Origin of the sequence: Hoeflea algicola (assembly GCF_026619415.1) — a bacterium.
Classification (GTDB): domain Bacteria; phylum Pseudomonadota; class Alphaproteobacteria; order Rhizobiales; family Rhizobiaceae; genus Hoeflea; species Hoeflea algicola.
Genome location: NZ_JAOVZR010000001.1, coordinates 2,450,843 through 2,508,140, shown reverse-complemented (window position 1 = coordinate 2,508,140; position 57,298 = coordinate 2,450,843). Strand labels below are relative to the sequence as shown.

General features: G+C 61.2%; 51 protein-coding genes (2 of these 51 cut by a window edge). 24 read left to right on the top strand and 27 right to left on the bottom strand.

The window, feature by feature from the left end; genetic code table 11:
• Positions 1–850, top strand: the 3' portion of a protein-coding gene (locus tag OEG84_RS12295) for an amino acid ABC transporter ATP-binding/permease protein (RefSeq protein WP_267654036.1). 830 nt of this gene lie to the left of the window's left edge; the window shows 850 of its 1,680 coding nt (coding positions 831–1,680); its start codon lies off the left edge, out of view; the stop codon is at positions 848–850.
• On the opposite strand, the gene OEG84_RS12290 is transcribed toward OEG84_RS12295, so the two are convergent.
• Positions 851–1,054 (bottom strand): hypothetical protein, encoded by a 204-nt coding sequence (locus OEG84_RS12290; protein WP_267656315.1) that lies wholly within the window; start codon positions 1,052–1,054, stop codon positions 851–853. It abuts the gene before it with no gap.
• Here OEG84_RS12290 and OEG84_RS12285 point away from each other — a divergent pair.
• From OEG84_RS12285 to cydX, 3 genes are read left to right on the top strand one after another with little or no spacing between them, the layout of a single operon-like run.
• Entirely contained in the window at positions 1,002–2,612 is a 1,611-nt protein-coding gene (locus OEG84_RS12285) for a cytochrome ubiquinol oxidase subunit I (RefSeq protein ID WP_267654035.1), read from the top strand. The genes OEG84_RS12290 and OEG84_RS12285 overlap by 53 nt on opposite strands.
• A 5-nt stretch (positions 2,613–2,617) precedes the next feature.
• Positions 2,618–3,781 carry a cytochrome d ubiquinol oxidase subunit II gene (gene cydB, locus OEG84_RS12280; protein WP_267654034.1) on the top strand — a complete coding sequence of 388 codons (1,164 nt, stop codon included), beginning with the start codon at positions 2,618–2,620 and terminating at the stop codon, positions 3,779–3,781.
• Positions 3,782–3,797: 16 nt separating this feature from the next.
• Positions 3,798–3,926 (top strand): cytochrome bd-I oxidase subunit CydX, encoded by a 129-nt coding sequence (gene cydX, locus OEG84_RS12275; protein WP_267654033.1) that lies wholly within the window; start codon positions 3,798–3,800, stop codon positions 3,924–3,926.
• A 9-nt stretch (positions 3,927–3,935) separates the two neighbouring features.
• On the opposite strand, the gene OEG84_RS12270 is transcribed toward cydX, so the two are convergent.
• From OEG84_RS12270 to OEG84_RS12250, 5 genes are read right to left on the bottom strand one after another with little or no spacing between them, the layout of a single operon-like run.
• Positions 3,936–5,393, bottom strand: a complete 1,458-nt coding sequence (locus tag OEG84_RS12270) for an aldo/keto reductase (RefSeq protein ID WP_267654032.1) — start codon at positions 5,391–5,393, stop codon at positions 3,936–3,938.
• Positions 5,394–5,395: 2 nt separating this feature from the next.
• A complete protein-coding gene (locus tag OEG84_RS12265; protein WP_267654031.1) occupies positions 5,396–6,355 on the bottom strand; it encodes a branched-chain amino acid ABC transporter permease in 960 nt (319 codons plus the stop codon).
• Positions 6,355–7,269 carry a branched-chain amino acid ABC transporter permease gene (locus OEG84_RS12260; protein WP_267654030.1) on the bottom strand — a complete coding sequence of 305 codons (915 nt, stop codon included), beginning with the start codon at positions 7,267–7,269 and terminating at the stop codon, positions 6,355–6,357. The genes OEG84_RS12265 and OEG84_RS12260 overlap by 1 nt, the downstream gene beginning before the upstream one ends.
• Positions 7,266–7,997 carry an ABC transporter ATP-binding protein gene (locus OEG84_RS12255; protein WP_267654029.1) on the bottom strand — a complete coding sequence of 244 codons (732 nt, stop codon included), beginning with the start codon at positions 7,995–7,997 and terminating at the stop codon, positions 7,266–7,268. The genes OEG84_RS12260 and OEG84_RS12255 overlap by 4 nt, the downstream gene beginning before the upstream one ends.
• Positions 7,994–8,776, bottom strand: a complete 783-nt coding sequence (locus OEG84_RS12250) for an ABC transporter ATP-binding protein (RefSeq protein WP_267654028.1) — start codon at positions 8,774–8,776, stop codon at positions 7,994–7,996. Before OEG84_RS12250 ends, OEG84_RS12255 begins: the two co-directional genes overlap by 4 nt.
• Positions 8,777–8,829: 53 nt before the next feature.
• On the opposite strand from OEG84_RS12250, the gene OEG84_RS12245 reads away from it, so the two are divergent.
• Genes OEG84_RS12245 through OEG84_RS12225 form a run of 5 tightly spaced genes read left to right on the top strand, consistent with a single transcriptional unit; the run spans position 8,830 to position 12,697 of the window.
• The gene (locus OEG84_RS12245; protein WP_267654027.1) at positions 8,830–9,600 is read left to right on the top strand and encodes a GntR family transcriptional regulator; all 771 of its coding nucleotides are present in this window, start codon (positions 8,830–8,832) and stop codon (positions 9,598–9,600) included.
• Positions 9,597–9,953: a TIGR04076 family protein gene (locus tag OEG84_RS12240; protein ID WP_267654026.1), complete on the top strand. Its 357-nt coding sequence runs from the start codon at positions 9,597–9,599 to the stop codon at positions 9,951–9,953. Before OEG84_RS12245 ends, OEG84_RS12240 begins: the two co-directional genes overlap by 4 nt.
• Positions 9,940–10,989, top strand: a complete 1,050-nt coding sequence (locus tag OEG84_RS12235) for an aldo/keto reductase (RefSeq protein WP_267654025.1) — start codon at positions 9,940–9,942, stop codon at positions 10,987–10,989. The genes OEG84_RS12240 and OEG84_RS12235 overlap by 14 nt, the downstream gene beginning before the upstream one ends.
• 4 nt (positions 10,990–10,993) lie before the next feature.
• Positions 10,994–11,401 carry a DUF4440 domain-containing protein gene (locus OEG84_RS12230; protein WP_267654024.1) on the top strand — a complete coding sequence of 136 codons (408 nt, stop codon included), beginning with the start codon at positions 10,994–10,996 and terminating at the stop codon, positions 11,399–11,401.
• Between the two features lie 39 nt (positions 11,402–11,440).
• Positions 11,441–12,697 (top strand): ABC transporter substrate-binding protein, encoded by a 1,257-nt coding sequence (locus tag OEG84_RS12225; protein WP_425602845.1) that lies wholly within the window; start codon positions 11,441–11,443, stop codon positions 12,695–12,697.
• A 75-nt stretch (positions 12,698–12,772) separates the two neighbouring features.
• On the opposite strand, the gene OEG84_RS12220 is transcribed toward OEG84_RS12225, so the two are convergent.
• Together OEG84_RS12220 and OEG84_RS12215 are read right to left on the bottom strand one after the other, a co-directional pair.
• Entirely contained in the window at positions 12,773–13,288 is a 516-nt protein-coding gene (locus OEG84_RS12220; protein ID WP_267654023.1) for a hypothetical protein, read from the bottom strand.
• Positions 13,289–13,698: 410 nt separating this feature from the next.
• Positions 13,699–14,610: a phosphotransferase family protein gene (locus tag OEG84_RS12215; RefSeq protein ID WP_267654022.1), complete on the bottom strand. Its 912-nt coding sequence runs from the start codon at positions 14,608–14,610 to the stop codon at positions 13,699–13,701.
• A 101-nt stretch (positions 14,611–14,711) separates the two neighbouring features.
• Here OEG84_RS12215 and OEG84_RS12210 point away from each other — a divergent pair, with 101 nt between their 5' ends.
• Entirely contained in the window at positions 14,712–15,344 is a 633-nt protein-coding gene (locus OEG84_RS12210; protein WP_267654021.1) for a class I SAM-dependent DNA methyltransferase, read from the top strand.
• A gap of 15 nt (positions 15,345–15,359) precedes the next feature.
• Here OEG84_RS12210 and OEG84_RS12205 read toward each other — a convergent pair whose 3' ends face one another.
• The 5 genes from OEG84_RS12205 to OEG84_RS12185 form a co-directional block, all read right to left on the bottom strand.
• Complete coding sequence (locus OEG84_RS12205; RefSeq protein ID WP_267654020.1) at positions 15,360–17,801, bottom strand: GcvT family protein; 2,442 nt, start codon at positions 17,799–17,801, stop codon at positions 15,360–15,362.
• Positions 17,798–18,694 (bottom strand): phosphotransferase, encoded by an 897-nt coding sequence (locus tag OEG84_RS12200; protein ID WP_267654019.1) that lies wholly within the window; start codon positions 18,692–18,694, stop codon positions 17,798–17,800. The genes OEG84_RS12205 and OEG84_RS12200 overlap by 4 nt, the downstream gene beginning before the upstream one ends.
• Positions 18,695–18,697: 3 nt before the next feature.
• Positions 18,698–20,728 (bottom strand): ABC transporter permease, encoded by a 2,031-nt coding sequence (locus OEG84_RS12195; RefSeq protein WP_267654018.1) that lies wholly within the window; start codon positions 20,726–20,728, stop codon positions 18,698–18,700.
• 2 nt (positions 20,729–20,730) lie between these two features.
• Positions 20,731–21,753 (bottom strand): quaternary amine ABC transporter ATP-binding protein, encoded by a 1,023-nt coding sequence (locus OEG84_RS12190; protein ID WP_267654017.1) that lies wholly within the window; start codon positions 21,751–21,753, stop codon positions 20,731–20,733.
• A gap of 172 nt (positions 21,754–21,925) precedes the next feature.
• Positions 21,926–22,909, bottom strand: coding sequence for an ABC transporter substrate-binding protein (locus OEG84_RS12185; protein ID WP_267654016.1), 984 nt, complete (start codon positions 22,907–22,909; stop codon positions 21,926–21,928).
• Between the two features lie 242 nt (positions 22,910–23,151).
• Between OEG84_RS12185 and OEG84_RS12180 the strand changes: the two genes are divergently transcribed.
• Positions 23,152–23,940: a DeoR/GlpR family DNA-binding transcription regulator gene (locus OEG84_RS12180; protein ID WP_267654015.1), complete on the top strand. Its 789-nt coding sequence runs from the start codon at positions 23,152–23,154 to the stop codon at positions 23,938–23,940.
• Here the strand turns inward: OEG84_RS12180 and OEG84_RS12175 are convergent.
• From OEG84_RS12175 to OEG84_RS12140, 8 genes are all read right to left on the bottom strand, one after another.
• Positions 23,925–25,421, bottom strand: a complete 1,497-nt coding sequence (locus OEG84_RS12175) for a mannitol dehydrogenase family protein (RefSeq protein ID WP_267654014.1) — start codon at positions 25,419–25,421, stop codon at positions 23,925–23,927. The two genes, OEG84_RS12180 and OEG84_RS12175, sit on opposite strands and share 16 nt — an antisense overlap.
• Positions 25,421–26,194 (bottom strand): L-iditol 2-dehydrogenase, encoded by a 774-nt coding sequence (locus tag OEG84_RS12170; protein ID WP_267654013.1) that lies wholly within the window; start codon positions 26,192–26,194, stop codon positions 25,421–25,423. Before OEG84_RS12170 ends, OEG84_RS12175 begins: the two co-directional genes overlap by 1 nt.
• Entirely contained in the window at positions 26,194–27,192 is a 999-nt protein-coding gene (locus OEG84_RS12165; protein ID WP_267654012.1) for an ABC transporter ATP-binding protein, read from the bottom strand. Before OEG84_RS12165 ends, OEG84_RS12170 begins: the two co-directional genes overlap by 1 nt.
• A gap of 10 nt (positions 27,193–27,202) precedes the next feature.
• Positions 27,203–28,033, bottom strand: a complete 831-nt coding sequence (locus OEG84_RS12160; RefSeq protein WP_267654011.1) for a carbohydrate ABC transporter permease — start codon at positions 28,031–28,033, stop codon at positions 27,203–27,205.
• A gap of 4 nt (positions 28,034–28,037) precedes the next feature.
• The gene (locus OEG84_RS12155) at positions 28,038–28,910 is read right to left on the bottom strand and encodes a carbohydrate ABC transporter permease (protein WP_267654010.1); all 873 of its coding nucleotides are present in this window, start codon (positions 28,908–28,910) and stop codon (positions 28,038–28,040) included.
• Positions 28,911–28,999: 89 nt separating this feature from the next.
• Positions 29,000–30,310: an ABC transporter substrate-binding protein gene (locus tag OEG84_RS12150; RefSeq protein ID WP_425602844.1), complete on the bottom strand. Its 1,311-nt coding sequence runs from the start codon at positions 30,308–30,310 to the stop codon at positions 29,000–29,002.
• Positions 30,311–30,793: 483 nt separating this feature from the next.
• Positions 30,794–31,750, bottom strand: coding sequence for a sugar-binding transcriptional regulator (locus OEG84_RS12145; RefSeq protein WP_267654009.1), 957 nt, complete (start codon positions 31,748–31,750; stop codon positions 30,794–30,796).
• Between the two features lie 8 nt (positions 31,751–31,758).
• Positions 31,759–32,439 (bottom strand): HAD family hydrolase, encoded by a 681-nt coding sequence (locus tag OEG84_RS12140; protein ID WP_267654008.1) that lies wholly within the window; start codon positions 32,437–32,439, stop codon positions 31,759–31,761.
• Between the two features lie 249 nt (positions 32,440–32,688).
• Between OEG84_RS12140 and OEG84_RS12135 the strand changes: the two genes are divergently transcribed.
• Genes OEG84_RS12135 through OEG84_RS12125 form a run of 3 tightly spaced genes read left to right on the top strand, consistent with a single transcriptional unit; the run spans position 32,689 to position 37,897 of the window.
• Positions 32,689–33,750, top strand: coding sequence for an efflux RND transporter periplasmic adaptor subunit (locus OEG84_RS12135; protein ID WP_267654007.1), 1,062 nt, complete (start codon positions 32,689–32,691; stop codon positions 33,748–33,750).
• Positions 33,747–34,796, top strand: coding sequence for an efflux RND transporter periplasmic adaptor subunit (locus OEG84_RS12130; protein ID WP_267654006.1), 1,050 nt, complete (start codon positions 33,747–33,749; stop codon positions 34,794–34,796). Before OEG84_RS12135 ends, OEG84_RS12130 begins: the two co-directional genes overlap by 4 nt.
• Positions 34,793–37,897: an efflux RND transporter permease subunit gene (locus OEG84_RS12125; RefSeq protein WP_267654005.1), complete on the top strand. Its 3,105-nt coding sequence runs from the start codon at positions 34,793–34,795 to the stop codon at positions 37,895–37,897. The genes OEG84_RS12130 and OEG84_RS12125 overlap by 4 nt, the downstream gene beginning before the upstream one ends.
• Before the next feature lie 62 nt (positions 37,898–37,959).
• Here the strand turns inward: OEG84_RS12125 and OEG84_RS12120 are convergent, their stop codons facing one another.
• Positions 37,960–39,132, bottom strand: coding sequence for an acetate/propionate family kinase (locus OEG84_RS12120; protein ID WP_267654004.1), 1,173 nt, complete (start codon positions 39,130–39,132; stop codon positions 37,960–37,962).
• A gap of 316 nt (positions 39,133–39,448) precedes the next feature.
• On the opposite strand from OEG84_RS12120, the gene OEG84_RS12115 reads away from it, so the two are divergent.
• The 6 genes from OEG84_RS12115 to OEG84_RS12090 all read left to right on the top strand — a co-directional run bounded on the left by OEG84_RS12115 (position 39,449) and on the right by OEG84_RS12090 (position 46,084).
• Complete coding sequence (locus OEG84_RS12115; protein ID WP_267654003.1) at positions 39,449–40,486, top strand: BMP family protein; 1,038 nt, start codon at positions 39,449–39,451, stop codon at positions 40,484–40,486.
• Positions 40,486–42,036, top strand: a complete 1,551-nt coding sequence (locus tag OEG84_RS12110; RefSeq protein ID WP_267654002.1) for an ABC transporter ATP-binding protein — start codon at positions 40,486–40,488, stop codon at positions 42,034–42,036. The genes OEG84_RS12115 and OEG84_RS12110 overlap by 1 nt, the downstream gene beginning before the upstream one ends.
• Positions 42,026–43,075: an ABC transporter permease gene (locus OEG84_RS12105; RefSeq protein WP_267654001.1), complete on the top strand. Its 1,050-nt coding sequence runs from the start codon at positions 42,026–42,028 to the stop codon at positions 43,073–43,075. Before OEG84_RS12110 ends, OEG84_RS12105 begins: the two co-directional genes overlap by 11 nt.
• Position 43,076: 1 nt before the next feature.
• Complete coding sequence (locus OEG84_RS12100) at positions 43,077–44,021, top strand: ABC transporter permease (RefSeq protein WP_267654000.1); 945 nt, start codon at positions 43,077–43,079, stop codon at positions 44,019–44,021.
• The gene (locus OEG84_RS12095; protein WP_267653999.1) at positions 44,018–45,307 is read left to right on the top strand and encodes an amidohydrolase family protein; all 1,290 of its coding nucleotides are present in this window, start codon (positions 44,018–44,020) and stop codon (positions 45,305–45,307) included. Before OEG84_RS12100 ends, OEG84_RS12095 begins: the two co-directional genes overlap by 4 nt.
• Positions 45,308–45,403: 96 nt before the next feature.
• Complete coding sequence (locus tag OEG84_RS12090; RefSeq protein ID WP_267653998.1) at positions 45,404–46,084, top strand: hypothetical protein; 681 nt, start codon at positions 45,404–45,406, stop codon at positions 46,082–46,084.
• Between the two features lie 14 nt (positions 46,085–46,098).
• Here OEG84_RS12090 and lysS read toward each other — a convergent pair whose 3' ends face one another.
• Together lysS and gltX are read right to left on the bottom strand one after the other, a co-directional pair.
• Positions 46,099–47,595, bottom strand: coding sequence for a lysine--tRNA ligase (lysS, locus tag OEG84_RS12085; RefSeq protein WP_267653997.1), 1,497 nt, complete (start codon positions 47,593–47,595; stop codon positions 46,099–46,101).
• Between the two features lie 3 nt (positions 47,596–47,598).
• Entirely contained in the window at positions 47,599–49,074 is a 1,476-nt protein-coding gene (gltX, locus tag OEG84_RS12080) for a glutamate--tRNA ligase (protein WP_267653996.1), read from the bottom strand.
• A 273-nt stretch (positions 49,075–49,347) separates the two neighbouring features.
• Here gltX and OEG84_RS12075 point away from each other — a divergent pair, with 273 nt between their 5' ends.
• From OEG84_RS12075 to pcaD, 4 genes are all read left to right on the top strand, one after another.
• The gene (locus OEG84_RS12075) at positions 49,348–50,370 is read left to right on the top strand and encodes a LacI family DNA-binding transcriptional regulator (protein ID WP_267653995.1); all 1,023 of its coding nucleotides are present in this window, start codon (positions 49,348–49,350) and stop codon (positions 50,368–50,370) included.
• A 48-nt stretch (positions 50,371–50,418) separates the two neighbouring features.
• Entirely contained in the window at positions 50,419–51,873 is a 1,455-nt protein-coding gene (gene xylB, locus OEG84_RS12070) for a xylulokinase (RefSeq protein WP_267653994.1), read from the top strand.
• Positions 51,870–53,180, top strand: coding sequence for a xylose isomerase (gene xylA, locus OEG84_RS12065; RefSeq protein WP_267653993.1), 1,311 nt, complete (start codon positions 51,870–51,872; stop codon positions 53,178–53,180). Before xylB ends, xylA begins: the two co-directional genes overlap by 4 nt.
• Positions 53,181–53,306: 126 nt before the next feature.
• Positions 53,307–54,098, top strand: coding sequence for a 3-oxoadipate enol-lactonase (pcaD, locus tag OEG84_RS12060; RefSeq protein ID WP_267653992.1), 792 nt, complete (start codon positions 53,307–53,309; stop codon positions 54,096–54,098).
• Between the two features lie 32 nt (positions 54,099–54,130).
• Here the strand turns inward: pcaD and OEG84_RS12055 are convergent, their stop codons facing one another.
• The 3 genes in view from OEG84_RS12055 to trhO are tightly spaced (at most 24 nt apart) and all read right to left on the bottom strand, a layout consistent with a single transcriptional unit that may run on beyond the window.
• Entirely contained in the window at positions 54,131–55,135 is a 1,005-nt protein-coding gene (locus tag OEG84_RS12055; RefSeq protein WP_267653991.1) for a 4-hydroxyproline epimerase, read from the bottom strand.
• 24 nt (positions 55,136–55,159) lie between these two features.
• Positions 55,160–56,410 carry an NAD(P)/FAD-dependent oxidoreductase gene (locus tag OEG84_RS12050; protein WP_267653990.1) on the bottom strand — a complete coding sequence of 417 codons (1,251 nt, stop codon included), beginning with the start codon at positions 56,408–56,410 and terminating at the stop codon, positions 55,160–55,162.
• A protein-coding gene (trhO, locus tag OEG84_RS12045; protein WP_267653989.1) for an oxygen-dependent tRNA uridine(34) hydroxylase TrhO crosses the window boundary here: on the bottom strand, positions 56,407–57,298 show its 3' portion. The gene runs 50 nt beyond the window's last position; only the last 892 of its 942 coding nucleotides appear in the window; the start codon falls outside the window, past its right edge — the gene reads right to left on this strand; it ends in the stop codon at positions 56,407–56,409. The genes OEG84_RS12050 and trhO overlap by 4 nt, the downstream gene beginning before the upstream one ends.

Here is a 57,298-nt window from a genome sequence, read left to right as displayed (position 1 = left end):
TCTCAGCCCCGGCCTCGCGGCAATCGGTTTCTTCGTGGCGCTGGCGCTGATGGAGACCGTTGCGCCGTTACGGCGGGCGACAGCCGATCTCGGTCGGATGATGCTTGCTGCACGACGGGTGGGCGACGGCTTGATCCATACGCCGCACACTGCGCCTGTGGCTGCCTCGCTGAGTTCGGGAACCGCATGGAGCCGCGATGTTGACGCGTTGACAATTACGGATTTGAATTTCCACCGGCCAGAGGCGTTACGCCCGGTGCTGGAAAATGTATCGTTGTCGCTGGAGATGGGTCATAGCCTGGCGATCACGGGACCAAGCGGTTCGGGCAAGAGCACGCTGCTGCTGTTGATCGCGCATCTGCTGACACCCGAATCGGGGCGCATCCTGCTTTCGGGCACGCCGCTCGAACACTGGGTTGAGACAGACTTGCGCGCAAATGTCATGCTGGTGCCGCAACGCAGCACGCTGATGGCCGGCACGATCGCCGACGCCTTGCATCTTGCCGATCCCGAAGCCTCGACAGAGATGCTCTGGGCCGCGCTCGATGCCGTGGCGCTGGCTTCGGTGATCCGCGCCAAGGGCGGGCTCGGGTTTCAACTGGGCGCGCGGGGCGAGGGGTTGTCGGGTGGCGAAACGCGGCGGCTGGTGCTGGCGCGGGCATTGTTGCGAAAGCCGAAGTTGCTGTTGCTTGATGAACCGACGGAGGGACTCGATCATACGACCGCGAGGGCTGTACTTTGCGGGATCAGAACCCATTTGCCGCAGGCGGCGATCTTGACCGCATCGCATAGGCCAGTGGAGACTGAGTGGGCGGATCAGGTGTTGGAGTTGTCAGACGCCCCAAAATGATCAGGGTGTTCCGGTCTGTTCGGCCTTGCCGATTTTTAGCGATGTAATTTGACATTCATCATTGCCGAAGCTGCCGCTGTCGTTAGGTATCGCCGTAACCATGATACGCATCCGGGCCTGACGAACATCCGGATTGGAAAGGAATACAGCAATGGAATTCGGAATTGTCGAGCTGTCGCGGCTGCAGTTCGCCTTGACTGTCATGTACCATTTTCTATTCGTGCCCCTGACGCTGGGTCTTTCAATCATCGTCGCCATCATGGAGACGGTCTATGTGATGACCGATCGTCCGATCTGGCGGCAGATGACGAAATTCTGGGGCCTGTTGTTCGGTATCAATTTCGCGCTCGGCGTGGCCACCGGCATCACCATGGAGTTTCAGTTCGGGATGAACTGGAGCTATTACAGCCATTATGTCGGTGACATTTTCGGGGCGCCGCTGGCGATCGAGGGGCTGATGGCCTTCTTCCTGGAGGCGACCTTTGTCGGGCTGTTCTTCTTTGGCTGGGACAAGCTGAGCAAGGTGGCGCATCTGGGCGTGACCTGGTTGGTTGCGATCGGTTCGAATTTTTCGGCGCTGTGGATACTGATCGCCAATGGCTGGATGCAGAACCCGGTCGGCGCGGAGTTCAATCCGATGACCATGCGCATGGAAATGACCGATTTCTACGCGGTGCTGTTCAACGAGGTCGCGCAGGCCAAGTTCGTGCACACGGTTTCTGCGGGCTATGTGACCGGCGCCGTGTTCGTTCTTGGTGTTTCGGCCTGGTATCTGCTGCGCGGGCGCCACATCGAATTGGCTCGACGTTCCATAACCGTCGCCGCCGCCTTTGGCCTCGCCTCGGCTTTTTCGGTCGTGCTGCTGGGCGATGAATCCGGCTACAATGCCACCCACAGCCAGAAGATGAAGCTCGCGGCGATCGAGGGCATGTGGGAAACCCACGAGGCTCCTGCGCCGTTCAACCTGGTCGGGCTACCCGATCAGGAAGCGCGTGAAACCCATTATGCCATCGAAATTCCCTGGGCGATGGGGCTGATCGGCACCCGCTCGCTGACCACGGTAATCCCCGGTATCAACGAACTGGTGGACCGGGCGGAGGTACGCATTCGCTCGGGCCAGGTTGCCTATGACGCGCTGATGGAAATCCGGGCCCAGCGGGAAGCCGCTTCGCCCGAGGTGACCGCCCGATTTGAGGAGCATTCCGCCGATCTTGGCTTTGCCTTCCTTCTCAAGCGCTACGCCGAGGATCCGCGCGAGGCCAGCGAGGAACAGATCAAGCTTGCAGCGGAAAGCACGGTGCCAAAAGTCTGGCCGCTGTTCTGGGCTTTCCGCATCATGGTGGGCCTTGGCTTTGGATTCATCGCAACGATGGCCTATTTCTTCTGGCGGGCGTCGTTCAAGGGCATGAACTTCCCCCGCCCGGCGCTGCATCTGGCGGTATGGATGATCCCGGCGCCGTGGATTGCGGCAGAGCTCGGCTGGTTCGTGGCCGAATACGGGCGTCAGCCATGGACGGTGGACGGGGTGTTGCCGACGGCGATGTCGGTCTCGGCCTTGTCGATCAGCGAGGTGGCGCTGACGCTTGCGGGCTTCATCGCATTCTACACTGTGCTGTTCATCATCGAGATGAAACTGATGCTGAAATATATTCGCAAGGGGCCGTTCGAGGATGTCGAGGAAACCGACGCCTGGATGGCCAGCCACGATCAAAGGCTGACCGGGCGGCTTCATGCCGGCACCGCAACGCAGCCGGCGGAGTAAGAACCATGATCCTGCATCAACTAATAGACTATGACGTTCTGCGCGTGATCTGGTGGGGGCTGCTTGGCGTGTTGCTGATTGCCTTTGCCATGACCGACGGGTTCGATATGGGGGTCGGCGCGCTGTTGCCGTTCGTCGGCAAGACCGATGCCGAACGCCGGGTGGCGATCAACACGGTTGGCCCGGTCTGGGAGGGCAACCAGGTCTGGTTCATTCTCGGTGGCGGATCGATTTTTGCGGCCTGGCCGCCGCTCTATGCGGTGTCGTTCTCGGGCTTCTACCTGGCAATGTTCCTGATTCTGGCGGCGCTGATCGTGAGGCCGGTTGCGTTCAAGTTTCGCTCCAAGCGCGAAGACGCCAAATGGCGCTCGCGGTGGGACTGGGCGCTGTTTGCCGGCGGCGCGGTTCCGGCGCTGCTGTTTGGCGTGGCAGTCGGCAATGTCCTGCAGGGCGTGCCGTTCCATCTTACCGATGATCTGCATTCGATCTATGAGGGCACGCTCTACAGCAAGTTCTTCGGCCTGCTCGATCCGTTTTCGCTGCTTGCCGGTGTGGTGTCGCTGTCGATGCTGGTAATGCACGGCGGCGCCTGGCTGTCGGTGAAGGCCGAAGGCATGGTGCAGCAACGCGCACGGCGTTACGGCTCGATTGCAGCGCTTATCGCGGTGGCGGGCTATGTATTGGCCGGCCTGTGGCTGGCTTACGGGATCGACGGTTACCGGATTGTCGGCGACTTTGTCACCGACGGCCCTTCCAATCCGCTGCAATTTGATGTCGAGAGAACCGCAAGCTGGCTGGTGGCTTATAGTGAACGACCGTGGATCGCCATCGCCCCGGCCATGGGTATTGTTGGCGGATTGCTGACCTTCCTGGGGCTTCGTGCCGGCCGTGAGGTGTCGACGCTTTTGATTTCCAAGATGACGATCCTCGGGGTGATCTCGTCGGTGGGGCTGACGATGTTTCCGTTCATCCTGCCATCGTCTTCCGATCCGCGCTCATCGTTGAGCGTGTGGAACGCCTCCTCATCACACTTGACGTTGTTCGTGATGCTGGTGGTGACGGTGATATTCCTGCCGCTGATTCTGGCTTACACCGTCTGGGTCTACAAGGTGCTGTGGGGCAAGGTCACCGAGGCCGACGTCACCGATAATTCTCATTCTGCGTATTGATCAGGAGGTCATAGAGATGTGGTATTTCGCATGGTTGCTCGGCCTCCCGCTGGCGGCGCTGTTTGCCGTCGTCAACGCGATGTGGCTGGAAATGCAGGAAGACCGGCGCAAGATCCGGGATCAGGCGCCGGGCACTCGCCCATAATGAATGGGGTCAGCGGCTGATGACGGCCTCGGCCTCGATCTCGACTCGAAAATCGCCGATCAGATTGCCGACCAGAAAGGTCGTGTTGGCCGGCGGATTGATGGTGAAACGCAGGCCGTGGGCGCGGGCCGCGGGTTCGATGTCCTCGTCGCCGCGCAAATACATGCGGGTGCGCAAGATGTCCCTCGGATCGCCGCCGAGAGCTCGCACCGAAGCTGCGATCTTGTCGAGGATGTAGGTCGTCTGAGCGCCGGCATCGCCGACGGCCACGGTCCGGTCCACCCCGTGGGTCGCGGTAGTGCCTGAGACCATGATCCGCTCGCCATCGCGCAGTGCCCGGCAATAGCCGGCGATCGGTTCCCACAAGGAACCTGAGAAAACCCTTGCGCGGTCGGGGTTGTCGGGATCGGTGACGGCCTGCAACGCGCTCGGCATTTCCGCCAGATGATGGCTGAGATCGCCGGATGCGGTGAGGAATGGTGGCTGGCGGTATTCGTCGCCGCAATCGCCGGGGATCTGTGTGGTGGCAGCAAAGGCGCTATCGAGCGCGGCATGATCGCTGGCATCGAGTTCAAACTGGAACAGCCGCATATTGTCGTCGCGGTGCTCGTTTTCTCCCAGCCGTGCACCGACGATGACGCCTGCGACATGGGCGTGTTCCAGTACCCAGCGGGTGGCAACATTGGAGATCGAGACACTGTGCTTGCGGGCGATGCTGTCGGCGGCCCTGAGAATACCCTGATAGGCTTCCCAGCCTCCGGCGGCGTGGATGAACCGGAGATATTTCGCGCCGCTCCAGTCCTCAACCGCCTCGGGCTCGGGTTTGCCGAGCCAGCGTTCGGACAGGAACCCGCCGCACAGGGTGCCATAGGCGAGAAGCTGGACGCCGTGTTTCTTGCAGGCATCGGCCAGATGTCCCGCGGCGCGGCGGTCGATCAGCGAGAAAGAGATCTGGTTAGACACCAGCGGGATGCCATCGGCAATTGCCAGGTTGAGATGGGCAGTATCGAAATTGGTCACACCGAGTTCACCGATCAGCCCCTCGGCCTTGAGCCGGGTCAGTTCATGCAGCGCATCGAGCCAGGCCGGGTGTTCAAAACTCCACCAGTGAAACTGCAGCAGTTCGATCCGTTCGACGCCGAGCCGGTCGAGTCGCGCCTGTACACCGGCGCGGACCACTTCGGCTGTCATCGGTCCGGGTTCCGGGCACCATTTGGTAAAAGCGCGCGGGCGGGTGGGACCGGTCCAGCGGCGCAGCATTTCGCCCGTAATCAGTTCGGATGTGCCATAGTGATCGGCCATGTCGAACGTATCGAAGCCGGCTTCTGCGTAGGCCGCAAGCGCTTCGGCTCCGGTGCCCAGATCGAGCGTCTTGCCATCCCGTTCCTGATCGGCGACCTGCCAAAGGCCGGTCAGGATACGGCTGATGGAAAGGCCGGGGGCGAGTTCTTTGCGGTCGGGATGCATGGTCAGATGTCCTTGTTGCGGCGCCCAAGGTGGCGCGAGACGGAGCGAACTTCGGGCAGGATGCCCTGTGGCCGCCAGAGAAGAATGAGGCACAGCATGACGCCGATGACGACAATCTGCAGGGAGGCCGCACGGGCCTGCTGATCGGCTGGGAACACCTCGGAGATCAGTGCCCCCGACAATGCCCAGATGGCCCAGACCAGCACCGCGCCGAGGACGGCGCCGCGGTTGTTGCCGGAGCCGCCGACGATCAGCATGGCCCAGACCTGGAATGTCATCATCGGCAGATAATTGCCGGGCGCGATGAAGCCGATGAAATGAGCCTGGACGGCCCCAGCCAGCGCCATGATTGCACCACCGAGGGCAAATGCCTGGATCCGCAGGAGGACAGGTTTCTTGCCCAGCGCCTGGGCGGCGATTTCGTCTTCGCGAACAGCACGCAGCGCACGGCCCCAGGGGCTGCGCAGCAGATGTTCGAGCAGCAGGTAGATGGCCAGCACCACGGCCAGGGTGACGGCCAGGTTGGCAAGATTGAAGGCTGACGCCTGTCCCTGCAGGACGGCGAACGGGCGCGGGATGAAGGCCATGCCAAAAGCGCCGCCGGTCAGACTCTCGGTGTTCTGGAACACGAGTTGCAGCGCCACGGCGATGCCGAAAGTGGTGATCGCCAAATAATCGGAGCGCATTCTCAGCGTCAGCATGCCGACGGCGAGCGCCAGCACGCCGCCCGCTGCCATCGCCGCCAGCCAGCCGATGGCGATCGGCAGTTCGAAGCCGCCAATCCGTTCGGCTGCGTCGGGCGTGGTGAGCGCCGCAGAGACATAGGCACCGAGGCCAACAAAACCGGCGATGCCGACATTGAACAGGCCGGTCTGGCCCCATTGCACGTTGAGGCCCAGGCAGATGATCGCATAGGTCATGGCGATGGTCAGGAAGAAGGCGGCGTAGGCGATGATTTCCATTAGGCCGCCTTCTGGCCGAACAGGCCCTGCGGACGCAGCATCAGCACCGCCACGAGGATGATGAAGGAGACTGCCGCGCGCCATTCTGCACCGATGATCTGGACGGCGGAAGCTTCGGCAAGGCCGATGATGAGGCCGCCGAGCATGGCGCCGGGGATCGAGCCGATGCCGCCAAGAATGGCCGCAGCAAACAGCGGCAGCAACAGGTCAAAACCCATATAGGGTCTGATCTGGACCAAGAGACCAGCCATCACGCCGGCAATGCAGGCAAGGCCGGCGCCGATGATCCAGGTGATGCGGATCACCTGGCCGACATCGATGCCGTAGACGCCGGCGAGGCTGGGGCTTTCGGAAACGGCGCGCATTGCGCGGCCGGTGGCGCTGCGGGTGACCAGCAGATGCAGGCCCAGCACCAGAACCCCGGTAAGCCCGATCACCAGCAACTGGTCGGGCGTGGCGCGCACGCCAAGCCCCAGCGGTTTGGCGATCTGCAGCGCACTGGTGAAATAGGCAGGTTTGGCGGTGTAGATGAATTCAAGCAGCGAGCGCAACGCCATCGAGGCGCCGAAACTTGCCATGACGACGATGATGGCATCAGCGCCGCGGGCACGCAGCCGCCCGAACAGGACCTTGTCGAGCCCCAGCGCCAGCAAAACCGTCAGGGTGGCGCCGCCCAGAACTGCGAGCGGCAGCCCCCAACCGAAACTGAACGGATAGACCGGGGCGCCAAGGCCGGTCAGAAGTCCGCCGAGAAGACCGGCGATCGTCAGTGTGAAATAAGCGCCCCAGGCGAGGAAGTCGCCATGGGTGAAATTGGCAAAGCGCAGGATCGAGTAGGCCAGCGTCAGGCCGATGGCGCCGAGCCCGATGGTCGAGCCCGATATCAGCCCGTCGATGAGCGCTTGCGGGTTCATTGCGATGCCTCCGCTGTACGATGGCCGAGGAACAGACCGCCCAGCAACTTACCGTCATGCAGGGCTGCAGAGGGGCCGTCATGGGCGAGTTGCCCGTCGACCAGTACCAGCGCGCGGCTGGCCAGGGAAAGAGCCGCGCGGACATTCTGCTCGACGAGCACCAGCGTGACGCCGGCTTCGGAGATGCGGCGCAAGGTGTCGAACACCTGCGCCACGAGTTTGGGAGAAAGCCCCGCGGATGGTTCATCGAGCATCAGCACGTCGGGCTCGGTGAGCAGGGCGCGGGCTGCGGCCAGCATCTGCCGTTGTCCGCCCGAGAGCGCGCCGGCGAGTTCGCCGGGGCGGTCGCCGAGATCGGGAAACATGGCGAGCATCGCTTCGATCCGTCCGGCGCGATCGGCGCTCGGCAGCAATTGTGCGGCAATCTGCAGATTTTCGAGGATTGTCAGGCGTGTGAAGATGTTGTCGGTCTGCGGCACGAAGCCCAGGCCCCGGCGCACCATGATATGTGGCGAAAGCCCGGTCACATCGGTCTCACCCAAGTGAACTTTTCCGCCAAAACACGGCACCAGGCCCGCCATGGCCTTGATCATGGTGGATTTGCCGGCGCCGTTGGGACCGAGGATGCAAACCGCTTCGCCCTTGGGCACGGAAAAGCTCACACCCTTGACGATGGCGAGATCCGGATCATAGCCAGCGCTGAGATCGCTGACGGCAAGCGCGCTCATGCCGGCATGCCTTCGAGATAGACATCGATCACATCGGCGCGCCGTGTGATGTCGGCGGGGGCGCCTTCGGCCAGCGACTTGCCGGCGGCCATGACGATGACCCGCGGACACAATCGGGCGATCATTTCCATGTTGTGCTCGATCAGCAGCACGGCGATGCCAAGTCCATTGATCGCTGCTATCCGGTCGATGATCAGATCGAGAAGTGCCGGATTGACGCCGGCTGCGGGCTCGTCGAGCAGGATTACCCGTGGCTCGGCCATCAGCACGCGAGCCAGTTCGAGCAGTTTGCGCTGCCCGCCCGACAGCACCGAGGCGGGTTGATCCTCGAGATGGGAAAGCGAGACGAAATCGAGCAGGTCACGGGCACGGCTGGCATTGGCCTGTTCTTCGCGCATCACCCGGCGCGGTGCGATCAGCGCCGATACAAGGCTTTCTCCGTGCTGGTTTTGCGCTGCGGTCATGACGTTTTCCAGCACGGTCATGCGCGGAAATGGGCGCGGGATCTGGAAGGTACGGCCGAGCCCGGCCTTGATCCGGGCTTCGGGGCGGGCGCGGCTGAGATCACGTCCGGCCAAAAAAATGGTGCCTTGATCGAGCGGCACCGCGCCGGCCAGCAGATTGAACAGGGTGGATTTTCCCGCTCCATTGGGGCCGATGATGCCGAGGATTTCGGCCGCCGCCAGGTCGATTGACATGTCATCGACGACCCGCAGCCCCCCAAAGGACTTGGTGACACCGCAAGCGCTGAGAATCGGGGCCTGGTCGGTTTCGATCATCAATCCTGCCAAAGTTGATCAACTATCATTTATCGTTTACAGGAGCATGCTTGATGCCTAAAGTAAAGATCCAATTGACGGAGGCGGGCAGTGTCGGAATGAACATTCAGACCACCTCGAAAATGGATCGACGCGGGCTTGATCAGCTCTCGCCAGTGACGCGCGAAACCGTGCAGGATCGGATTTACAGGCAGCTGCGCGATTCCCTGATCCAGGGCCGGTTCGACGCAGGCGAGATCTTTCTCACCGGCGATATCGCTCATCGGATGTCGGTCAGTTCAATGCCGGTGCGTGAAGCGCTGGCCCGGCTGGTATCAGAGCGGGCGCTCGAAGCGATGGCCAACCGCCGGGTGCGGGTGCCGCTGATCACGCTGGAACGGGCACGCGACATCGCCCGGGCTCGGGCGTTGATTGAGGGAGAGCTGGCGGCGTTGGCACTGCCAAAACTGACGCCGGACGATATTGCCCGGCTTGACGCGCTCACCACCGAATATGATGCGACCCACGATGCGCGGGAAATCGCCAGCCTCAACCATGCATTCCATTTCCAGCTTTACCAGGCTGCCGGTTCGCCGGTCCTGATGCCGATTGTCGAAAGCCTCTGGATGCAGGCGGGGCCCTATGTCCGGGCTGCAGCGCGGCTTCACCAACCGCTGACCGATTCCGCGGCAACGTTGCACCATCGCGGCATATTGGCGGCGATTGCCGCCGGTGACGCAGAGCGGGTGTCGCGTGAACTGGTGGCCGATATCAACCAGGCTTTTGCCATACTTGAACGGGCTGACCCGGCGTTCTGGGTTGCCGAGAACGGAGCTGCAACATGAGCACCGACGAGGGATTCGAGCTGTGGGACCTGAAGGTCGAGGTTGTCGCGCCCGAAGGTGCCAAAATCTGGTGCGGCGCCAATGTCGGCGATTATTTCGAACTGCGTGGCGAGATGCTGCATCTGCCGCCAGGACAGGGAGTTTCGATTTATTCGCTGGCTTCTGTGCTGCCGTTGCTGGCGGCCAAGCAGCGGCCAAGTGACGCCAATGACTGGATGTCGACCGATGCAGAAATTGCCTGTCCGGATCCACATTGCCCATCGCGGCTGAAGATTACACGCACCAAATTGCGACGCTTCAATCATTCCGACACCACCGCGGTTCCCTTGGGAGACGATCATGCAGCACGTTGAGCTGGCCCCCGGGCACCGTATTTCACGCGTCATCAAGGGCGGCTGGCAACTGGCCGGCGGCCATGGCACGGTCGACCGCGAGACCGGTATCGAGGACATGATCGCCTTTGCCGACGCGGGCATTACCACATTCGATTGCGCCGATATCTATACCGGCGTCGAAGCGCTGATCGGTGAATTCCGTAGAACCTATGTGCGGGCACGCGGTGCCGAGGCGCTGACCCGTATCAAGGTACATACCAAATTCGTGCCGGATCTCGGCAATCTGGCGAGTCTGACCCGTGCCGATGTCGTCCATGCCATCGAAACTTCGCTGTCGCGGCTCGGGATGGAGCGGCTTGATCTGGTGCAGTTTCACTGGTGGGACTACGAGATTGACCGCCAGGTGGAAGTCGCAAGCTGGCTCACGGAGTTGCGCCAGCAGGGCAAGATCGCCAATATCGGCGGCACCAATTTCGATACCCGTCAGCTTCAAAGGCTGCTCGATGCCGGCGTCCCGATGGTGTCGATGCAGGTGCAATATTCGCTGATTGATGATCGTCCGGCGCGGGCGATGGCGGCACTGGCGGCAGCCTCTAACGTCAGCCTGTTGTGCTACGGCTCGGTGGCGGGAGGTCTGTTTTCGGAACGCTGGCTGGGCGCGCAGGAGCCGGCGGCTCCGTTCGAAAACCGGTCGCTGGCCAAATACAAGCTGATTGTCGACGAGTTCGGCGGCTGGGAATTGTTCCAGGACCTGCTCGGCGTGCTGGCGGCAATCGCCCGGCGGCACGACAGCGACATCGCCTCAGTGGCGAGCCGGGCCGTGCTGGAACGTCCCGGCGTCGCCGCGGTGATCGTCGGTGCGCGCAACCGCAGCCATCTCGTGCGCAATCTTGGTATTACCGATCTGGCATTGACGGCGGAAGATTTCGGACAAATCAAGCTGGTATTGTCACGTGCCAAATCGGTGCCGGGTGATGTCTACGGGCTCGAGCGCGACCGCAACGGCAAGCACGGGTTGGTGATGAAATACAATCTCAACAAACAGGGGCATTGAACCGGTGGATCTGATCGAACGCGCCAAGGCTGAAGTCATCAACCGGCACAGGTTTTTTGTTGAATGGTTCACCGGGCGGGCGCCGGAAGCAGAGATGGACGTCTCGGCCCGGGCCTTTGCTCCCGACATGCGCATGATCGAGCCGGATGGCAGCATGACTGATGCTGACCAGGTCAAGGCGATGCTGCGCGGGGCGCGTGGCAAGCGTGCTGCGGATTTTGAAATTACCGTGGAATTGATCGAAGCGCGGCTGATCGGCGACGATGCTGCGCTGGTGATCTACGATGAACATCAGGTGATCGATGGCCAAAAATCGGTGCGTCGTTCTTCTGCCCTGTTCAGCGCCGACGCAGAGGCGCCGGAAGGAGTTGTCTGGCGGCAACTCCAGGAAACCTGGATTGCGACCGAATAATAAGGGGCGAGAGAGGCCCGATAACAAGGAGAACGCGAAATGAACATGATTAGGATTACCGGCCTTGCGATGGCCATGCTCGGCGCCACCGCGCTGACAACACAGGCCTGCGAAGTCACCATCGGCATGGTGATGGAACTGACCGGACCGGCCGGCGCCTATGGGCAAGCCGGCGCCAAATCAGTGGAAATGGCGTTTCGTGACATCAACGAGGCCGGCGGCGTGCTTGGCTGTGATCTGGTGACCGACACCCGCGACAGCCAGAGCCAAGGCAATGTCGCCGTCGACCAGGCGACACAGCTGGTCAACATCAAGCAGGTTCCGGTCGTCATCGGCGGCATCATCTCGTCGGTGTCGATTCCGATCCTGACCTCGGTGACTGCCGCAGCAGGCGTGGTGCAGGTTTCGCCCGCGTCCTCGAGCCCGACGCTGACCCAACTCAGCCGTGACGGCAAGACCGGCGGCTATTTCTTCCGCACCATCACGTCGGATGCGCTGCAGGGTATTGCTGCGGCCAAATACGCCATTGATTCAGGGCTGAAGAAGCTCGCCATCATTCACGTCAACAATGATTTCGGCCTTAACATGATGCGCGAATTCTCGGCGTCTTACGAAGCACTTGGCGGCGAGATCACCTCGACGACACCTTACAACGAGAACCAGCCCAACTACAGCGCCGAGGTTACCGCGGCGATGGAGGGAGCTCCGGAAGCGCTGTATCTGATCAGCTATCCGGTTGACGGGGCAACGGTGGCGCGGGCCTGGATCAGCCAGGGCGGGCCGCAGAAATTTCTTCTGAATGACGGCATGAATTCCACCGACTTCATCGAAGCCGTTGGCGCTAATTATCTTGAAGGTGCGTACGGCACATCGTCGGGCACCACCGAGACGGATTCAACCAAGTATTTCTATGCCAATTACGAAGCATTCTCGGGCGGCATCGCGCCGTCTGCGCCGGCTGCTGACCGGTCCTATGATGCGGGCGCGATTGTCGGTCTGGCCGTGGCCAAGGCAGGCAAGGCCGAGCCGGATGCGATCCGCGACGCGATCCGCTCCGTGGTCGATCCCGAAGGTGAAGTGATTTCGGCTGGGCCGGAAGAATTCAAGAAGGCGCTGGCGCTGATCAAGGAAGGCAAGGCGATCAACTATCAGGGCGTGATCGGCAATGTGTCATTTGACCAGTATGGCGACATTTCCGGCCCGTTCCGGCTCTGGCAGATCAAGGACGGCGAGGTGGTCACCAGTGGCCAGATGACGGCGGCGGATGTTGCCGGCGTCAAGGCTGCCATTAAGTAAGTTCTCTCCATGCACACATGAAGAGGGCCGCCTCGGGGCGGCCCTCTTTCTACTCGGGGTGAGAGGTGGCGCGAATTATCGCGAACCTCTGAGGAAGCCCGGTGTCAACAAATGGACATCGGTTCCCTCGTCGCGGTGGCTGCCGCCGAGGCTTGCGAACCACCATGCAGCACCAGCGCCAAGGGCTGCGGCAGCACCTGTTGCAAAGCCGTAAACGACGGTGATCGTCCGCGTATATTCGGCGACATTGGTCGGCACTTCCGCAGCGGTTGCTGCGGGATCTACACCGGCAGCTGCGAGCGCTGCGGTGATGGCGGCAAAGGCCGCGACGGCAAGCGTAGAAACCGCCCAGACCGACAGGCCGTGAACGCCATCGCGGAATTCGACTTCCGATTTGGCGGCATCGGACCAGCGGCTGCGCATGCGGCCTGCGATATAGCCACCACCTGCCGAACTGGCGAGAGCCGCCACGAACAGCCAGAGACTGGCAACCAGCACCTGCCAGGAGGGATCGCCAGAGGCAAGCATCGGATCGCCGAGCGCGAGCCCGGAGGCCCCGCCGAATTGGACAAGAACAGTGGATGTGGCCATAGCAACTACGCTACCGCCCCATACTGCGCCCCATTCGAGATAGGATTGGCCTTGCGGCAAATTATCCGAATGGACCAGCACAGTTTTTTCGACTGTCGGCTCCATATTCTTACCGCAAGCCAAGCAGCGACAGGATGAACATGACCACGACCACCAGGCCGACGAGATAAATGATTCCGTGCATTGATATTCCCCTCAAAAATGGCAGGCCAGCACCATGCTTCGGCCTTGCCCATCAACGCCGAACCCCAAATATGGTTCCCGAAGGTTTTTGCAGGATTTGTCCCGGAGATACGGAAAGGGGCACGCGAACCCGATAGGTCGCACCCTTTTCATCGGTTGGCCGGTGGCGCAAGAAAAACGCCAGCAGGGATGGCTATGGGGAAACGGAACAGAGAGCGTGCCGGTGCTCAGCGGTCTTGCAATGTCGCCAGGCTTTGCGCGAACTCGGGGGTCGCCATCAGTGCCTTGCAGCGTGAAAAGCGCCCGTCGGCATAGGCGCGAAAATCCTCGGCAGGGTTGTTGCTGGCAAGCTGAATCAATCCCCACAAGGTCCACAAAAGGTCACACATTGCCTTGTAGATGATCATGCGGGCCTGGTCGGTGGCGGGCGGTGGGCCACCGAAATAAGCCTCAAGAAGTGCCTGGTCCTGATTGGCGTCGAAGCCGCCCTCGACCGACAGGTCGCCAAGATCCCACATCGGGTCGTTCATGCCCGAATACTCCCAGTCGACGATGAAGATGCGCTCGCCGGTATCGAGAAAATTCTCGCACAGCGGATCGCAATGACAGGCGACGAGTTCGACCGGGTTGCGCGCCAAGGCCTGTCTGACGGTCTGCGCCTCGCTGACAACGTCGTGATAGCCGTCGGGCAACGTCACATCCTTCGTTGCCAGAATCGCCAGATACTCGTCAATCATGGCGAAAAGCTCGAAAGTGAAGGGAAAACGGGCGCCGGAGGTGTGGAGGATCCGGAAGGCTTCACCGGCGCGGCGGACGGCACCGAGGTCTTTGCCAAAGCCCTCGGGGGTCATGGTTATGGCCCCGTCGATGAAGCGGGTGGCCATCACGCCGGTGGTGGGATCTGCGTAAATAACTTCTGGGCTGACCCCAGCTGCGGCTGCGGCATGCGCGGCTTCTGCCTCGTGGGCGCGGTTGATGTATTCCTCGGTGCCGTCACCGGGCAGCCTGACGCAGGTGTCGCCGACCCGGAAGACAAGATTGGTGAGCCCGCCCAGACGCTCGACCGGACCGGCGTAACCGGCGAGTTCAGGAATGTCTGGCAAGCTGGCGCGTAGCCGGCTTTCGGTTTCATCGGTCATGGCGGGAAGTCTCCTTTTCATGTCGATTCAAGAGGCTAGAGTTCCACAAAGCTTCAGTCATGGCTATGGTCGCACGCAAGCCATCAACAGCGGAGCGGAACATGACGGCAGAAGACAAGACGAAACGCCTTGGCGCGGTCTATCAGGCCGAAAGGCCGGAGGACGTGGCGCGGGTCTATGATGCATGGGCGGAGAAATATGATGACGACATGTCGCTGGTCGGCTACCGCCACCCGGCGATCTCGCTGGCGCTGCTGGCGCGGTATGTGCCGAAGAACGCGCAGCCTTTGCTGGATGCAGGCGCGGGCACCGGACTGATCGGCGAGTGGCTGGGCATTACGGGTTACGCTCATGTCGAGGCGCTCGACATTTCCGAAGGCATGCTGGCGGTGGCTGAGCGCAAGGGCGTGTATGCAGCACTGCACCAGGCGGCGCTGGGTGGCCGGTTGCCGTTTGACGACAACCATTTTGCGGCGATCATCTCGGCAGGGGTGTTTACCTCCGGTCATGTCGGCGCCGAGGGGCTGGATGATCTGTTACGGATTTGCAAGCCGAGCGGCGCTATCGTGCTCACAGTCAAGGACGTTCTGTGGCAGGCAGGCTTTGCGCAGCGGGTCGCAGCGCTTGAGAGCGAGGGGCTCTGCACACTGATCGATGACACCGGCCCCTATGTGTCGATGCCCGGCGAAGCTGGCACCACGCCGAGCCGCTGCATTGTGCTCAGGGTTGCCTGACCGCGCCTTCGCGGCTCAGGACTTCACCTTGGCATTGGCCGGATCGACAAACGGTTTCATGCCGATCCGGGCAGGCACCCGATCGAGTGCAATTACCAGTTCATAATCGCCATCGGCCAGAAAGGCGTCGGAAACGCCGGCCTCGTTGCGGACATAGCCATAACCGATGCTCTTGCCGATGGTGTAGCCATAGCCGCCGGAGGTGAGGTAGCCGACAGGTTCGCCATTGCGCAGAATGGTTTCGCGACCGACCAGCACCGCATCGGGATCATCGATAACGAAACCGGCAAAGCGTTTGGTCAATGGCTGGCCGGCAATGGCGGTGAGCGCCTCCTGGCCGACAAAGCCGGTGTTGGAATTGCGGCGCACGGCCCAGCCGAGACCGGCTTCATAGGGCGTGTCGTTGGGGGTGATGTCGGATCCCCAGGCGCGATATCCCTTTTCGAGCCGCAGCGATTCCAGTGCGCGGTAGCCGATGGGGCGGATATCCCAGCTCCTGCCTGCCTGCATCAGCGCGTCGAACACCTCGCCGATGGCAGCAATCGGAATATGCAGCTCCCAACCCAGCTCACCGACATAGGTGACGCGCAGTGCGCGGACCGAGTGACCTCCGATGGTGATGTCGCGGACATGGCCAAACGGGAATGCGGCGTTGGAGACGTCGACTTCGGTCAGTTGTTCAAGCACGTCGCGGGCATGCGGCCCCATCAGCGACAGGGTGCCGTAGGCCTCGGTGATGTCGTCGATCCTGACATCGGCGCCATCGGGCAGATGGTCGCGGATCCAGGCCAGGTCATGGGTGCGGAAGCCGGTGCCTGTGACGATGTAGAAGCGGTCATCGTCAATGCGCGCGACCGTCAGATCCGCCTCGATGCCGCCGCGACTGTTGAGCAATTGGGTGTAGGTCAACCGGCCCACCGGCTTGCTCACGTCGTTGGCGCAGATATGGCTGAGCGCGGTCAGCGCGTCCTTGCCCGAGACTTCGTATTTGGCGAAGGATGACTGATCGAAAATGCCGACTTTCTCGCGCACATGGCGGTGCTCGTCGCCGACCGCGTCAAACCAGTTCTGGCGTCCCATCGAGGGAATGTCACGTGCGTCCATGCCGTCGGGCGCAAACCAGTTGGGGCGTTCCCAACCGAGCTTGGAGCCAAACACGGCACGGTGTTGCTTGAGCCGTTGATAGAGCGGCGAGACGATCCGCGGCCGGCCGGATTCATATTCTACATGGGGAAAGCCGATCTCGTAGTGCTTGCCATAGGCTTCGAGCGTGCGGTCGTTGACCCATTGGCGGTCGCGGTGCATCTCGGAGAAGCGGCGGATATCGACCACCCAGAGATCTAGCGGCGCCTCGCCGTCGATCACCCATTGAGCCAGCACCCAGCCGGCGCCGCCGCCGGCAGCGATGCCGAATGCGTTGAAGCCGGCACCGACAAACATGTTGTCGCATTCTGGTGCCGCACCAAGGATGAAGTTGCCGTCGGGCGTGAAGCTTTCCGGCCCGTTGATCATCTGCTTGACACCGACATGGCCGAGCGCCGGAATCCGGGCCATTGCCTGGGTCATGTGCTGCTCGAAATGATCGTAATCATCGTCGAACAGGCGGAACTCCCAATCATTGGGAACATCGTCCATGGTCCAGCCTTGGGGGTTGGGCTCGTAGCCGCCGAAGGAGAGGCCGCCGACTTCCTCCTTGAAATAGGTGCGGCGATCGGGATCGCGGATGGTCGGAGCGTCGCTTGACAGACCGTCGATCCGGTCGGTGATGACATATTGGTGCTTGACCGGCTGCAGCGGCACGTTGATGCCGGCCATGGCGCCGATCTGGCGAGCCCATTGACCGGCGCAGTTGACTACCTTGTCACAGGCAATGTCGCCCTTGTCGGTTTTGACCGCGCAAATCGTGCCATCCTCGATGTCAAAGCCGGTGACGCGCACATTCTCGTGGATCTTGGCACCATGCATGCGCGCGCCCTTGGCCAGCGACTGGGTGATGTCTGACGGGCTCGCCTGACCATCGGTCGGCAACCAGCTGGCGCCGACCAGATCGTCGACTTCCATCAGTGGAAACATCGCCTTGGCTTCCTGCGGCGAGAGCAGGTGCATGTCCATGCCGAAGCTTTGCGCGGTGGTCGCCAGCCGACGGTACTCGGTCCAGCGATCCTGGTTGGTGGCGAGCCTGAGGCAGCCCGACATCTTCCAGCCGGTTTCAAGCCCGGTTTCCTGGTCCAGCCGCTTGTAGAGGTCGACCGAATATTTCAGCACCTTGGTGATCGAGGCTGACGAGCGCAGCTGTCCGACCAGCCCGGCGGCGTGCCAGGTCGAGCCGGAGGTCAGTTGCCCCTGTTCGAGCAGCACCACGTCGGCCTTGTGGTCGCGCGCCAGATGATAGGCGGTGGAGCAACCGATGATGCCGCCGCCGATGACGACGATTTGAGCCCGGTCTGGGAGGGTCATGGTGATGTCTTTCCGTGGGTCATGAGGTAGTGCTCGACAGCGGCTTCAAGGCTGGCGAGATTCTCGGCGGTATAGGTTTGGTAATCGGCGCCGGGTGCATCGAGATAGAGTTCTGAGACCAGGCTCCACAGCGTTTCGCGCAGCAGCGATGCGCATTGCATGGCGTCGAATGATTGTTTCAGCGCCGCATCCGGTGCGCTGCCCAGCGCGGTCTCGAACAGGGCTGCGGCCTGGTCTTCGTTCATGCCGGCATTGGAAGCGGCACCTGCAATGTCGAACATCGCGGTGGAAAAGCCGGCATATTCGAAATCGATCAGCCACAGCCGGTCACCGTCATCGAGGAAATTTGCCGGTAACAGGTCGTTGTGCGCAAACACGATCGGCAACGGCACTTGCACGGCTTCGAGCCGGTCCGACAGGGCGAGCCATCCGGGAAGCCGGTCGGCCATCCGCGAGCCGCCGGCCGCAAGCGTGCGCGCGTAATCGCGAATGACGTGAAACACCCAGAACATGAAGCCCGCGCCCTCGATATGGGCAGGCATCCGCCGGTGGAAATCGCGGACCAGACGGCCGACGCGCCCGGCATTGGCGCATACGTCTTCCGCCGTATAGGTCCTGGCATCGAGAAAGGCCGAGACCATTATGCCGGGCTCGGCATATTCGACTTGCGGGGCAAAGCCTGCGGCATGGGCTGCGCGGGCGGTCATCACCTCGCGGCGGCGGTCGACGTGATGGAATGGAAAGTCCCTGCCGAGGCGGACCACATGGCGGCCCGCGGCGTCACTGACGAGCCAGCTTTCGTTACTGAGGCCGCCGGTCAATGGTTCAATCTCGATTGCGCCCGAAAAGCAGGGCAGGGTGCGGATCTTGTCGAAGGTGGCGAGGTCGGACATGGGTTATTCCAGACCAAGGCGGCGGCGGGCGTGGCTGGCGCCGGCTGAAATCAGGCGGTCGGCGACAATGGCAATGGCGGCAATCGACAGGCCGGCAACGAGGCCCCTACCGGTGTCTGCCTTTGTCAGCGCGATATAGACTTCCTGTCCCAGGTCCCTGGTTCCCACCAGTGCGGTGATGACCAGCATCGCCAGCGCGAACATGATGGTCTGGTTGAGGCCGAGCATGATCTCGGGCAAGGCCAGTTTCAGCCGTATTCGGGTGAGAATCTGCCACTCGGTGCAGCCCATGGCCCGCCCGGCCTCGATCAGTTTCGGGTCGACCTTGCGGATGCCGAGCGCGGTGTAGCGAATCGCCGGGGCGATGGCGAAGGCGACGACCGCGATCATCGCGGTGAAATCGCCAACCCTGAACAGCATTACCGCCGGCATCAGATAGACAAAGCTCGGCAGGGTCTGCAGCGTGTCGATGGCGACCTGCACCCACGACCAGATACGATCGCGGGTCGCCGCGAAGATGCCGATGGGGATGCCGATCAGGGCGGCGAGAATGGCGGAGATGCCGCAGAGATAGACCGTTATCATGGCCTTTTCCCATTGCCCGGTGACGGCGATGAAAAGCGGCAGGGCGCCGGTCAGCAGCGCCAGCCGCCAACCGCCTAGCCGATAGCCCGAAAATGACAGAAACAGTGTAACGCCAAGCCAGGGAAGGTCGCCCAGGAACCGCTTGAACGGGATCAGCACATTGAGGAGCATGACGTTCTTGATGGCTTCAAGCGTGTCGAAATAATTGATGTTGATCCAAGCCACGACTTCCGACCAGAAGGTGCCGGTGGAGATTTCGAATGCTTCGGGATAGCTGCGGATGCCGGGGACGACAAAGCTCAGTGCAGAGGTGACCAGAACCAGCACCGTGGCTGCTATCAGATAGGGGTGGCGGACGATCAGACTTGTCCGCGTGGTGGTTTCTGAAGCCGGTTCGGAAAGCCGTTCGGCTGCTGCCTGACTGAGACGGTCCATGGCGATGGCGAGGGCAACAATGGCGAAACCGGCTTCAAGGCCGGCGCCGAAATCAAGTCTGCGAAGCGCTGCCAGTACATCGAAGCCGAGACCGCCTGCGCCGATCATCGAGGCGATGATGACCATGTTGAGCGACAGCATGATCACCTGGTTCATGCCTACCATCAGGCTTTCGCGCGCCGCCGGCACCATCACTCGCCAGGTCATCTGACGCTCGGTGCAGCCAACCATGTTGCCCAGATCAATGATCTCGGAAGGAACTGCGCGCAGCGCCAATATGGCAATCCGGGTCATCGGCGGCGTAGCGAAGATCAGGGTGGCGATCACTGCGGCGGTGGGGCCGAAGCCGAACAGGAACAGCACGGGCACCAGATAGGCAAACACAGGGATGGTCTGCATCAGGTCGAGCATCGGCGTGATGATGCGCTCGACCCAGCGCCAGCGCCAGGCGGCGATGCCGAACAGCAACCCGAAGATCACGCCGAGCGGCGCCGCCACCAGGATGGAGACCAGCGTGACCATGGCGCTGGTCCATTGCCCGAAGATCGCCAGAAAGACAAAGCAGCCGCCTGAAAGCAAGGCCAGCCGCAAGCCGCCGAGCCAATGGCCGAGCAGCATCACCAGTCCAATGACTGCGACCCAGGGCAAGGGCGGGAGAATCTGCACCGCCGACGATCCGCTGCCCTCGAGCATCCCGGTCGATAGGAGGCTGAGCGCAATGGTATAGGGGACATCAAGCACAGCGGAAATGAAGCGGGTGAGGTCAGTAAAGCTGAACAGGCCGAAGGTCGCCTCATTGATCAGCCATTTCATCGAGGCGCTGATCCAGCGTGCCAGCGGCACCACATAGGCCTTGGGATATTCAAACGCGAAGGGTGCCGCCGATCTGGCGAGTTGCCAGAAACCGACAAAGAGAACGAGGGCTCCGATCCATGACCAGGGCAGAGCGCGGGCCTGGTGCGGCAACTCATGTGCAGCCGGGGCGGGGGACAGGGGGATGCCTGGCGTCGCCATGGTCAGCCCTTCAACATCATGTCGACAACGGCGTCGCGGTCGAGCCGACCAATGAGCTTGCCCTGTTCGTCAACGACTGCGAGATGGGTGACACCATCGACGAACAACGGCGCCGCCTCGGCGATGTTGATCCGGGAGGAAACGGTCGGTTCGCCGGGCTGGTGGCCTGCTGGCGGCCCCATCAGGCTCTGCGTGCGCACGACTTTGGCGCGTGCCACGTTGCGGGTGAATTCGGCGACATAGGAGGTAGCAGGTGTCAGTACGATATCTTCGGGCGTGCCGGCCTGGACGATCTCGCCATCCTTCATGATGGCGATCCGGTCAGCCAGCCGGATGGCCTCATCAAAATCATGGGTGATGAAGACGATGGTCTTGCGCAGCACGGTTTGCAGCCGCATGAATTCGTCCTGCATTTCCCTGCGTATCAAGGGATCGAGTGCGGAGAAAGGCTCGTCGAGAAACCAGATTTCGGGTTCCACGGCCAGCGAGCGGGCGATGCCGACGCGCTGTTGCTGACCGCCGGAGAGCTGGCGCGGAAAGGCGCTTTCCTTACCTCCGAGGCCGACAAGCTCGATCATCTCGCGGGCACGAGCCTGGCGTTGCGCCCGGTTCATGCCCTGGATGTCGAGCGGAAAGGCAACATTGTCGAGCACGGTGAGGTGCGGCAACAGCGCGAAATGCTGAAACACCATGCCCATCTGGTGACGGCGGATTTCGATCATCCGGGCATGGGAGGCCGCGAGCAGATTTTCGCCCTTGAACAGGATGTCGCCACCGGTGGGCTCGATCAACCGCGACATCAGCCGCACCAGCGTCGATTTGCCGGAGCCCGACAGCCCCATGATGACAAAAATCTCGCCTTCCCGGACATCGAGGTCGACCTGCCGAACAGCGCCAACAAGCCCGGCCTCGGCGATTGATGCGGCATCAGGCTTGCCGTCGTGGTTGGCCAGAAAGCTGGTGGCATCTGCGCCAAACAGCTTCCAGACATTGCGGCAGACAAGCTTGGTTTCAGGAATGGTCATGCAATCTCTGCCGAGCGTGAAATGGTCAAATGGGAGGCCGGCAACGCGGATTGGCCAAACCCCGTGGAGGGCCTGATCGGGCGGCGGCCAGTTGGCACCCGGACATGGCTGCCCGGGCGCCAAACTCCGCAGGCGCCCAACGGCTCATCGAGCCTGTCGGGCGCCGCGCATCTTACTTGATCCAGCCGGACCAGCGGGCTTCGTTGGTGGTCATCCATTCGCCCACCACATCTTCCACGCTCGTGCCCTCAAGATCGACCTTGGTGATCATGGCGCCCATCTCGTCATTGCCGATGTTGAACGCGGTGATGGCCTTGTGGGCGCCAGGCCATTTGTCCTTGAGGCCGGCCCAGCCAACCTTCCAGATTTCGCCGAACGGCTTGCCGCAGTCATAGGTAGCGTCGGTGTTCAGCCCCCAGGCCGGATCCTGATAGCATTCGGCTGTATATTCGGGGAACTCGACCCATTCGCCCTTGAACTTGGCTGGCGCCCAATGCGGCGCGTAGATCCAGAGCATGATCGGCGCCTTGCGCTGATAGGCGCTTTCAAGCTCGGCGAACAAGGCGGCGTCGGTGCCGGCGTGAATCACCTCAAACGGCAGATCCAGGGCTTCGACGCGCTCGTCGTCAAACCCGCCCCAGGTCACCGGGCCACCGAGATAACGGCCCTTGGGCGCGGTTTCCGCAGTCGAAAATGCTTCGGCGCAGGCCGCCTCTTTCAGCGCTTCCCAATTGGGAAGGCCGGGGCATTTTTCCTTCATGTATTCGGGATACCACCATTCCTCCTTGGCCTTCATTCCGGTTGGGCCAAAAACTTCGACCTTGCCGGTGGCGGTGGCTGCGTCCATGGCGTCGCGGCCGGTGGTTTCCCACATTTCCATGGCGACGTGGAGGTCGCCGGTTTGCAGCCCTGCGAACTGGGCGAGATAATCGGCCTGGACATATTCGATCGAATAGCCGGCCTTCTTGAGCACTTCGCCCATGATATTGGTGGTAATCAGCTGACCGGTCCAGTCGTGCAGCGTGAGCTTGATCGGATCGGTGGATTCCTGCGCGGTGGCGCTGGCCTGAAGGCCGAGACACGAAGCGCCCGTGATGACGAGCGCTGCGGTCAATTGCCTGATTGTCCGGCCGAATATGAGATTGGCTGAATGCATGTCGAGCCTCCTGTTCACCCTGTTGGTTCCCGCATTCCGGCGCTTTTGTTATCTCGACCATGTCGCGGTCAGCGGCAGCGCATCCGTGCGTGGTTTATTGACCGACTGATCCCATACCAGGACCCCGGTCTTGTCAATCAATTCTGTGGTGTTTTTTTGCTTTGATGCCCGTATGGTGTGGGCTTGTTTGATTTTCGGGCAGTTTCCGCCTAGGAAACAGGCGTCTCATAAGGTGGTTTTCAATGCTGTCCAAACGCCACACGGAAATAATGCGGATGCTGGCCGACGAGGGAACACTCACCATCTCGGAACTGGCATCGCGGCTAGGCGTCTCGCTGGAAACGGTGCGGCGCGACGTGCGACCGCTGACCGATAACGGAGCGGTTCTCAGGATTCACGGCGCGGTCGGGCTGGCGGGCCAGGTCGGCGAAGCGCCGTTTCAGCGGCGCATGCGCGAGAATGCCGGCAGCAAACGCCGTATCGCCCGCGAGATGGCGCGGTTCATTCAGGATGGCGATTCAGTGATGCTCGATACCGGCACCACGACGAGCTTTGTTGCCCGCGAGTTGCTTGGCCACCGGCGGCTGACGGTGGTGACCAATTCCTCTGACATCGCCCGTACGCTGGCGACCGTGAATGGCAACAAGGTCTATATGGCCGGCGGTGAGCTCAGGAGTGATTCTGGTGCTGCCTTCGGCGTGTCGGCGATCGAATTCATCTCCAAATTCTCGGTCACGCATTCGATCATCTCCGCCGGCGCCATCGACGCCGCCAGCGGGGTGATGGATCATGATCTGGAGGAAGCCGAGTTCGCACGGATGATGCTGACCCGTGGCGAGCGCAGTTACGTGGTGACGGACCACACCAAGTTCGGTCGCCGGGGCCTGGTTCTGGTGACCGGGTTCGAGGCCGTCGGCCATCTGCTGACGGACGAGCCGGCGGATGAGAAGATTGCCGCAGCGCTCGAGGCGCATGACGTGCGGTTGATCGTGGCGGAGGCCGACACCGCTGCCGTTCAGGACGCCAGATAGCTGGTCAAAACGGACTTGGTGCCTTGCTTTTGAAGATTCAAAAGTGCCGCTTCGAAGGCGTCGACAAAGACCGGCGCTTCGGCGAGGGCGCCAAAAATGTCCGGCATCTGTAAAAATGCGCGAGGATGATCGCGCGCGGCGAGTGCGCGCTCACGCAACCGGGCAGCGTTGGGGTCGATCAGTTCGATTGTCGAGCCGTCATCGCGGCGGCCGGAGCAATAGTGACACCATAGCGTCACTTCCAGCGCCAGTCCGTTGACCGATTTGCCTGTCGCCAGCCGCGCCTCGATTGTCGGCAGAATGAATTTCGGTTGCCTGTTGGAGCCGTCGAGGCAAAGCCTGGGGATGGTGTCGCCCAGCGCGGAATTGGAAAAACGCCTGGCAACGGTGGTCACGTAGTCGTCCATGCTGACGCCGGGAATGGCCGGAACCGTTGGCAGGATCTCGTCCTTCGTCAGCTTGGCCAGAAAGCCCGCGACAAGTGGGTCAGCCATGGCGTCGTGCACATAATGATGTCCGAGCAAAGCGGCGGCGTAGGCGATCGCCGCATGCCCGCCATTGAGAATCCGCAGTTTCATCAGCTCATAAGGCGCGACATCGGCGACAAATTCGACGCCGACCTTTTCCAGTGACGGCCGGCCTTGTGGAAAATCATCTTCCATCACCCATTGCCGGAACGGTTCGCAGACGACCGGGGCAGCGTCCTCGATGCCAAACGTCGTGCGCACCAGATCGATTTCGCGCGGCCCGGTTGCCGGGGTGATGCAATCGACCATCGAGTTTGGAAACGCCACATTGGTAGCGATCCATTCGGCAAACTCGGGATCTGCCATCTGCGCCAAACCCAGTACCGTGGCGCGGGCGACATGGCCGTTTTCGGGAAGGTTGTCGCAGGACATTACGGTGAACGGAGCAAGGCCAACCTCGCGACGTGCCTTCAGGGCGGCGATGATCACGCCAAACACAGTTTGGGGCTCCCCCGATGCCGCGGCTTCACGGATAATTGCCGGATGGGTGGGATCGAACCCGCCGGTTTCGGCACTGAGAAAATAGCCGCCCTCGGTTACCGTCAGCGAAACAATACGGATCTGTGGATCCGTCATCGCAATAATCAGCTTGCCCGGATCAATAGCAACGAAGTCAATCATCGAGCCGATCACGCTGGCCTTGTAGCCTTCGGGATCAAGTTCGACGATTGTGGTCAGCCAATCCTGCCCGGCCAATTTCTGGCGCATGGCGGCATCGAAATGCATCATTCCGGCGCCGATGATTGCCCAGTCATGGTCCTCGCCCAATTCGAACAGGCGGTGAAAATAGCTTGCCTGGTGGGCCCGGTGGAAATTGCCGATGCCGACATGCAACACGCCGGGACTTAGCGCCTTGCGGTCATAGCTCGGGATTCGGACCCTGCCGGACAGGGCCGGCAGGGATTTTTCGGCAAGCGGTAAAACAGCGGTTGTGATCGGGGGTGTCTCAGGCATCAGCTCATCCAGTTCCCGCCATCGACATTGTAGGTCTGGGCGACGATGTAGTCGGCGTCGGCGGTGGCCAGGAAAACGGCCATGCCGGTCAGATCTTCGGCAATGCCCATTCGCCCATAGGGGACGGCCTCGCCTACCATTCGTTTCTTTTCCCCGGGGGCGAGGTTCTCGTGGCGGGCAAACAGCGCGTCGACACCGTCCCAGTGCTCGCCATCGACTACGCCGGGAGCAATGGCGTTGACGTTGATCCCGTGCCTGATCAGGTCGAGACCGGCGGACTGGGTCAGGCTGATGACGGCTGCCTTGGTGGCGCAGTACACACTAACCAGCGCTTCGCCGCGGCGACCGGCCTGGCTGGCCATGTTGATGATCTTGCCGCCCTTGCCGCGGGCGATCATCGACCGGGCGACAGCCTGCATGGCGAACAAGGTGCCGGCGACATTGATCGTAAACAGCCGGTCGAAACTTTCGCGCGTGATTTCGACAATCGGCGCCAGATCGAAAAGCGCGGCGTTGTTGATGAGAATATCGATACCACCGGTGCGCTCGACCACGGTTTTGACGGCAGCTTCAATAGAGGGCTGGTCGGTAACATCGAGATGAACGGCAAAAGCCCGGTCGCCGATCTGCCGGGCGGTTTCCGATGCCCGCTCGAGATCGATGTCGGCGATGGCAACCTGAGCACCTTCAGCGACATAGCGCTCGGCGAATGCCCTGCCGATGCCGCGTGCGGCGCCGGTAATCATCGCCGACTTGCCTGCAAGGCGTGACATCAGAGCGCCAATCCAGCGGCGTCGAATTTGTAGATCTTGGATGGATCGGGAGACATGTAGACGGTGTCACCATGATAGATGTCGACTTCGCCATCGGCGCGGATGGTCATCGGCTCGAACCCGTCAACGGCCACACGCAGGAAGGTGTCGGAGCCTAGATGCTCGGAGACACCGACCTTGCCCTTCCATAGGCCTTCAGTCTTGGAAACGGAGACATGTTCGGGGCGAACGCCGATTGTGTGGGCGCCGTGGGCTTCGGCATCCTTGCCCTCGATGAAATTCATCTTCGGAGAACCGATGAAGCTGGCGACAAACAGATTGGCCGGGGAACGGTACAGTTCCAGCGGCGAGCCTACCTGCTCAATGTAGCCGGCTCTTAGCACGACGATCTTGTCGGCCATGGTCATGGCTTCGACCTGGTCGTGAGTCACATAGATCATCGTGGTCTTGAGGCTGTTGTGGAGTTCGCTGATCTCAAGCCGCATGTTGACGCGCAGGGCGGCATCGAGATTGGACAGCGGTTCGTCAAACAGGAAGGCGTCGGGTTCGCGGACAATCGCCCGGCCGATTGCCACGCGCTGCCGCTGACCGCCTGAAAGCTGGCCGGGCCGCCGCTCGAGATAGTCGGTCAGGTTGAGCACGGAAGCGGCGTCTTCGATCTTCTTGTCGGACGCAGCCTTGTCGAGGCCTGCCATCTTCAACGGGAAGCCGATGTTCTTGCGTACAGACATATGCGGATAGAGCGCATAGGACTGGAACACCATGGCAAGGCCGCGCTTGGCTGGCGGGATGCTGGTCGCGTCGTTGCCGTTGATTTCGATGGTGCCGCCCGAGACATCCTCGAGACCGGCGATCAGGCGCAACAGTGTTGACTTGCCGCAACCGGATGGGCCGACGAACACCACAAATTCACCGTCATTGATTTCCAGATCAAGCGGCGGAATCACCTGGGTGGTGCCGAAGCTCTTGGTAACTTTCTTGAGTGCGATATGTCCCATGGTTGCTTTCCTATTTCACCGCGCCGAAGGTCAGGCCGCGGACGAGTTGTTTCTGGCTGAACCAACCGAGAATGAGGATGGGTGCGATCGCCATTGTCGAAGCCGCCGACAGCTTGGCGTAAAATAGGCCTTCCGGACTTGAGTAGCTGGCGATGAAGGCGGTCAGAGGTGCTGCTTTCGCAGCCGTCAGATTGAGGGTCCAGAAGGCTTCGTTCCAGGCCAGGATGACGTTGAGCAACAAGGTCGAGGCAATACCGGGAACCGCCATCGGGGTGAGCACATAGATGATCTCCGACCACAGAGCCGCGCCGTCCATCCGCGCGGCTTCAAGGATGTCGACGGGGATCTCCTTGAAGTAGGTGTAGAGCATCCAGACAATGATCGGCAGGTTGATCAGCGTCAGCACGATCACCAGACCGAGGCGGGAATCGAGCAGACCGGTATCGCGGAACATCAGGTAAATCGGGATCAGGACGCCGACGGGGGGCAGCATCTTGGTCGACAGCATCCACATCAGGATGTCCTTGGTCCGTTTGCCGGGTACGAAGGCCATCGACCAGGCCGCCGGAATGGCAATCAGCAGACCGAGCAAGGTGGAGCCCAGCGAGATGATCACCGAATTGGCGAAGTGAAGGCCGTAATTCGAGCGTGAGTTCACCTCGGCGTAGTTTTCCGTGGTCCAGTCAAAGAAGAACAGGGATGGCGGGGAGGCGATGGCCTCGGCTTCGGTCTTGAAGCTGGTCAGGAACGTCCACAGGATGGGGAAGAAGATTGCAATACCGATCGACCAGGCGAGAAGCGTGACGAAGAGTTTGCGTCGGGTTGAAACAGCGCGCGCCATGGTCTCAAGCGTCCAGGTTCTTGCCGATCATCCGCATCAGGAAGATCGCGACAATATTGGCGAGAATGACAGCAACGATGCCGCCGGCGGAACCGCCGCCCACGTCGAACTGCAACAGTGATTGCACATAGACGAGGTAGGTCAGGTTGGTGGTCGCCGTGCCCGGTCCGCCATTTGTGGTGACCAGAATTTCGGCGAAGATCGAGAGCAGGAAAATGGTCTGGATCAGGATCACAACGGTGATCGCCCGGCCCAGATGCGGCAGCATGATGAAGGTGAAGCGATTGACGGGCCCGGCGCCATCCATTTCGGCGGCTTCGAGCTGTTCCTGGTCGAGCGACTGCAAGGCGGTGAGCAGGATCAGGGTCGCAAACGGCAACCATTGCCAGGACACGATCAGGATGATCGAGGCCAGCGGTGCGTGACTGAGGAAGTCAAACGGTTCGAGCCCGACGGCGGTCGCCATATAGGCGAAAAGGCCGTTGACCGGGTTCATGAACATGTTCTTCCACACGAGTGCGGACACGGTCGGCATGACAAAGAAGGGGGCGATCACCAGGATCCGGACGATGCCCTGGCCGAAGAACGGCTGATCCAGCAGCAGTCCCAGCAAGATGCCGCCGACAACAGTGATCAACAACACCCCAAGTACCAGAATAAAGGTGTTGGCCATCGCATCGAAGAAGGCGGGATCGGTCAGAAAATAGCGGTAGTTGTCAAACCCGGCCCAGGCTTCGGTGCCGGGCGATAGCAGATTGTAGCGCAGGAACGAGAAGTAGATCGTCATGGACAGCGGGATGATCATCCAGCCCAGCAGCAAAATCACTGCGGGGGACATCATCAAGCGTGCTGCACTGCGTGAGTGGGCGGTCGCCATGGCTCGGTTCCTTGACAGGTCGGGGACAGGTCGAGAGTAAAAAACGGGAGCCGGCCGGAAGGTTCCGGCTCCCGATGTGGTCGGAGACCCTACTTGGGGTAACCGGCCTTCTGCATTTCGCGCGTGGTCAGGGCCTGCGCATTGGCCAGTGCATCATCGATTGATGTCGTTCCGGCAAGGGCTGCAGAGAACTGCTGGCCAACAGCCGTGGCGATGCCCTGAAACTCGGGAATGGCGACAAACTGGACGCCGACATAAGGCACTTCATCGACTGTCGGGTTTTGCGGATCGGCAGCGTTGATGCTGTCGAGCGTCATCTTCGCAAACGGAACCTTGGCATATTCAGGGTTCTCATAGAGCGAGGTCCGTGTGCCCGGAGGTACGTTGGCCCAGCCTTCCTTCTCGGCGACCAGCGCCAGATACTCTTTCGAGGTGGCCCATTCGACGAACTTCTTCGCCGATTCTGCCTTCTGGGTTCCTGCCGGAATGCCCAGCGACCATGCCCAGAGCCAGTTGCCGCGCTTGCCCAGACCATTGTCGGGAGCGAGAGCGAAACCGACCTTGTCGGCAACCTGGGAATCCGTCGGATTGGTGACAAAGGAAGCCGCCACGGTGGCGTCGATCCACATGCCGCACTTGCCGGTTTGGAACAGTGACAGGTTTTCGTTGAAGCCGTTGTTGGCGGCTCCCGGAGGTCCTGATTCATTCATCATCTCGATGTAGAACGTCAGGGCTTCCTTCCACTGAGGGCTGTCGAACTGGGCTTTCCAGTCCATGTCAAACCACTTGGCGCCGAACGAATTGGCGGTGGCTGTGAGGAAGGCCATGTTCTCGCCCCAGCCGGCCTTGCCGCGCAGGCAGATGCCGTAAATGCCGGCGTCCTTGTCGGTCATGGCTGCCGCAGCTTCGCGGATGAACGTCCAGGTCGGTGCGTCCGGCATTTCCATGCCGGCCTTTTCCATCAGGTCGGTGCGGTACATCACCATCGATGATTCACCGTAGAAGGGGGCTGCGTAAAGTTCGCCGTCGACGGTCAGGCCGCCGCGGATCGCAGGCAAAAGATCGTCAATATCATAGGATGCGGGCAGATCGTTGAGCGACACCAGCCAGCCCTGCTTGCCCCAGATTGGCACTTCGTAAGTGCCGATGGTCATGACATCATACTGGCCGCCCTTGGTGGCGATGTCGGTGGTGACGCGCTGACGCAGGATGTTTTCTTCCAGCGTTACCCATTCAAGTTCAATGTCCGGATTCTTTGCCGTGAAATCGTCGGACAGTTTCTGCATGCGGATCATGTCGCCATTGTTGACCATGGCGATCGTCAGCTTTTCGGCCATCGCCGCCGTGCCGAGCATCGACAGCGCCGACGCGCACAAAAGCACGTTTGCAAATCTCTTCATAAATTCCTCCCAATGCCCGGTTTGGGCAAATGCCAATTAGACGGGCAAATATTCACTCAAGGTTGCCCTTGAGTCAAGCGGAATCGATGCTGCACCTGCGTTGTAGATCGCAGTAGCTGAAAAAAGAGCAGCAATGTCAGTTGGTTAAAAAAGGCGAATTTGCCTAGAGCCGTTCATCTTTAAATGGAATCATTTGAGCGTCGGGATTTCGTGATCTGGCAAGAAGCGTGCGGTGACGCGGCGCCATCACCGTTAACCGTGCGCGACGCAGTCCAGAACGCGAAAGAACAAGCTCACACGATCATCTCTCGGCGTTGGCTCTGAGGTTGTCGGAAACACCGTCGCGCGCCTCGCTTGGATGTCTTTTCCACGCCAGCGTCGTCAAAATCCTCGCACGGTGCGCGGCATCGTGGCTGTGGTGTTTTCCTAACTGACGCGGAAAACCCATTCCATCAAACTGCTTCCACTTAAAGATGAACGGCTCTAGTAGTTCAGCAGGCTTTCCGCCGTGGCTTCATCGGTAATAAGCCCGTTGACCAGTTTACCGCGCAATGCGGCCATCATCGCGTCGACTTTCAGAGCGCCGACTGCAATGGCGATGACCGGCTTGGAGGGCGAAGCTTCCAGCAAAGCGCTGGCCACCCGGTCATTGGTCAGGCCGTCAATCAACCGGCCTTCGCGATCGAATACCCAGGAGGTGATCTCTCCGACACCGCCAGCCTTGAGCAGCGCGCGCATTTCCTCGCGGCTGACAAAACCATCAATCATCAGTGGCGCCTGGTCGCCGATATTGCCGATGCCGACATAGGTGACGTCGGCCTGGCGCGCCAGTTCGAGGATGTTGTGCACCGCTTCCTGCTGCTGCAGCAGTTGTTTTTCCTCGATCGAGCGGGCGAACACAGGCAGCGGCATCGGATAATGGCGAGCGTTGACGCGGTCGGCCATGCGGATGACGACGTTGTAGGGCGTGGCTGCGCCATCCGACATCATGTTGCCAAGCAACGAAACGATGCGGTGCTGTGGGCAATCCATCTTCGGCAATTGTTCAACACAGGCACGCAAGGCGCGGCCGGTGCCAAGGGCGATGATCTTGGGGTGATCTGATTTGAGGATGCGTTCGATTTCGCTAGCTGCAATCTGGGCAATTCCGGTCAGTGCTGCCGGTGCGTCGGGGTCGGTCGGCGCGACTTCGCAGGTGACAAGCCCGAATTTCTCGCTCAGGCCACGCGCCAGTTCCATGCAATTGGCGATCGGATGATCGAGCCGTACCTTGACCAGCTTCTCGCTGACCGCCAGCGATACCAGGCGTTGCGCCGATTGCCGCGAGACGCCCAGCTTTCGCGCAATCTCGTCCTGGGTGTTGCCGGCGACATAATAAAGCCAGCCGGCGCGCGCGGCGTCGTCCAAACGGCTGGTTTCCTGATCGCCTGCACTGCTCATGATTTCAATTACCTGTTGGTTATGCTGGTAGCATGCGGCCCCATTTCGGGGAAATGCTGCCATTTGTCAAAACACCGTACCTGTCCGTTCAATGCCAGCACATTCTCGCTGACCCCTTGAAGATGGCTTCCGCCGGTAAACCGCAACACCTGCATGCCTGCATGGATGGCGGCCTGAATGCCGGGCACGGCATCCTCGATCACGAGACATTCGGCAGGGTCAACCTGCATGCGGCTGGCTGCATGCAGGAACAGATCGGGCGCCGGTTTTCCGTGTTCCACCTCGGAGGCGGTAAAAACGTCTGCGCCGAAAAAGGGCGAAAGCCCGGTCAGTTCGAGTGATCGTTTCGCCCGTTTGGGTGTGCTGCTGGTTGCCACGCAGACGTTTACCGTCAGGGATTGAAGAAGCGCCACCATCCCCGGGGTCGGCACCAGTTCGCGTTCGAAACGCTTGAGCAATTGGCTGCGGTACATTTCCTCAAAATCATTCCCAGGCAAATAGCCGTGGGAGTTACGGATTTCGGCTGCCACCGTGGCCCAGCTGCGGCCGAGAAAATGGGTTTGCACATGCGCGAAATCGACGACAACGCCGATGCTTGCCAGGGCATCGATCAGGACGTTGGCGCTGATGACCTCGCTGTCGACCAGAACGCCATCGCAGTCGAAGATGATCAATTTGGGGGCGAACATTGTCAGTTTGGTTGCCTATGCAATCGTTGGAGTGTTCCCGATAGCACAGGGGGTCGATCAAGTGCAGCATGTCATCGTTGAAGATGCATTAATGTTGGCCCGGACGTGACGCGCGGGTTCACTGAAGCGTGATGTAGCACCTCCATTATGTGTGCGAGATGGCGTATCGTGCTGTGTCCCCGGGTCTGGCGCCCCGATGGGCAACAGTGTATGCGTTTCCCCCCTCGCAAACAGGTTCGGATTGCCGTTTTGAGATCTATTGTCATCGCATGGGCCGCCACGATTGCCGTGCTGGGAAGTGTTCCCGCACAGGGCGAACAGCCGCTGGCTGTCGAGATCGTCGAAGCCAGCCAGACGCTGGAACTGCGCAATTTCACACTGACCGGTGAAATTCGCGCCCGTGAATCGCTGATGGCGTCGTTTCCCGTGGGCGGGCGCGTGATCGAGGTGCTGGCGGAAGTCGGCGCCAAGGTTAGGCCTGACGCGCCGCTGGCGCGGCTGGATTCGATCCAGCAGGAACTGGCGATACGGACCGCCGAAGCCGGATTGACCACGGCGCACGCCGATCACCGACAGGCAATCGAGGATCTCGAACGCTCCAATACACTTCTGGCCAGCGGCACCACAACCCGTGCGGAGCGAGATGCCAGGGAGGACGCCCTGCGCGCCGCCGAGGGCGTGCTCGATCAGGCCGAAGCAGACCGTGACCGCGCCATCAAGGCGCTTGCCGATACGGTGTTGCGGGCGACGTCTGATTCCACGGTAATCAAGCGAATGATCGAACCCGGACAGATCATAGGTGCGGCGCAGCCGGCGATGGAGCTGGCGCTCGACAGCGGTTTCGAGGCGGTTTTCGACGTTCCGGAAGTTATGCTGATCGGGAAGGCACCCGACCCGGGAATCCTGTTGTCGCGATTGTCGTCCCCGGAGACGAAATTTCATGGCAACGTCACCGAAATCTCACCCCTGGTGGATCCGGCTAGCGGCACGGTCACCGCCAAGGTTGCCGTGCTGGACCCGCCCGAGGGGCTTGCTTTCGGCGAACCGGTGCGTGGCACCGCGACCCGCGATGAAGGTATGCAGATTGGCCTTCCTTACACGGTGGTTAGCGCCTCTGCGCAGGGCCCCGCGGTCTGGATTGTCGACAGGGAAACCATGAAAGCGTCGCTCCGTCCGGTCACCATCGATCGCTACAGCACCGGCAAGGTCTATTTGGACAGCGGCGTTGCGGAAGGCGACTGGGTGGTCGCCAGGAGCGCGCAACTTCTCTATCCCGGCCGGGTTGTACGTCGCGTGGAGGTGGGGCAATGAAGCGACTGGTTTTCGTCTACGCGCTCGGCCTGACGTTCGGTCTGGCATTTCAGGCACCGGCCGCCGAACCGGCGCGCCCGGTGGTGTCCATCCTTGTCGACCAGCAGGCCAGCCTGTTGCAAAGCTATACCGGTGTGGTTGTTGCCCGCACCGAGACGGCGCTTGGTTTTCCGATTATCGGCACGGTTGCCGCGCGTCCGGCGGGAACAGGAGATATTGTTACAAAGGGCGATGTACTGGCGCAGCTCAGTACCGAAGATTTTGACGCCGATCTGCGCACTGCCGAGGCCGGTGTGACGGTGGCACGGGCGCAACTTCGCTCGGCGACCGATGCGCGTGATCGGGCCAAGGAACTGTCCGAACGCGGGGTCGGCAGCGCTACCCGACTGGAGGACAGCGAACGGGCGCTGGTTTCGGCACAGGCGCGTCTGGAACAGGCACTGGCCTCGCGGGCGCGGGCCGCCGATATCCGGGATCTGGCGACTTTGAGCGCACCGTTCGATGGTGTCGTCACCGAGACGCTGGCAGAAGCGGGGGCGACCCTCTCGGCAGGGCAGGCGATCCTCAGGCTTGCGGCTATTGGCGAACGGGAAATCATCATTGATGTATCCGAGGATTCGGCTGTGGTGCGTGCCATCGGCGATCGCTTCACCGCCCGGCTGCTCGCCAATGACGGGGTAACAGCAGCAGCGGTGCTGGCGCGGATTGACCCGGTGGCAGAACGCGCCACCCGGACGCACCGCCTGCATCTGACACTCGAATCCGCACCGCCGGCGTTCCGGCTTGGGGCGCTGGTAAAGGTCACACCGGCCGGCAGTGGACACCAGGACATCTTCGTTCCGCTCTCGGCGCTGCTCGATCCGCGGGCTGTATGGGTGGTTGACCGCAGCGATGACACCATTGCCCTGCGTCAGGTCGAACTCGGCGCCACCAGTGGCGGCTTCGCCATTGTTTCCTCAGGGCTGACGGCGGGCGATGAAGTGGTCATCAAGGGAATTCATTCACTCAAGGAAGGGCAGGTCGTCGGCCCGCGTGAAACCGAATGAACAAATTCAATCTCTCCGACTGGGCGCTCAACCATCGCTCGCTGGTCTGGTTCCTGATGATCGTTTCGCTGGTCGCGGGTGTCATTTCCTATGTCTCGATCGGACGCGAGGAAGACCCGAATTTCGACATCAAGACGATGATCATTACCGCGGCCCTTCCCGGCGCGGATACACGGGAAACGCTGACGCAGATCACCGACCGGATCGAAAAGAAACTCGAGGACCTCGATGAACTGGATTTCACCCGATCAGTCACCCGACCGGGTCTGAGCATTGTCTATCTGGAGCTGCAGCCGACAACCCGTGGCGACGACCTGTCGCGAATCTGGCAACGGGTTCGCAACATGATGGCCGATATCCGTCCCGAATTTCCGGCAGAGTTTGCCGGCTTTCAGTTCAATGACAGTTTTGGCGATGTCTTCGGCAATCTCTATGCCTTCACTTCCGACGGGTTTTCGCCGCGCGAGGTACGTGACCACGTCGAATCTGTCCGACGAGCGGTCCAGGCGCTGCCGGATGCCGGGAAGGTCGAGTTGTTCGGCACCCGCGACGAGGTTCTCTATCTCGAATTCTCGACCGACCGGCTTGCTGCGCTGGGGCTCAACCGGCAGGCCGTGCAGGATACGCTCGCCGCGCAGAATGCGATATTGCCATCGGGCGTGATCGACACCGGCCCGGAGCAGGTGCTGGTGCGGATCGGTGGGCAGTTCTCGGGCGCGCAAAGCCTGGAGGACATCAATCTTCGCGTCGGTGACCGGTTCTTCCGACTGACTGATGTCGCCGATATCCGCCGCGCCTATGTTGATCCGCCGTCTACGCTGTTCCGCTACAAGGGACAGGATGCGGTCGGTCTCGCGGTCGGTATGAAACGCGGCGCCAACATCATCGACTTTGGTACGGAACTTGAAGAGGTGATTGCCAAGGCCGAGTCGCAATTGCCGGTCGGTATCGATATCCATCTGGTCGCCGACCAGCCGACGGTTGTCGATGAGGCCGTCGGCCACTTCCTGCAGGCGCTGCTGGAAGCGGTGCTGATCGTGCTCGCTGTCAGTTTCATTTCGCTCGGGATGCGTGCCGGGCTCGTTGTCGCACTGACCATTCCGCTGGTTCTGGCCATCACCTTTGTGGTCATGGATTATGTCGGCCTGACGCTGCAGCGGATTTCGCTGGGGGCGCTGATCATTGCGCTGGGATTGCTGGTCGATGACGCGATGATCGCGATCGAGACGATGATTTCGCGGCTTGAAAAAGGCGAGACGCTGTTCAAGTCGGCCTCCTATGCCTGGACATCGATTGCCTTTCCGATGCTCACCGGGACGCTGGTCACGGTGGCCGGGTTCATTCCGATCGGGCTTAATTCTTCGGCGGCGGGCGAATTCACGTTTTCGCTGTTCGTCGTCATTGCCGTCGCGCTGGTGGTCTCATGGATTGTTGCGGTGTTGTTTGCGCCGCTCCTTGGGGTGACGTTCCTGCCGGCCAAGATGAAACATCACACTGGCGAACCCGGTCGTATGCGGCGCGTGTTTCACCGGATGCTGAACGCCAGCATGAACCATCGCTGGCTGACGATCGGCTTGACCATCGGCGTCTTCGGGCTGTCGGTCTTCGGGATGCGGTTTGTCGAACAGCAGTTCTTTCCCAATTCCGACCGACCCGAGCTGATTCTGGATTTCACCTTGCCGCAAAATGCGTCGATCTCGGCGACCGCGGCAGAAATGGCCCGCATGGAAAGCCGGCTCGAGAACAACGACAAGGTGTTGTTCTGGTCATCTTATGTGGGGCGCGGGGCGCCGCGGTTCCTGCTGGCCTATGATGTGCCGACACCTGGCCCCAATATGGGGCAACTCGTCATCCAGACCCCGTCGGTGGAAGCCCGTGACGCCTTGCGTGTCGAACTGGGAGAGGTCGCCGCCAACGAGTTTCCGGGCACCGATATCTTCATTAAACTGCTGGAAATCGGGCCGCCGGTCGGTCGGCCGGTGCAGTATCGCATCTCCGGGCCGGATATCGAGAAGGTGCGTGATCAGGCGCGGGATCTGACCGCTCTGGTCGCCACCGATCCCCGTCTGTCGGGCATCGTCATGGACTGGAACGAGCCGACCCGTGTGGTGCGTGTGGACATCCTTCAGGACAAGGCGCGCCAACTGGGCATCACCCAGCGCGATATCGCCGCTGCGCTGAACGGAATCTATGATGGCACAACGGTTACGGAGCTTCGCGATGCTGCCTATCTGGTGGATATTGTCGCGCGTGGCGACATGGCCTCGCGGCAATCGGTGGAGGCACTGGCCGGGCTGCAACTCGCCGCCAGCGGCTCGACAACGACGATCCCGCTGAGATCGGTTGCCAATTTCAGCTATGATACCGAGCCGCCGGTCATCCATCAACGCGGGCGTATGCCAACGATCACCGTCAAGGCGGCGATTTCGACCAAGGATCAGCCGGCAACCATCGTCACCGCGCTGGCGGGGCAGATAGCCGAATTCAACAACACGCTGCCCACCGGCTATCATGTCGAAGTCGGCGGGTCGGTGGCCGAAAGTGCGAAGAGCCAGGCACCGATTGTCGCCGTCGTGCCGCTGATGGTGCTGATCATGTTGACCCTGATCATGATCCAGATGCAGAGCTTCAGGCTTGCCTTCGTGGTTCTGTGCGTGGCGCCGCTGGGACTGATCGGTGTGGTCGCAGCGCTGGTGCCGTCCGGCGCGCCGCTGGGTTTTGTGGCGATCCTCGGGGTGCTGGCGCTGATCGGCATCCTGATCCGCAACTCGATCATCCTGATCGACGAGGTCGAAGTGCTGCGTCGCAAGGGGCGTTCGGCATGGGATGCGGTGTTTGAAGCTTCCGACGCGCGCTCGCGCCCTATCCTGCTGACGGCGGCGGCGGCGAGCCTGGCGCTGATCCCGATCTCGCGGCAGATTTTTTGGGGACCAATGGCCTATGCGATGATGGGCGGCATCATTGCCGGTACCGTGATCACGCTGTTCTTCGCCCCGGCGCTCTATCTGGCGGTGTTCCGGGTCAAACGTGATCCGCAGGACGAGGGCACAGACTCGGCTGATACGATAACACCCGCAACTGATCCGGTGGCAGCAAGCTAGGCGCTGGCAATCTCAGGTCAGGAGAGTGATGGGTGTTTGGCGCCAAGGCCAAGGGCGTGCAGTTAGTCTTGCAGCAGGGCTGAGACCGCGTTGACGATCACCAGTTCCTCGTCGGCCTTGACGATGAAGGCGTGGCGGGTGCTGTCGGGACTGGTCAGCCGCTCCGCCGCCGATGTGTTGGCATCGGCTGCAAGCGCGAAGCCGAGCCATTGCAGTTTCTCAAGCACTCTTGCCCGGACCGGGGCCGCGTTCTCGCCGATGCCGCCTGAAAATACCAAAGCATCGCAGCCACCGATGCTGGTCATCGCCGCGCCGATTTCCTGAACCAGACGGTCGACATACATCTCGACGGCGAAGCCGGCATCGGCCTCGGTGCTGGCCAGCAATAGCCGCATGTCGTTTGAAACGCCCGATACGCCGACAAGGCCGCTCTGGTGGTAGAACAAGTCGCTCACCGTCGCCGCGTCGCCCTGGTGGCGCTCAAGCAGCCACAGCACGGCGCCGGGATCGAGCCGTCCCGGGCGCTGGCCCATCATCAGCCCATCAAGCGGTGTGAAGCCCATCGAGGTCCAGGCGCTCTTGCCGTTGATCATGGCGCAGATCGAGGAGCCGTTGCCGAGATGGCAGGCGATTACCCGGCTGTCCGCCAGCCCAAGACGGGGCAGGGTGGCCGCGACATGTTCGTAGGCCAGGCCGTGAAAACCGTAGCGCAGCAAACCTTCCCGGGCATAGCTGCGGGGCAGGGCCATTTCGCGGCGAACGATGGGCACATCGACGTGAAATGCGGTGTCGAAACAGGCAGCCTGAGGGGTGCCCGGCAGTGCAGCAATCGCGGCGTCTATGCCGGCCAGATTATGTGGCTGGTGACTTCGCGCCAGCGGTATCAACGCGGCGATTGCCGCGCGGACCTCCGGATCGACCAGCACCGGGGCGCTGAACCGTTCACCGCCGTGAACCACCCGATGGCCGACGCCGTCAATGGCGCCGGCGCGCGGTTGAATGATCTCGCTGATCAGCCGCGGCAGCAGCGTGGCGTGGCCTTCCGACGTGTCCCCGAATTGTTTCGCCTCGTTGCCATCCAGTCTTAGCCTTGGTGTCTGGCCATTGCCGATTGCATCGACGCTACCGGAGAACAGCCGTTGCCGGTCCGGCGCAAACAGCGCAAACTTGATCGAGGAGGAGCCGCAATTGAGCGCCATCAAAGTGCGGTGATCTCGTGTGGTCATGTCGGTCATGTCCCTTTTGTAGGTGCGACTAGCCTGCTTGAACAAGGCGGAACGGATCTGGTATGCGTCTTCAAGACCTGTTTCCGTTGTGCCTGATCCCCGGGAATGTGCAAGCCAAAGCCGCCACTAGCCTGTCCGTAAAGCCCCAACTGGCCAGACGATTTTCTCCCGGTATGGCAGTGTAGCTATCGGCTTCAACCTGCCCGGCCCGATATTTCCAAAAGGCGTTCCAACAGCAGTTGCCAATGCCGCGCGCACGTTTTATCTTTTGGTCAAAAATAAAGACGGGTTCAGCTTAGATCAATATTCAACAGGAGCGTCAGCCATGACCAGAATTCCTTCTACAAGCCGCCCCCTTTCTCTCAAACGCCGCCATTTGCTGGCTGGTGCAGCCGCGGGTGCGGCGCTCCTGACACTGCCTGCCATGATCGGTCGGGCACGCGCCGATGGCCCGATCAAGGTGGCGGCGATCTACACCGTTCCGGTCGAACAGCAGTGGGTCAGCCGGATTCACAAGGCCGCAAACGCGGCGGTGGAGCGTGGCGACATCGAATATGTGTTTTCTGAAAACACGTCCAACAATGACTACGAACGCGTCATGCGCGAATATGCAGAAGCCGGGCACGACCTGATCATCGGCGAAGTGTTTGGCGTCGAGGATGCCGCCCGTCAGGTAGCGCGCGACTATCCGGAAACCGCTTTCCTGATGGGTTCGAGCTTTATGCCCAAGGATGACGCGCCTAACTTCGCAGTGTTCGACAACTACATCCAGGATGCCTCCTACCTCTCCGGCATCATCGCCGGTGCCATGACCAAGAACAACAATATCGGCATGGTTGGCGGCTTCCCGATACCCGAGGTCAACCGGTTGATGCACGCCTTCATGGCAGGCGTTAAGGAAACCGCCCCTGACGCCAAGTTTCAGGTCGCCTTTATCGGCTCCTGGTTCGATCCGCCGAAAGCCAAGGAAACTGCTTTTGCGCAGATCGATGGTGGCGCCGATATTCTCTATGCCGAGCGCTTCGGCGTCTCCGATGCGGCCAAGGAAAAGGGCGTGCTCGCAATCGGCAACGTGATCGACACCCAGTCGGATTATCCCGACACGGTGGCGGCCTCGGCGCTGTGGCATTTCGAACCGACGCTCGATCATGCGATCGAAATGGTCAAGGCGGGTTCCTTCAAGGCGGAGAACTATGGCGTCTATTCCTTCATGAAGGAAGACGGCTGTTCGCTGGCGCCGCTGGGTACCTTTGAAGCAAAGGTACCGGAAGAGGCGATGAAGCTCGTGGCTGAGCGCGAGGCGGCGATCCGTGCCGGCACGTTTGAAGTCGCGATCAACGACGAAGAGCCCAAGTCCAACTGATGAACGCGGCTGACCGCCCGGAGGCGGAGATCGTTCTCCGTCTCTCGGGCATCACCAAGAGGTTCGGAGCCCTTGTGGCCAACGACGCCATCTCGCTGTCGCTCAGGCGCGGCGAGGTGGTGGCTCTGCTTGGCGAAAACGGTGCCGGCAAAACAACCCTAATGAATATCCTGTTCGGCCACTACACGGCCGATGAGGGACAGATCGAAGCCTTTGGCGAAACGCTGGCACCTGGCGATCCGAACGCGGCGCTGGCGGCGGGCATCGGTATGGTCCACCAGCACTTTACCCTGGCCGACCAGATGACCGTGCTTGAAAACATCGTTCTCGGCACCCGGTCGCTGTGGTCGTTCAATCTCGGCACGGCTGCGGCGCGCGACAGGATCCGCGCGCTCGCAAGTGATTACGGGCTTGAGGTCGAGCCGGACCGGATGATCGCGGATCTGTCGGTGGGTGAACGGCAGCGGGTCGAAATTCTCAAAGCGCTCTATCGGCAGGCCCGCATCCTCATCTTGGATGAGCCGACGGCGGTGCTGACGCCGATGGAAACCGAGGCGCTGTTTGTTACTTTGAAAAAGCTGGTAGCGGCCGGGCTGTCGGTGATCTTCATTTCCCACAAGCTGGGCGAGGTGCAATCGGTCTCCGACCGGGTGGTGGTGTTGCGCGGCGGCAAGCTCGCCGGGGAGCGCAAGACCGCCGATGCAACAAGGCGCGAACTGGCGGAATTGATGGTTGGCGGGCAATTGCCGGTCAACCAGGTCGGACCGGCATCGCCCGGCGCCATCCTGTTCGAGCTTCGCGGGATTTCCACCCGAACCATGGGCGGCGCTGCTCTTGCCAATGTGTCTATGCAGTTGCGTGGCGGTGAAATTACCGGGCTGGCGGGGATCTCCGGCAACGGCCAGGCGGCACTTGCAGCGCTGATCTCCGGTACGCTCGAGGCGCGCGAGGGCGACATCGTTGTGCATGGGGAAAGTGCCGGCAAATGGTCGCCGCGGTCGGCGCTGGATCGTGGCCTCGGGCGCATTCCGGAAGACCGCCACGCCACCGGAATGATCGGCGACATGAGCGTCGCCGAAAATGTGATATCGGAAGCCTATCGCAGCCCGCGTTTCTCGCGGATGGGCTTTCTCGACTGGAAGGCGGCAAGCGCTTTTGCCAGCGATATCATCAAGGCCTATGACGTCAAATGCCCGTCACCGGACGCCATTGTGCGGCTGCTGTCGGGCGGCAACATGCAGAAACTCATTCTCGGCCGGGCACTTGATGGCAATCCGGATATCATCCTTGCCAGCCAGCCAACGCGGGGGCTCGATGTCGGTGCGGTGGCTTATGTGCATGCGCGGCTGATCGAGGCGCGCGACCGGGGTGCGGCGGTACTGTTGATCTCCGAGGATCTCGATGAAATCCAGACGCTGTCTGACCGGATTCTTGTGATCCACCGCGGACGCCTGTCAAAATCGTCGGGTCGGGGTGAATTGTCGATCATGGAACTGGGCGAACTGATGGCCGGTCACGGGCTTGACGAGGGAGCCAGCGATGCGGCTTGAACCAAGAAGCACGCGGTCGACTGCGGCGACGATTTTATGGCCGGCAGGCGCGATCTTGGCGACGCTGATTTTCTCCTCGGTACTGGTGATGATTGCCGGCGCTTCGCCGTTCACGGTGTTTTATCTTGTGTTCAAGGGCGCCGCCGGTTCGCAATTCGCGCTGGTCGAAACTCTGACACGGGCGACGCCGTTGATCTTTACCGGCCTGGCGGTGGCGGTGGCGTTTCGCGCCAGGCTCTGGAATATCGGTGCCGAAGCCCAGCTCTATCTTGGCGGGGTAATGACGGTGGTGCTCGGTACCGGCGCGGTGACGATCCCGTCGGGCGGGCTGATCCCGCTGATCATGGTAGCGGCGATGCTGACCGGCGCGCTGACGTTGCTCGGCCCTGCCATCCTCAAGACCCGTTTTGGCGTAGATGAAGTGGTGACGACGCTGCTGCTCAACTTCATCGTGCTGTTGTTTGTCTCGATGCTGCTCGAGGGGTCGTTGAAGGACCCGATGGGGCTCGGCTGGCCGCAGTCCAAGCGGGTGATCGCGGAGGCGCAATTGCCTCGGCTGATCCAGGGCAAGCGGCTGCATTTCGGGTTTGTCCTGGCGATTGCTTCGGCGGTGGTGGTCTGGGTGATCATGAAAAAAACCGTGCTCGGCTATGAGATGCGCGCCGTCGGCCACAATGCCGAGGCAGCGCGCTTCGCGGGCATTCCAGTCAACCGGGTGATCGCCAAGACGGCGCTGCTGTCGGGCGGGCTGGCGGCACTTGCAGGCTTCTCCGAAGTGGCGGGGCTGAAAGGCAACCTGACGCTCGATCTGTCGCCCGGCTATGGATACACCGGCATCGTCGTGGCGATGCTGGCGCTGCTCAATCCGCTCGGGGTGATCGCCGCGGCAATCTTCGTGGCGGGCATCTTCGTGGGTGCCGACGCTATGAGCCGCAGCGCCAATGTGCCCAGTTACATTGCCCAGGTGATGGTGGCGACGTCGCTTTTGACAATGGTCGCGGCGATCATGCTGATGCGCTACCGCGTGCGCTGGAGGTGACATGAACGAGGCTTTCGAGATCCTGTTTACCGCCAGCTTCTGGGTTGCTGCCATCCGCATCGCTTCGCCGCTGATCTTTGCCACCATGGGCGAACTGATCTGCGAGCGTGCAGGCGTGCTCAATCTCGGCATCGAGGGGATCATGGTCGCAGGCGCTTTTTCGGGCTGGTTTACCGTCTATATGGGCGGCGATCTGTGGACCGGGGTGCTGGTTGCGGCGCTGACGGGGGCAATGTTCGGGCTGCTGCACGGGTTTCTCACGGTGCCACTGGGGCTGTCGCAGCATGTGACCGGGATCGGTGTGACGCTGCTGGCCACCAGCCTGACCTATTTCACCTACCGGATACTGCTGCCGGAAGTTACCTCACCACCGAAGATCGAATCATTCCAGCCGTTTGCGGTTCCGGTGCTCTCTGACATTCCGCTGGTGGGGCCGGCCCTGTTCAACCAGACGCCGCTTACCTACCTCGCCTATCTCAGCGTCGCTGTGGTTGCCTTTGTGCTGTACCGCACGCCGGTGGGCGTGGCGGTGCGTGCCGTGGGTGAAAATCCGTCGGCGGTGGAAGCGCAGGGTATTTCGGTGACCGCGGTGCGGGTCGGCGCGGTGATGGCGGGCTCGGCGCTGATGGCAATCGGCGGGGCGTTCCTGACCATGTCGGCGTTCAACTCGTTCTTTTTCGAGATGATCAACGGCCGCGGCTGGATCGCCATCGCGCTGGTGGTGTTCGGCTCCTGGCGTCCGGGCAAGGCACTGATCGGGGCAATCCTGTTTGCCGCGTTCGACGCCTATCAGGTGCGGTTGCAACAGATCACCGGCGGGGTGATCCCCTACCAAATATTCCTGATGATGCCCTATGTGCTGTCGATCGTGGCGCTGGTAGTGGTGGCGCGACGCGCGACCTATCCTAAGGCGCTGATGATTCCCTATCAGAAAGGCGAGAGATGAGTTTCGATACAATCCTCAAGGGCGGCGTGTTGCCCGATGGCGCACAGGCCGACATTGCCATAACGGATGGCCGTATCGCGGCAATTGCCGCGAATATCGACGCCGAGGCAGGGGAAACCATCGATATCGCCGGCAATCTGGTCTCGCCGCCGTTTGTCGATCCACATTTTCACATGGACGCGACGTTGTCTTACGGGCAACCTCGGATCAATGCCTCGGGCACGCTGCTGGAGGGAATCGCGCTTTGGGGCGAACTCAAGCCGTTGCTCACCCACGACGCGGTGATCGAGCGGGCGCTTGCCTATTGCGACTGGGCCGCATCGATGGGGCTGCTGGCGATTCGTAGCCATGTCGATGTTTGCGACGACCGGTTGCTGGCCGTGGAAGCGCTGCTTGAGGTCAAGAAACAGGTAGCCGATTATATCGATCTGCAACTGGTGGCGTTTCCGCAGGATGGGCTTTACCGCTCGCCGTCGGCGCGGGCAAACACCATCCGGGCGCTTGATATGGGTGTCGATGTGGTGGGCGGTATTCCCCATTTCGAACGCACCATGGCCGACGGCCGGGCATCGGTCACCGAGCTCTGCGAGATGGCGGCCGACCGCGGGCTGATGGTCGACATGCATTGCGACGAGAGCGACGACCCGATGTCGCGCCATATCGAGCAATTGGCCTGTGAAACCCAGCGTCTTGGGCTTGGCGGCCGGGTCGCCGGGTCGCATCTGACCTCGATGCATTCGATGGACAATTATTATGTCTCCAAGTTGCTTCCGTTGATCGCCGAGGCACAGGTTGCGGCAATTCCCAACCCGCTGATCAACATCACCTTGCAAGGACGACACGACAGCTATCCCAAACGCCGCGGCATGACCCGGGTGCCGGAAATGCTCAAGCACGGGATCAGAGTAGGGTTTGGGCAGGATTGCGTGCTCGATCCCTGGTATTCGCTTGGTACTGCCGACATGCTCGATGTCGCCTTCATGGGACTGCATGTGGCGCAGATGACCAACCCGGCTGACATGCGCCGCTGCTACGAGATGGTAACAACGCAAAGTGCGGCGATCATGGGGCTTGCTGATTACGGTCTGGAGGTCGGCAAGCGCGCCGATCTGGTGGTGCTTGACGCTGGAAACCCGATCGAGGCGATCCGGCTGCGGGCAACGCGGCTATTGGTAATGGCGCGGGGCAAGGTGATTGCCCGGCGCGCTCGTTCGCCAATGCAGCTATTCATTCCGGGTCGCGAGGCTGGGATTGACCGTCGCTTCACGGTTCCCGCTCCGGATTGATCCAGGATCGGCCACCTTCTGCTTCAAGGTTAACAATTGCGAAAGCGGGCGGCCTTACACTCCTGAGCATAGTTGTGCGTAAAGGGTGTAGTTCGAATGGCCGCTGGAAAGCGCCGTCTGTTTCATGCGTTTCGAATCTCGCGAAAGCTGGTCCTGCTTTCGGGTGGGTTTCTGCTTGTGCTTGGCGCGTCGGGTACGGCTGCGCTGATGTTTGCGCCGGCACGGCTAATTCCCGGCTATTCGCAGAACGAAGGCGGCTATTGCAAAACCATCTACCAGTCCAGTTTCAGGCGCGGTGACGAAAGACGGTTGATTGCGGTAATTGCGACGAGCGATCTCGATCCGGCCGCCCGGGTGCGCACCGGCGTGCGGGTCGCCCGTCATCTGGCCAGCACGTTGAAGCCGGATCTGGTGATCGTTCAGGTCGCCGATACGCACGGTCCGACCACGAGGGCCGAACTGCGCGGCGCAGCGATCGGCGCCGAAATCGTGCATGCGCCCAATCCGTCCAAATCACTGGCTGTCTCCAAACCCTGGGAAGCGCGCTACGCCAACAGCTTGCCGACCCGAGGCGGATTCTATTTTGGCCCGCGGATCGACATGCGGCTGACCGATCTCGAGGTGATCAATCACGAACTGGAACAACTCGAAGAGACCATTCCGGAAGACGAGCACGAGCAGGCCTGCGCCGGTGATGAGGTCGACGAAGAGCCCAAGACCGTGTCTGTCGATGCGAAGAAGGCCGGCGGCCACGAGCCTGCCAAAACCGGCCACTAAGCCTGTACTGTGCGCTACTCGGCGCGGTGCTTGCGGGCTGGAAACAGGATCACATCGCGAATTGACGGTGCATCTGTCAAAAGCATGATCAGACGGTCAACGCCGATGCCGAGGCCCCCGGCGGGCGGCATGCCCTGATCGATCGCATCAAGAAACTCGTCATCAAGCTGCTTTTCCAGTTCGCCGCGAGCATGCGCCTGTTCGAGCTGCTCGACCATGCGCTTGCGCTGTTCTTCCGGGTCGTTGAGTTCGGAGAAGGCGTTGCCCAGTTCCCAGGCGTTGCAATAGGTCTCGAAACGTTCAACCAGTCGCGGCTCGCCCGGCACTTCTTTGGCGAAAGGTGAAATGTCCTTGGGGAAATGCGTGACATGCGCCGGCGCGATCAGCGTCGCTTCGACCTTTTCCTCGAAAATGTAGGCCAGGCATTCGCCCCAGGTCCAGTCATTCTCGATCTCGAAGCCGGCGGCCTTTGAGGCGGCGCGGGCTTCCTCGTCGGTGGCGATCGATCGGAAATCGATGCCGGTCGCTTCCTTGACAGCATCCGGCATGGGGACGCGTTTGAAAGGCCCTTTGAAGGACATCTCGGTCTCACCGTACATGAACTCTGTGGTACCGTGGATCGACATGGCCAGGCTCTCGAACAGCCGTTCGACGAGACCCATGATGTCCTCGTAATCGGCATAGGCCCAGTAGCATTCGAGCATGGTGAATTCGGGGTTGTGCCGGGTGGACACCCCTTCATTGCGGAAATTGCGGTTTACCTCGAATACCTTGTCGGTCAGTCCCGAGACCAGTGCGCGCTTGAGATACAATTCCGGCGCGATGCGCAGATACATGTCGAGCTTGAGCGTGTTGTGGTGGGTCTTGAACGGCTCGGCAGTCGCTCCGCCATAGACCGAATGCAGCATCGGCGTCTCGATTTCCATGAAACCATCGTCTTCCATGAAGCGGCGGATGCCGGAGACGATCTTCGAGCGTTGCTGGAAGCGAAGCTTGGATTCCTCGTTGGTCATGATGTCGAGGTGGCGCTTGCGGTAGCGCAATTCGATATCGGAAAGCCCGTGCCATTTTTCCGGCATCGGCAGCAGCGCCTTGGTCAGCATGGTGATTTCATGGGCGTTGACGGTCAACTCTCCGCGCTTGGTGCGCCGCACTTCGCCGGTTACGCCAATGATGTCGCCGATGTCGATCAGCGGCAGCAGCGCGCGCGCTTCTTCCGGGGTGGTGTCCTTGTGGCTGAAGATCTGGACCTTTCCGGAGGCGTCATGGATGTCCATGAACATGCCGGAATTGCGCGATGAATAGACACGGCCGGCAACGGTGATGATGTCGCCGGTCAGCGTGTCGGGCTCGATGTCGGCATATTTATCCGCAAGCTCGGAGTTCGTGAGCGTGCGGTGAAAATGCGCCGGATACACTTCGGCAACGGTTTCGCGCAGGCGTGCGAGCTTCTGTGCGCGCACTTCGATTACATCGGAAGAGAGCCCGGTTTCGTTCGTCTTGTCGGTCATTGGTTATTGTCCGTTTTTTGCTTGTGCCGCGTCCACGCCCACCTTGACGGCGGTTTCGGCCTGTTTGAGCCGTTGACGCACGACCGAACGGCCCAGGATCGCCATGGAATCAAACAGGGGCAGCGACCGCGAGGAGCCGGATACGGCAATGAACATCGGCGCCAGCAGGTTGCGCAGCTTGATGTCGTTGCGCTCGGAAATGGCGCGCAGTTCGACCTCGATGCTCTCGGCGTTCCATTCGAAGATTTTTTCGAGATCAGGTTGCACGATCTGCAAGATCCGCAACACCTCTTCCAGCGGGACCTTCTTGATCCTGGAGAAATCGTCGGCAACCAGTCCCAGGTCGCCCTTGAGCAGGAACCCGGTCAGGTCCGGCAAGTCTGACAGTTTGGTGATGCGCGACTGTGCCAGTTTCATGCCTTCGCGGAAGCGGTCATTTTCCTGGGCCCAAGCCAGGACTCGGGAAACGAAATCTTCTTCCGAAACGCTCTCGCGAAGCCAGCGGCCGTTGAGCCAGTCAAGCTTCTGAAGGTCAAAAATGGCCCCGGCCTTGGACAGGTTTTCGGGATCAAAATTGGCGATGAGCTGATCCATGGTCAAAAGCTCTTCGCCCTCGCCGATCTGGATGAAGAACAGGCCGAGGAAGTTCATCAGCGCTTCGGGCAGGTAGCCCAGTGCGTCGTAATAGGAAATCGATGTCGGGTTCTTGCGCTTGGAGAGTTTGGACTTGTCGGCGTTGCGCATCAGCGACAGGTGCATGAACACCGGCGGCTCGAGGCCGAGATATTGATAAAGCAGGATATGCTTGGGTACAGAGGAGAGCCACTCCTCGCCGCGGGCCACATGGGTGATTTTCATCAGATGGTCATCGACCACATTGGCCATGTGGTAGGTCGGCATGCCATCGGCCTTGAGCAGCACCTGCATGTCGACGGCTTCCCAAGGGATTTCGACCTCGCCATAGACCCCGTCGACGAATTTGCAGGAACCCTCGGTCGGGATCTTCATCCGCACCACCGATGGCTCACCGGCAGCCATGCGCGCGGTGACTTCTTCTGCCTTGAGTGTCAGGCAACGGCCGTCATATTTTGGTGGCTTGCCGGCAGCGCGCTGTTCGGCGCGCATTTCGCCGAGCCGTTCGGGTGTGCAAAAGCAGCGGAAACCGTGACCGTTCTCGACGATTTTTTCGACATAGGGAAGGTAGGTGTCCTTGCGCTCGCTCTGCCGGTAAGGGCCATAGGGGCCGCCGACATCAGGGCCTTCCGACCAGGACAACCCGCACCATTTGAGGGCGTCGAGCACCTTCTGTTCAAATTCGGGGGTCGAGCGGGCCGCGTCGGTGTCTTCGATGCGCAGAATGAACTCGCCGCCGTGTTTCTTGGCGAACAGATAGTTGAACAGCGCGATGTAGGCAGTGCCGACATGCGGCTCGCCAGTCGGAGACGGTGCGATGCGCACCCGCGTTGCAGTGTTGGCCATTTTGACGCCCGCTTTCAGGTCCGATTTGAATGGTGCGCGCGGCGAGGTATGCCGGTTGCAATCACCGGCCGAACAAGCAGCAGCCAAGCATGGCGCGGCATAGACCGGCAGGCGCTGCGTTAGGCCATATTGAATCGGTGGCGTCAAGTATTGGCCGGGCCCGGGCGTCTCACCGGTTCATCACACGCCTGCGGTGGCGGAGCCAGATGGTGATCGAGAATTTCTGATTTACGTACCTCAAAAATTCGTCTAGGAGACCGGAAGGAGGATTTCATGCGGCCTACTGTGCACGACATTGCTGCTGCCGCCGGCGTCAGCCTGGCGACCGTCGACCGCGTGCTCAATGGCAGGCCAGGGGTGCGGCGACAGACCGTGGAAAAGGTCGAAGGGGCAGTACTCCGCCTCGGCTATGTCCGCGACGTAACGGCTGCCAATCTCGCCAGACGCAGAGTCTATCCGCTGATTTTCGTGGTGCCGGGTGGCCCCAACAGCTTCATGCGCAATCTCGAGACGGAAATCCGGGCAGCAGCCGAGCGGTCGTCGGCAGAGCGCACCGCGATCACAATCGAAACTGTTCCGGCTTTCGATCCGGGCGCACTGGCCCGTGTGCTCGAGGCCATTGATCCGGCTTCGGTTGCCGGCGTCGGACTGGTGGCCACCGACACGGCGGAGGTCAGGGAAGCGGTCGCGCGGTTGACCGATGCGGGGGTTCACGTGGCCACGCTGGTCTCGGACCTACCCGGGTCCAGCCGCACCCATTTTTGCGGCATCGACAATCTTGCCGCCGGGCGAACCGCTGCCGGGCTGATCGGCCGGTTCTGCCATCGCCGCCATGGCAAGGTGTTGATGGTGGCGGGATCAATGAAGCTGTCCGACCATATGGACCGGGCTGCAGGCTTTACAGAGCTGTTGCGGGCTGAGTTCCCAGACCTTGAAATCCTTGACCCGGTGGAAGCCAATGACGATGCGGAACGGGTCAAGCAGGTGGTTATGGACGCGCTTGAAGCCGATCCGGAAATTGTCGCGGTCTATAATCTCGGGGCCGGCAATCGCGGACTGATCAAGGCGCTGTCAGCGCATCGGCAACGCGCGCTTTCGGTGGTCGCCCATGAAGTGACGGCGCATTCACGCCAGGCGCTGGCCGACGGTTTGTTCGATGCGGTGATCAATCAGGATTGCGGCCACGAAGTGCGCAGCGCCATCAGGGTGCTCAAGGCGCGGGCCGACGGTCTCGATCCGCTGAGCGCGCAGGAGCGGATCCGCATCGACATCTTTCTCAAAGACAATTTGCCATGATCCCCGACCTGGCGAACTTCCGCCCAACACCTGAAAGGCCGCCTCATCATGTATCTCGGACTTGATCTCGGAACATCTTCCGTCAAGGCGCTTCTGATCGACGACGCCCAGCAGACTGTCGGTTCGGCCAGCGCTGATCTGACGGTAGAACGCCCGCATCCGGGCTGGTCGGAACAGGATCCGGACAGCTGGATCGCGGCTACCCGGTCAGCGATCGCCAAGCTCAGGCAGACGCATGCTTCAGAGCTTGCCGGGCTGCGCGGCATTGGCCTGTCGGGGCACATGCACGGCGCCACCACCATCGACAAGGCCGGCAAGTTGATCCGTCCGTGCATTCTGTGGAATGACACGCGCAGCCACAAGGAAGCGGCCGACCTCGACGCCGATCCAAAGTTCCGTCAACTGACTGGCAATATCGTCTTTCCCGGGTTCACCGCGCCAAAGCTCAAATGGATGGCCGTGCATGAGCCAGAGAATTTCGCGCGTGTCGACAAGGTGCTGTTGCCTAAGGATTATCTGAGGTTGTGGCTTGCCGGTGAAGCGATTTCGGAGATGTCGGATTCTGCCGGCACCTCCTGGCTCGATGTTGGCAAACGCGACTGGAATGATGATCTGCTGGCCGCCACCGGGCTTGTGCGTGGACAGATGCCGGCATTGGTGGAAGGCACCGAGCGGGCCGGCGCGCTGCGTGCCGAGCTAGCTGCGGAGTTGGGATTGCCTGCCGGCATTCCGATTGCCGGCGGCGCTGGCGACAATGCAGCCTCGGCCTGCGGCATGGGTACCGTGGCTGATGGTCAGGCGTTTGCGTCACTCGGCACGTCCGGTGTTCTATTTGCCGCCAATAACCGTTATCTGCCCAATCCTGACAGTGCGGTTCACGCCTTCTGCCACGCGCTGCCGGGCACATGGCACCAGATGGGGGTGATCCTTTCGGCCACCGACGCGCTGAACTGGCTGGCGGGCATCACCTCGGCTGATCCGGCGACGCTGACAGCGGAACTGGGCGAACAGCTCGTGGCGCCGGGATCGGTGCTGTTCCTGCCTTATCTGTCGGGTGAACGCACACCGCACAATGATTCCGCCATTCGCGGTGGTTTTGCCGGCCTCGGACACGAATCCGACCGCGTGGCGTTGACCCGTGCAGTGATCGAAGGGGTGTCGTTTGCCTTCCGCGACAGCCTCGCGGCACTGGCGCAGGCCGGTACGCAGCTTAGCCGGGTGACCGCTATCGGCGGCGGCTCGCGCTCGGTCTACTGGCTTGAAACACTGGCAACAGTATTGGGGATGCCGGTCGACATTCCCGAGGGCGGCGATTTTGGCGCCGCGTTTGGCGCGGCCCGGCTCGGCCTGATCGCGGCGGAGAACGCCGACCCCTTTGCCATCTGTACCCCGCCCGCCACCGCGCGGACGATCGACCCCAACCGCGAACTCGCGAGCGCCTTTGACGAGGCCTATTCGCACTATCGCGCCCTCTATCCAGCCCTCAAAGGAGCAACTTCATGACAACCGGTTTTTTTGGCGACATCACCTCGATCCCCTTCGAGGGGCCCGACAGTACCAACCCGCTTGCCTTCAGGCACTACAACCCCGATGAGATTGTCGCGGGGAAACGCATGGAAGACCATTTGCGCTTTGCTGTGGCGTACTGGCATTCCTTCACTTGGCCCGGCGGCGATCCGTTCGGCGGCCAGACTTTCGATCGGCCCTGGTTCGGCGATTCGATGGATCAGGCACGGCTTAAGGCCGACGTGGCGTTCGAGATGTTCAGCCTGCTCAATGCGCCGTATTTCTGCTTCCACGATCTCGACGTGCGGCCCGAGGGCGATACCTTCGCCGAAAGCCGGCGCAACCTTGAAACCATCGCCGATTATTTCGAAGGCAAGATGTCCGAGACCGGCGTCAAGCTGTTGTGGGGAACATCCAATCTGTTCTCGCACCGGCGCTTCATGTCGGGTGCGTCGACCAATCCGGACCCGGACGTGTTTGCCTATTCGGCAGCAACCGTGAAAGCCTGCATGGATGTGACCAAGCGGCTCAACGGTGAAAACTACGTGCTGTGGGGCGGACGCGAAGGCTACGAGACGCTGCTTAACACTGACATGGGCCGCGAACTCGACCAGATGGGCCGGTTCCTCAATCTGGTGGTCGAGTACAAGCACAAGATCGGCTTCACCGGCACCATCCTGATCGAGCCGAAGCCGCAGGAGCCGACCAAGCACCAGTACGACTACGACGTCGCCACGGTCTATGGCTTCCTAAAGCGCTATGGGCTGGAGAATGAAGTGCGGGTCAATATCGAGCAGGGCCATGCGATCCTTGCCGGCCATTCCTTCGAGCATGAACTGGCGACCGCCCGTGCTCTCGGCATTTTTGGCTCGATCGACATGAACCGCAATGACTACCAGTCGGGTTGGGACACTGACCAGTTTCCCAACAATGTGCCGGAAATGGCGCTGGCCTATTACGAAATCCTGCAGGCCGGCGGCTTCACCACCGGCGGCACCAATTTCGATGCGAAGCTGCGCCGCCAATCGATCGATCCGGAAGATCTGTTGGCCGCCCATATCGGCGGAATGGATTGTTGCGCCCGTGGATTGAAGGCGGCTGCGAGGATGATCGAGGAGAAGGCGTTGTCGTCGTTTGTCGCCGACCGCTATGCGGGCTGGGATCGTCCGGAAGCCAAGGCGATGCTTGACGGGTCGATGTCGCTTGACCAGATCGCGGCGCGGGTGGAAGCCGACAATCTTGATCCGCAGCCGAAATCCGGCAAACAGGAATGGCTCGAAAACGTCGTCAACCGCTACGTCTGAGCCTGTTGAATAAGCCCGCGGCAGCTCTGACCGGGAGCGGCCGCGGGCTTTGATTTGCGTCCCGCCGGGCTCTGGCGTAGATCAGGGGAAACCATTCCCGAGATCTTCCCCGAAGGATATTCCGCCATGCAGTTTGCCCGCTTGAACGGCGTTGTCATTCACCACCAGGTGATCGGTGCCGCGCCGGATCGGCCGATGATCGTGTTCGCCAATTCGCTGGGAACCGATTACCGCATCTGGCGCGACGTGATCGTGCGGATGGTCGGCGATTTCGGCATCCTGATGTACGACAAGCGCGGTCATGGTCTGTCGGAAACCGGTGGCGCGCCGATCACCATGGATCACCACATCGATGATCTTGAGGCACTGCTCGATCATTTCAACGCCCGCAACGTGATTGTCTGCGGGCTCTCGGTGGGTGGCATGATCGCGCAGGGGCTGGCGGCCAAGCGGCCAGACCTGGTGCGAGCGCTGATCCTGTGCGACACCGGCCACAAGATCGGCACGGCGGATATGTGGGATGCACGGATCTCGGCGATCACCGAGCAGGGAATTGCCAGTATTTCCGATGCGATCCTCGAACGCTGGTTCACCAAGGAATACCGCCGTGCCGATAATGCCGATTTCATCGGCTATCGGCTGATGCTCGAACGGACCCCGGTCGCCGGCTACGCCGGCACCTGTGCGGCGATTCGTGACAGCGATTTTACTGATTCAAGTGCCGCGCTCGACGTGCCGACCATCTGCGTGGTGGGAACCGAGGATGGCTCCACTCCGCCATCGCTGGTGGGCGAATTGGCGCGCTTGATCCCCGGCGCGATGTATCAGGAAATTCCCGGCGCCGCGCACCTGCCATGCATTGAAGCCCCGGTGGTACTGGCCGACGTCATCAAGGCGTTTGTCGGCAAACTCGACTGAACCGCCCTCGACGGGTTCTTCGTTGGTTGGGCTCAGCGGACCACGAAACCATGGGCGAAGGGATCTTCCTCGTCGTCGATGGTGATGGTGTTGAGACCTGTCTCGACCGCCCAGCCGGCAATCGACGGAATGATCGCGGGCTTGCCACCGACTTCTGCGGCAGCTTCCACGCAGCCGTGAAACAGCGATCCGATGATGCTTTCATGGACGAATGCATCGCCCGGTTTCAGTCGTCCGTTGGCGGCCCACTGCGCCATCCGTGCCGAGGTTCCGGTGCCGCAAGGCGAGCGGTCGATGGCCTTGTCGCCATAAAACACGGCGTTGCGGGCGTGGGCTTCCGGTCTGGTTGGCGCCCCGGTCCAGAGGATGTGGCTGAGGCCGTTGATCTCGGGTTTTTCCGGATGGATGAACGAATTTTCCGCGTTAAGCCGATCCCGCAGCGCAGGGCTCATCCGCACCAGATCGGCGGCGGTGAAATTTGCCATGTCGGGGAAATTCTTCTGGGCATCGACGATGGCGTAGAAATTGCCGCCATAGGCCACGTCAACGGTGATCTCGCCAAGGCCGTCGCAATGGGTCTTGATGCCGGTTGAGTGCAGGAAGGCCGGTACATTGGTGAGCCGCACCTCGGTGACCTTGCGGCCTTTCTGGGTGTAGCGGGCGACGATGCGCCCGGCCGGAGTGTCGATCGCCAACACCCCGGGTTCACGCGGGGACACCAGGCCGTTCTCGATTGCCATGGTCACCGTGCCGATGGTGCCGTGACCGCACATCGGCAGGCAGCCCGAGGTCTCGATGAACAGGAATGCGATGTCGCAATCATCGCGCGTCGGCGGGTAGAGAATTGTGCCAGACATCATGTCGTGGCCACGCGGCTCGAACATCAGCCCGGTGCGGATCCAGTCATACTCTGCCAGGAAATGCGCCCGCTTTTCGAGCATATTAGCGCCATTAAGCTGAGGTCCGCCACCGGTGACGACGCGCACAGGATTACCGCAGGTATGACCGTCAATGCAGAAAAAACGATTTCGCGCCATGGCAGGGACTCCGAAGCAGGGCAGTTAGAAACGGTCGGGCCGACAGGCGGCAATGTCAATACTTGGCTGTTTGCCGGCAACCAGATCGGCCAGCAACCGGCCCATGGCGGCGGACTGGGTGAGACCGAGATGGCCATTACCAAATCCGAGCAGCACGGAGCGATCCTCCGGCAGCGCGCCGATCACCGGCAGACTGTCGGGGAGCGAGGGCCGAAACCCCATCCATTCAGTGCCGCCAGATGTTTCCAGGCCGGGCAGAAACGACTTTGCCTTGCCCAGCATCGTCTTTGCCCGCTCATAATTGGGGGGCAGATCGAGACCGCCGAGTTCGACCGCACCGCCGACCCGCAAGCCGGTTTCCAGCGGAGTAATAACGAAGCCATGATTGCCAAAGATAAGTTGACGCTTGAGATCGAAGGTCCCGGGCGGCAGCGTGGTATTGTAGCCGCGCTCGGTGTCGAGCGGAATTCGCAAGCGGGTGACCGGATTGATCAGCCGCGTTGACCACGCGCCGGCGCAGATGATGATGGTCTTGGCACGGCGGTTGGTTCCGTCGGCCATCCTGAGCGACGGGCCTGAACTATCGCGTTCCAGTCCGCTTGCTTCGGCCTTGATGAATACCGCACCGAGCCGTTCGGCATGGGCCCAGAGGGCCTGGGCGAAATGTTGCGGCTCGGACACCGTCTTCCAGCCCGGAACGAAGGTGCCGGCAACGAACCGTGGCGACAGCCCCGGCTGCAGCTCGGCCAGCCGTGCGCCGCGAACGTGCTCGAAGGCGATGCCGGCCTGCTCGCGTCGCCGCCAGCCTGAAAGCGTGGCCTTGAATTCAGTTTCGCTCTCATGCAGCTCAAGCGATCCGTCGTGGCGAACCATGTGGGCGATGCCGGCGCGCTCGACCAGCGCCATCATTTCGGTTTCAGCCAGGCGCATCAATGCGGTCTGGGCTGCAATCGAGGCCTCCAGCCGCGAGGGCTGGCTGGCCTTCCAGAACTGCCACAACCAGGGAGCCAGCCGGGGCAGGTAGGAGGGGCGGATCGACAGCGGACCGAGCGGATCGAGCAGCCATTTCGGCGCTTTCATCATGATCTTCGGCGAGGCCAGCGGCATGATGTCGGAGAAAGCAAAGGCGGCTGCGTTGCCCTTGCTGGTTTGCTCGGCGATCCCCGAACGGTCGATGACGGTTACCGTATGGCCGGCTTCAGTCAGCAGGGCAGCGGTGGCGATGCCGACGATGCCTGCGCCGACGATGATAATATCGCTTGTGGCCGCGTTCATGCGTTTTCGGAGTCAGGTTGGGCCGCCTTGCGGGCGGCCAGCATCTGCTGATGGCGCATGCGGAAACGTCTGCGGTCTTCCTCGCTGCGGCTGTTGTAACAATGCGGGCAGGAGACGCCTTCTTCGTACAGCTCGGAGGCCTGCTCTTCCGGGGTTACCGGATTGCGGCAGGCGCGGCAGAGGATCTCGTCGCTTTCGCGCAGGCCATGGGTGACGGCGACGCGCTCGTCAAAGACGAAGCAGGAGCCCTCCCAGAGGCTTTCGTCTTCGTCGACTTCTTCGAGATATTTGAGGATGCCGCCCTTGAGATGGTAGACCTTGTCATAGCCCTTGGCGCGCATGAAGGCGGTTGCCTTCTCGCAGCGGATGCCGCCAGTGCAGAACATCGCCACAGGCTTGTCACGGGGAATTGAGGCGGTTGTTTCGACCCAGTCGGGAAACTCGCGAAATGTCCCGGTCTCCGGGTTGATCGCGCCTTTGAATGTGCCGATTCCCACTTCATAGTCGTTGCGGGTGTCGATCACGATTGTATCGGGATCGGAAATCAAGGCGTTCCAGTCCTTCGGATCGACATAGGCGCCAACACCTTCAAGCGGATCGATATCGGGAACGCCCATGGTGACGATCTCCTTTTTCAACCGCACCTTCATGCGTCTGAACGGCATCTTGTGCGCGCCGCTTTCCTTGTGCTCAAGTTGCTCGAGCCCCGGGATGGTGCGCAGATACGCAAGCACGGTGTCGATCGCCTGGCGGGAGCCGGCGATGGTGCCGTTAACGCCCTCGCGCGCCAGCAGCAGGGTGCCGCGGACGCCCAGGCTGCAGCACAGCTCGGCGAGCGGCTTTTGCAGCGCTCCATTATCGGCCAGCCGGGCAAAATGATACAGCGCC

Bases quoted from the DNA above. Each gene is read 5' to 3' on its own strand.
- OEG84_RS12050 (WP_267653990.1), bottom strand. From the start codon at position 56,410: ATGAACGCGGCCACAAGCGATATTATCATCGTCGGCGCAGGCATCGTC.
- OEG84_RS12090 (WP_267653998.1), top strand. From the start codon at position 45,404: ATGGCCGCTGGAAAGCGCCGTCTGTTTCATGCGTTTCGAATCTCGCGA.
- OEG84_RS12150 (WP_425602844.1), bottom strand. From the start codon at position 30,310: ATGAAGAGATTTGCAAACGTGCTTTTGTGCGCGTCGGCGCTGTCGATG.
- OEG84_RS12200 (WP_267654019.1), bottom strand. From the start codon at position 18,694: ATGTCCGACCTCGCCACCTTCGACAAGATCCGCACCCTGCCCTGCTTT.
- OEG84_RS12260 (WP_267654030.1), bottom strand. From the start codon at position 7,269: ATGAACCCGCAAGCGCTCATCGACGGGCTGATATCGGGCTCGACCATC.
- OEG84_RS12130 (WP_267654006.1), top strand. From the start codon at position 33,747: ATGAAGCGACTGGTTTTCGTCTACGCGCTCGGCCTGACGTTCGGTCTG.
- xylB (WP_267653994.1), top strand. From the start codon at position 50,419: ATGTATCTCGGACTTGATCTCGGAACATCTTCCGTCAAGGCGCTTCTG.
- OEG84_RS12155 (WP_267654010.1), bottom strand. From the start codon at position 28,910: ATGGCGACCGCCCACTCACGCAGTGCAGCACGCTTGATGATGTCCCCC.
- OEG84_RS12140 (WP_267654008.1), bottom strand. From the start codon at position 32,439: ATGTTCGCCCCCAAATTGATCATCTTCGACTGCGATGGCGTTCTGGTC.
- OEG84_RS12215 (WP_267654022.1), bottom strand. From the start codon at position 14,610: ATGACCGATGAAACCGAAAGCCGGCTACGCGCCAGCTTGCCAGACATT.
- OEG84_RS12210 (WP_267654021.1), top strand. From the start codon at position 14,712: ATGACGGCAGAAGACAAGACGAAACGCCTTGGCGCGGTCTATCAGGCC.
- OEG84_RS12220 (WP_267654023.1), bottom strand. From the start codon at position 13,288: ATGGCCACATCCACTGTTCTTGTCCAATTCGGCGGGGCCTCCGGGCTC.
- pcaD (WP_267653992.1), top strand. From the start codon at position 53,307: ATGCAGTTTGCCCGCTTGAACGGCGTTGTCATTCACCACCAGGTGATC.
- OEG84_RS12160 (WP_267654011.1), bottom strand. From the start codon at position 28,033: ATGGCGCGCGCTGTTTCAACCCGACGCAAACTCTTCGTCACGCTTCTC.
- OEG84_RS12165 (WP_267654012.1), bottom strand. From the start codon at position 27,192: ATGGGACATATCGCACTCAAGAAAGTTACCAAGAGCTTCGGCACCACC.
- OEG84_RS12235 (WP_267654025.1), top strand. From the start codon at position 9,940: ATGCAGCACGTTGAGCTGGCCCCCGGGCACCGTATTTCACGCGTCATC.
- OEG84_RS12255 (WP_267654029.1), bottom strand. From the start codon at position 7,997: ATGAGCGCGCTTGCCGTCAGCGATCTCAGCGCTGGCTATGATCCGGAT.
- OEG84_RS12285 (WP_267654035.1), top strand. From the start codon at position 1,002: ATGGAATTCGGAATTGTCGAGCTGTCGCGGCTGCAGTTCGCCTTGACT.
- cydB (WP_267654034.1), top strand. From the start codon at position 2,618: ATGATCCTGCATCAACTAATAGACTATGACGTTCTGCGCGTGATCTGG.
- OEG84_RS12110 (WP_267654002.1), top strand. From the start codon at position 40,486: ATGAACGCGGCTGACCGCCCGGAGGCGGAGATCGTTCTCCGTCTCTCG.
- OEG84_RS12075 (WP_267653995.1), top strand. From the start codon at position 49,348: ATGCGGCCTACTGTGCACGACATTGCTGCTGCCGCCGGCGTCAGCCTG.
- OEG84_RS12265 (WP_267654031.1), bottom strand. From the start codon at position 6,355: ATGGAAATCATCGCCTACGCCGCCTTCTTCCTGACCATCGCCATGACC.
- OEG84_RS12100 (WP_267654000.1), top strand. From the start codon at position 43,077: ATGAACGAGGCTTTCGAGATCCTGTTTACCGCCAGCTTCTGGGTTGCT.
- OEG84_RS12125 (WP_267654005.1), top strand. From the start codon at position 34,793: ATGAACAAATTCAATCTCTCCGACTGGGCGCTCAACCATCGCTCGCTG.
- xylA (WP_267653993.1), top strand. From the start codon at position 51,870: ATGACAACCGGTTTTTTTGGCGACATCACCTCGATCCCCTTCGAGGGG.
- OEG84_RS12145 (WP_267654009.1), bottom strand. From the start codon at position 31,750: ATGAGCAGTGCAGGCGATCAGGAAACCAGCCGTTTGGACGACGCCGCG.
- OEG84_RS12055 (WP_267653991.1), bottom strand. From the start codon at position 55,135: ATGGCGCGAAATCGTTTTTTCTGCATTGACGGTCATACCTGCGGTAAT.
- OEG84_RS12180 (WP_267654015.1), top strand. From the start codon at position 23,152: ATGCTGTCCAAACGCCACACGGAAATAATGCGGATGCTGGCCGACGAG.
- cydX (WP_267654033.1), top strand. From the start codon at position 3,798: ATGTGGTATTTCGCATGGTTGCTCGGCCTCCCGCTGGCGGCGCTGTTT.
- OEG84_RS12170 (WP_267654013.1), bottom strand. From the start codon at position 26,194: ATGTCACGCCTTGCAGGCAAGTCGGCGATGATTACCGGCGCCGCACGC.
- OEG84_RS12250 (WP_267654028.1), bottom strand. From the start codon at position 8,776: ATGATCGAAACCGACCAGGCCCCGATTCTCAGCGCTTGCGGTGTCACC.
- OEG84_RS12240 (WP_267654026.1), top strand. From the start codon at position 9,597: ATGAGCACCGACGAGGGATTCGAGCTGTGGGACCTGAAGGTCGAGGTT.
- OEG84_RS12095 (WP_267653999.1), top strand. From the start codon at position 44,018: ATGAGTTTCGATACAATCCTCAAGGGCGGCGTGTTGCCCGATGGCGCA.
- gltX (WP_267653996.1), bottom strand. From the start codon at position 49,074: ATGGCCAACACTGCAACGCGGGTGCGCATCGCACCGTCTCCGACTGGC.
- OEG84_RS12205 (WP_267654020.1), bottom strand. From the start codon at position 17,801: ATGACCCTCCCAGACCGGGCTCAAATCGTCGTCATCGGCGGCGGCATC.
- OEG84_RS12115 (WP_267654003.1), top strand. From the start codon at position 39,449: ATGACCAGAATTCCTTCTACAAGCCGCCCCCTTTCTCTCAAACGCCGC.
- OEG84_RS12175 (WP_267654014.1), bottom strand. From the start codon at position 25,421: ATGCCTGAGACACCCCCGATCACAACCGCTGTTTTACCGCTTGCCGAA.
- OEG84_RS12185 (WP_267654016.1), bottom strand. From the start codon at position 22,909: ATGCATTCAGCCAATCTCATATTCGGCCGGACAATCAGGCAATTGACC.
- OEG84_RS12195 (WP_267654018.1), bottom strand. From the start codon at position 20,728: ATGGCGACGCCAGGCATCCCCCTGTCCCCCGCCCCGGCTGCACATGAG.
- OEG84_RS12105 (WP_267654001.1), top strand. From the start codon at position 42,026: ATGCGGCTTGAACCAAGAAGCACGCGGTCGACTGCGGCGACGATTTTA.
- OEG84_RS12190 (WP_267654017.1), bottom strand. From the start codon at position 21,753: ATGACCATTCCTGAAACCAAGCTTGTCTGCCGCAATGTCTGGAAGCTG.
- OEG84_RS12270 (WP_267654032.1), bottom strand. From the start codon at position 5,393: ATGCATCCCGACCGCAAAGAACTCGCCCCCGGCCTTTCCATCAGCCGT.
- OEG84_RS12290 (WP_267656315.1), bottom strand. From the start codon at position 1,054: ATGACAGTCAAGGCGAACTGCAGCCGCGACAGCTCGACAATTCCGAAT.
- OEG84_RS12225 (WP_425602845.1), top strand. From the start codon at position 11,441: ATGAACATGATTAGGATTACCGGCCTTGCGATGGCCATGCTCGGCGCC.
- lysS (WP_267653997.1), bottom strand. From the start codon at position 47,595: ATGACCGACAAGACGAACGAAACCGGGCTCTCTTCCGATGTAATCGAA.
- OEG84_RS12120 (WP_267654004.1), bottom strand. From the start codon at position 39,132: ATGACCGACATGACCACACGAGATCACCGCACTTTGATGGCGCTCAAT.
- OEG84_RS12245 (WP_267654027.1), top strand. From the start codon at position 8,830: ATGCCTAAAGTAAAGATCCAATTGACGGAGGCGGGCAGTGTCGGAATG.